The organism is Anabaena sp. UHCC 0253, assembly GCF_009712085.1.
Taxonomy (GTDB): domain Bacteria; phylum Cyanobacteriota; class Cyanobacteriia; order Cyanobacteriales; family Nostocaceae; genus Dolichospermum.
Window position 1 is genome coordinate 177,300 of record NZ_VILD01000002.1, and the last position, 51,907, is coordinate 229,206.

The window sequence follows — 51,907 nt, forward strand, 5'->3', positions numbered from 1 at the left end:
AGATGGTTGATCGCTTGCGGGCTAATGCTATTGCTATTCAACTGCCTATCGGTAGTGAAACTGAATTTAAGGGAATTGTAGACTTGGTACGGATGTGTGCGTATATGTACGCAAACGACCAAGGAACTGATATCCAAGAAACAGAAATTCCCCCAGAACTAGCAGAAAAAGCAGCCCAATACCGCACCAAGTTGGTAGAAGCAGTCTCAGAAACTGATGACGCGCTGATGAATAAGTACTTCGAGGGTGAAGAACTTACAGAAGCAGAAATCTGTACTGCGCTGCGGAAAGGGACAATTGCCGGTACGATTGTACCAGTTCTTTGCGGTTCAGCCTTTAAGAATAAAGGTGTGCAATTGATGTTGGATGCAGTGATAGATTACCTACCAGCACCAACTGAAGTACCCCCTATTCAAGGCACACTCCTGAATGGTGATACCGTAGAACGTCATGCTGATGATAACGAACCATTATCAGCTTTGGCATTTAAGATTATGGCTGATCCTTATGGTCGCCTCACCTTCGTGCGCGTTTATTCTGGCGTGCTGAAAAAAGGTAGTTACGTTCTTAACGTCAGCAAGAATAAGAAAGAACGGATTTCTCGGTTAGTGCTGATGAAAGCAGACGACCGACAAGACGTAGACGAATTACGGGCAGGTGACTTAGGTGCTGCTTTGGGATTGAAAGACACCTTAACAGGTGATACCCTTTGTGATGAAGGCTCACCAGTAATTCTGGAATCCCTATTTATTCCTGAGCCAGTCATCTCGGTAGCGGTTGAACCCAAAACCAAGAATGACATGGACAAGCTTTCCAAAGCTTTGCAATCTTTGAGTGAAGAAGACCCCACATTCCGTGTGCGTGTTGATCCGGAAACCAACCAAACCGTAATTGCGGGAATGGGAGAATTGCACCTAGAAATTCTCGTAGATCGGATGTTACGGGAATTTAAGGTAGAGGCAAACGTTGGTGCGCCCCAAGTGGCTTACCGCGAAACCATCCGCAAAGCCGTCGAAAAAATTGATGGTAAATTTATCCGCCAAAGTGGTGGTAAGGGTCAGTACGGTCACGTAGTGATCAATTTAGAACCAGGCGAACCAGGTACAGGTTTCGTATTTGTTTCTAAAATTGTCGGTGGTATTGTTCCCAAAGAGTACGTCGGACCAGCGGAACAGGGAATGAAAGAATGTTGTGAGTCCGGCATTTTAGCTGGATATCCACTCATTGATGTCAAAGCTACCTTGGTACATGGTTCTTACCACGACGTAGACTCTTCAGAAATGGCTTTCAAGATTGCCGGTTCTATGGCAATGAAAGAAGCGGCATCAAAAGCCTCTCCAGTCATCTTAGAGCCAATGATGAAAGTTGAAGTTGAAGTACCTGAAGACTATATCGGGAACGTGATTGGTGACTTAATCGCCCGCAGAGGACAGATTGAAAGCCAAAGCACTGAACAGGGACTTGCGAAAGTGGTATCGAAAGTTCCACTGGCAACCATGTTTGGTTATGCCACTGATATCCGGTCGAAAACCCAAGGTCGAGGTATCTTTACAATGGAATTTAGTACCTACGAAGAGGTGCCTCGCAGCGTGGCTGAGGGAATCATCTCAAAAAGTAAAGGGAACGCTTAATTAAAAAAGGAAACGAGTATTCATGGCACGCGCAAAGTTTGAAAGAACTAAACCTCACGTTAATATCGGTACTGTTGGCCACGTTGACCACGGCAAAACTACTTTAACAGCAGCCATTACCATGACCTTGGCTGCTAATGGCCAAACTGTAGGTAAGGGTTTCGACCAAATTGATAATGCACCTGAAGAAAAGGCCCGGGGTATTACTATCAACACATCCCACGTTGAGTATGAAACCGAAAATCGGCACTATGCTCACGTAGATTGTCCAGGACACGCTGACTATGTGAAGAATATGATCACTGGTGCAGCACAAATGGATGGAGGCATTCTTGTAGTTGCAGCTACTGATGGTCCGATGCCCCAAACCCGCGAACATATTTTGTTGGCAAAACAAGTAGGCGTTCCTAGTTTGGTTGTCTTCTTGAACAAGGAAGACATGATGGACGACGAAGAATTGTTGGAATTAGTAGAACTAGAACTGCGAGAATTGCTGACTAGCTATGATTTCGATGGTGACAATATTCCCATTATCAAAGGATCAGGTCTGAAAGCTCTCGAAGCTATGACTGCTAATCCCAAAACCCAACGGGGTGAAAATGAGTGGGTAGACAAAATCTATGCGTTGATGGATGCTGTAGATGCCTCTATTCCTACACCTGAGCGGGATATAGATAAACCATTCTTGATGGCTGTAGAAGATGTGTTCACCATCACAGGTCGTGGTACTGTGGCAACTGGACGGATCGAACGCGGGAAAGTTAAGGTTGGTGATACCGTCGAGCTAATTGGGATCAGAGATACTCGTAGTACCGCTGTTACCGGGATCGAAATGTTCAAGAAGAGCCTCGATGAAGGTATGGCTGGGGATAATGCAGGTGTGCTACTGCGCGGTATGAAAAAAGAAGACATTGAGCGCGGTATGGTAATCGCTAAACCTGGTTCGATTACTCCTCACACTCAGTTTGAAGGTGAAGTATACGTACTCAAAGACTCAGAAGGTGGTCGTAAAACTCCATTCTTTGCTGGTTATCGTCCTCAGTTCTATGTGCGGACAACCGATGTAACTGGTACAATCACAGCCTTCACATCTGATGATGGTAGCGCGGCAGAAATGGTGATGCCCGGAGACCGCATCAAAATGACAGTAGAATTGATCAACGCGATCGCCATTGAACAAGGTATGCGCTTTGCTATTCGTGAAGGTGGACGGACTATTGGTGCTGGCGTTGTCTCCAAAATCTTGAAATAACACTCACCTTTTTGCTCTCATCACAAAGGAGCAGAGATGAATCATCATATCTCTGCTCTTTTCTATTCTATTCTCATAAACAAGTTTAAATTTTAGATTGGGGATGATATCTAAAAAATCTAAAATTTAAAATCTCAAGTCGAAAATTTACCGAACCTGGAAAACTTAAGATGGCAACTCTACAGCAGCAGAAGATTAGAATTCGCTTAAAGGCATTTGACCGCCGTTTATTAGATACATCTTGCGAGAAGATTGTAGACACCGCTAACCGTACCAACGCTACAGCTATCGGACCAATTCCTTTACCCACAAAACGCAAAATATATTGCGTACTGCGATCGCCTCACGTAGATAAAGATTCCCGCGAACATTTTGAAACTCGCACCCACCGGCGGATTATTGATATTTACCAACCTTCTTCTAAAACCATTGATGCGCTGATGAAGTTGGATTTGCCATCTGGTGTAGATATCGAAGTCAAACTATAAATTTGTCAGTGGTCAGTGGTCAAAACAAAGAACAACTGACAACTGACATTTATTTAAGCTCTGAGAAAATTTATCTCAGGGTTTTTTATTAGCAATAAAACACATGATAAAATATAAACAAAGTATGGGGAGCATGGGAAAAGTAGGGAACAATATATTTTAAGAATAAAATTTATACTCAAGTAACAATGACATCTTCCTCTAAAATTGCAGTTCGGGAACTACCTCTATTTCCATTACCCGAAGTGGTTCTGTTTCCTACTAGACCATTACCTCTTCATATTTTTGAATTTCGCTACAGAATCATGATGAACACGATTCTGGATAGCGATCGCCGATTTGGGGTATTGATGATCGATCCCGCTAAAGGCACAATTGCTAATGTTGGTTGCTGTGCCGAAGTTATTCATTATCAACGGCTACCTGATGACAGAATGAAACTTTTAGCTCTAGGACAGCAAAGGTTTCGCGTTTTAGAATATATCCGTGAAAAGCCTTATCGCGTCGGTTTGGTAGAATGGATTGAAGACCAACCACCATCTCAAGATTTGCGCCCTTTAGCTTCTGAGGTAGAACAACTATTGCGGGATGTTGTCCGTCTCTCTGCCAAGTTAACAGAACAAGATATTGAACTACCACAAGATTTACCAGATTTGCCAACAGAACTATCTTATTGGGTAGCCAGTAATCTTTATGGTGTAGCACCAGAACAGCAAGCATTACTAGAAATCCAGGATACCGTTGCTCGTTTAGAACGAGAAGCAGAAATTCTTACTTCTACTCGTAATCATTTAGCAGCACGTTCTGTTCTTAAAGACACATTTAACGATATAGAATAATTGACCGAAGAAGCAAGGGATAGGGTAAAAGAAGAACGGTTGTTAAGTAACGGGAAGTTTAAAGTAATTTCTTACTCCCTGCTCCCTGCTCCCTGCTCCCTGTCCCCTGCTCCCTGCCCCCCTGCTCCCTGCCCCCCTGCTCCCCTGCCTAACGGCTACGGCTGAGGTGGGAGCTTTCAGATTTGTCTATAGATTCTGCGAAGTATCACAACACACTATAGCTACCAAATATTTTCAGGACTTCTGTATAATTTTGTAACTCTCCTAAAGCAGATTTCATGATTTGTGAATTAACATCTGCTTCTATATCCAAATAAAATAAATATTCTCCCAAAGAACGTTTTGTGGGACGGGATTCAATGCGACTCAGATTAATACCTGAATGAGCAAATACTTGCAATACTTTTACTAATGCACCTGGTATATTCGCTGCTACGCTAAACGCTAGGGATGTATGACTACAATCAACCATCTGATTTTCTTCTGTGCTAACTACCCAAAATCGAGTACAGTTTTCTGGATAATCATTAATTCCACTAGCAAGGATAGGTAAATTATATAATTCCGCGGCTCTACTAGAAGCGATCGCTGCTATTGTTACGTCCTGTTCTAATTCCTGTAGTGCTTCAGTTGTCGAGTTACTAGCAATCAAATTAACATTTGGTAATAACTGTGATAGCCATCCTTGACATTGACTTAACGCTTGAGGATGGGAATATACACTTTTAATCATATCTAAACTAGTTGCATAAGAAATCAATGTATGTTGGATAGGTATAACTAAAGCTAGTTGAATTTTTAACCTCTCTAATTGCCATAAACTATCCAGTGTCATATTAACACTACCTTCAATAGAGTTTTCCACAGGGACAACCGCTAATTGACTTTGCTTTTCAGCTACAGCTTGTAGTGATTGGGCAATTGTAGGATAGGGACATAATTCAAAGCTTCTTTTGTCGCTAATACCTTGATGATGATTCAACCAGTTGAGATAGAAAAAAGCTGCTTGTTCGGCATAAGTTCCTGGTGGACCTAAATGTGCAATTTTAAGATTCATACGTTTAAATCTGACGAATTTGATTGATAATGAATTAAGAGTTTGATTTTTTTACAATTTAATGCAAATTGTTAAAAGATATTACAATTAAAAAACAAATGGTTTAATTTGCTCATGGCTACCAAGTTTACTGCCTCTCAATCGGTTGAAATTTCCGTTCCTAAGCAACCTATTCCTATTCAGCACTATTTACGTCAGCCTCAACGTTTGGTGAATGCCTTAGCTGATAATACTAGAATTCAACAGCTTTCTGAAGAAGTGTTTCGCTTAAAAATGCGTCCTCTGTCTTTTATGTCACTGAGTATTCAGCCTACTGTAGATATGAGAGTCTGGGCGGATGCAAGCGGAACGATTTATTTGCGATCGCTCGGTTGTGAAATCCTTGGTTTTGAGTATATTAACCAACGTTTTTCCCTGAATTTAAAAGGCTATTTATCACCAGTTCAACTCAGTAGTGGAACTCATCTACAAGGGAAAGCTGATTTAGAAGTGTTAGTAGAGATCCCGCAACCATTTTCCTTTACTCCCAAGTCAATTTTAGAAACTACAGGGAATGGATTACTCAAAAGTGTGTTGTTAACAATTAAACAAAGATTGCTACATCACCTTTTAGCAGATTATCGGCATTGGGTAATATCACAAACTCAGAACACGGAAATTGATAATAACATTCCGGAATTACCAATTTTAAATTTTGAATAGTTTGAGAATTATTCAAAAAGATAATTGTCATTCTGAGCGCAGGATTGAATTTGACAAGGACGAAAAGAGCGACGATGTAGAGGTAAAGTCCCATATTTTTGGAGAGCCAGTAAATGTCGCTGGCTTCCATAACCTTTATTTCGTTCGAGATCATATTGAGGATATTTTAATGCTAAACGCTGCACTAAATCATCACGCCAAACCTTAGCCATGATACTAGCTGCGGCAATATTTAGCGATCGCTCATCACCCTTAACAATCGTTTGCTGTGGTATGGGCAAATCCTTGACTAACTGATTACCATCAATTAAACAAAGTTCAGGCTTTACCTTTAACTTCAGAACAGCACGCTTCATTGCTAATAAAGTTGCCTGTAAAATATTCAACTCATCTATTTCCGCAGTTGAAGCATAACCAATTCTCCAATCTAAAGCCAGAGTAGTAATTTTTTGCGCCAGCTTAATTCTCCGAGAACTAGACAACTTTTTGCTGTCCTTAATCTCATCAGCCATCAATATTGATAAAGCTTCTACTGGTAATAAAACCACCGCTGCCACCACAGGACCAAATAAAGCCCCTCTTCCTACTTCATCAACACCCGCAACCACACCCTGCATATCTGAGTAGGTAGAAAACTCTAACCAACTCAAGTTATCCCAGGGTGTGGGCTTTATTTCTCCCATAAATATCAGAACTATGATTTGTGTACTTGATTTAGATGATTAATTAATCAGAAGTCTAAACTATGATTTATGTGATTAATTTGATTTAGATGATTAATTAATCAAAGTAATCATAAAAATCCTCAAAATCACAGTCCCATTTCCCCAACCGATTTAAAAGGGAACACAAACCAAAATCTCAAATCCTCTTAAATTCAATCTTGGCTAAAACCATCAGTATCTAGGGCTGATGAACGACGACGACGACGACGATTAGGCACAGAGGTACTATTAGTTTCTGTTTCTGTTTCAGCTTCATTTTCCTCTTTGGCAATTGTTAATTCTGGGACAATTGTTAATGGTGGAAAAGAAGATTCTTCTTCTATCTCAAATTTTGGTGTCGGTACTTCAATAGGGACAACATCAGGAGTTGTCTTTTCAGTAATAATTGGTTCAGGGATAGATTCAGTTGGTTCAGTCGATAATTGTCCTGGTTGAACAACATTAATAATCACCGATCTAGAATTTTTGCCCTCCCGATCTAATTTGAGTAGAGGAGAAATTCCCATTTCAGCAAATGTATCTTGTTCTTTTGCTGACATTTCGACAGTAATAATCTCCGGTGGTTCGACCTTAATTGGTTCTAGTTTAATTTTTGCCCGTTCTGGCCTTTCCGTCCAACCCGATTTATTAATGGTAGGTGGGGAGATTTCTGAAGAAGGTAGTTCAGCTTCTTCTAAGTCTAAATCCGCATCATTAACAAAAGCTAGGGGATTGGTAGTTAAGCGGGGTTCATCTTTACCATTAACTCCATTTACCCCAATCCGGCTGCGACGGGTACGAGTGCGGCGCTTGCTATCATTTAATTCTTGGTAACTAGGATGATTAGTTAGATGTAGGGAACTAAATTCCGATTCTCCTTCAAATCCATCCCCAAAGCCATCGTAGGGATCTCGTGGTATGGCTTGCGCCATGCTACCGCTATCAATTATCCGAGTCACAGGCCGGGATTCTTTTTGTGGCATCGGTACAAACCGATCTGGTACATCTGTAGCCGGGATAGGTAATCGGTTTTCCGTTTCTCCCGGTAATCTCACGGTATGTCCTAAACCGCCACAGGTAGGACAAGTCTCGCCAAATAATTCATATATGTTTTGTCCTTGACGCTTGCGGGTAAGTTCTACTAAACCTAGCTCAGTCAATTGGGCAATTTGCGGACGGGCTTTATCAGCTTTGAGAGCTTTGTTAAAGTGTTCTAAAACTTGCATTTGATCGCGTCGGGATTCCATATCAATGAAATCAACGACAATCACACCGGCAATGTTTCGTAAACGTAACTGACGTGCAATTTCTGTAGCTGCTTCGCAGTTTGTCCACAGCACTGTTTCTCTAGCAGTGGCGGAGCGGGTGAAAGAACCGGAGTTTACATCTATGACGGTTAATGCTTCCGTTGGTTGGATGATGATATAACCGCCTGAAGGTAAATCTACTCTTGGTCTGAGAGCTTCGCGGACAGCAGCATTAATGCGGAAGTATTCTAAAATGGGCGAGCGATCGCGGTGATGATCAATCAGTAATCCCTGGGGTGTTTGTCCACCACTCCAGTTTTGTAAATACTGTTTCACCCGTTTTAAGCCAGTGCTGGAATCGACCACAATGCGATTCACATCACTGCCATACATATCTCTTAGTACACGCTGAATAAAGTCATCATCCCGATTAAGTAAGGCTGGCGCACGAGTAGATACTGCTTCTTGTTGAACAATTTCCCACTGCTTTTGCAGCACTTCTAAATCTTCAATGATTGCTTCTTCTGGTTTGCCTTCTGCTTCTGTGCGTACCAGCAAACCCATACCTGCTGGTTTAATCAAAATTGCTAAAGCTCTGAGACGGTTACGCTCACTTTCGCTCTTAATCCGTCTAGATAAGTTTACACCCCGTCCATAAGGCATTAATACTACATAGCGTCCAGGTAAGGTAATATTACCTGTCAGCCTGGGACCTTTTGTCCCAGTAGGCTCTTTCATCACCTGTACTAATGTTTTTTGCTGTGGTGTTAGCAGTTCTGTAATAGCTGCTGCACTACGCTTCAGCCTCAACGGGCCCAAGTCAGTAACATGAATAAAACCGTTGCGTTCGGGATCACCGATATTCACAAAAGCCGCATCTATCCCAGGTAATACGTTTTCTACTACACCTAAATAGATATCACCTATTTGGTGATGACCGGTAGCTACAACGAGTTCTTGTATTTGATCTTCCGAAAATACAGCAGCAATTTGATGCTGTTCCGCGATGATAATTTGTTTTGGCATTCAATTTCCTCAAAAACTGGCAGCACTGAGGGGAATTACAAGAAGAGCTTCTCCGTGATCTCTTTTGTCCCTACAGTCGCTGCTACAAGGCGCTACTAGTAATAAAAATTTCAAATTTGAGCGGCTCTGCAAAGTTATGGAGAGCTAATGATACTGTAATCTCGTTTACACGCCTGATTATTCCTGAATAGCTGTATATAGTTTAAGAACTTAAATCAACCGCCCTTGGTTGATTTCCCATACTATACGCTGCTATCTAAACTTTGGATATCCGTAGACATCTGCTCCAAAGTTAATGTTTCATCAGGTAAAGTTAGCCATGCTTAAATGCACGCACTTATCAAAAAGTTAGAGTTTAAACAGGCTGCAACTTTTTGGTTTTACCATTTATTGACGGAGAAAAACCTGCTTTTCGCACTAGATTCACTATCCGTATTTTCACTAGAAAATTTAGCTAGTGCAGATAACCCACCGGATTATCTTGACAAGAATTTTGGCGGCGTTTTCATCTCTGTCAATACTTACGTGGTATTTTTTACAGTTAAACACCCTTACTTTTGTAGCAATTGCATAAGCCCGCAATAAAAGCAAGTATTATTTAAGGGATAGAATCTATCAGCTAATAGAGAAGCTGACGAAAGCTATTGTTAGTGATTGATTCACAGGGTAGCTATAGGGAGAGTGGTTTGTAATCATCAACAGAGTTTGTCTGGAATACAATCTTAGAAGTTGCACTCTTATATCTTTGGCTTTGCTCCCTGATGATCAGGGTAGTGAATCAAGCCATGCAATGCAGCGCCAGAAAATTTCTCTTGATTCTAATTCTAACGCAACTTTGGTGACATACTCCACACGCTTCCTTACAGGTGAGTGTGGACTTCTCAGGGACTCCTAATCTGGACATTAACTGAGCTTTAAAGCCCTATGTCTTAGGGTCTTTTAGAGATAATTGCTAACTTTTTCAATAGGCTGCTTTTCAGCATTTAATTGAGTTACACCTATTGGTCAAAATTATATCAAATATTTTGAGAAAAACCAAGAAAGTGTTTATTCCTTATTTACTCACATTGCTGATTTGCCATTGCTAAATTGCGATCGCTCGTCAATTCGTCACTCACTCCCATTCATCCCATCACCTCCCTTGCCGGTAGGTGAGAAGCTTCTGCTTGTTAGCTAAAAATAAATTCCCACAATTTGTTAATTTCGGGTAATTACTGGCAATTTATCCAATAACTAGGCGATTGCGGTGAATATGCAAGAGGTGAAATTCTGCATTAGTGATTATTTCTAGCATAGACAAGACTTGCTCAGGACGTAAGATCACACCGTCAGGACGACAGCTACCCAAGTAACGGAGGACTGCGGTTGAGTCTGATTCTCGATTATAGGCTGTGATTAATTCTATTTCCCATAAGCGATCGCGCAGATTTATTAATTGCTGCTTACCTGATTTGGTTGTATGTGCCGAAAGAATCTCCTCTTGATTTTGAATAGTCTCAATCCAATCTTGCCATTGTGTCGGTTGTACCTCGCTTTGAGATGTAGACACTGTTAGTAAATACTCGGCTGCTTCCAGAGACTGGTTAGCAGAGGGAGATTTGATATCTATTTCTACCACATTATATACAGGTATGTCAGTAGGTAGTTGATTCACTAATTGGGCATGAAAAGTTTCGATATCAATTGCTTGAGTGAATTCAAAATCAACAATTTCTCCATTACTGGTAGCGCCTAATGCTAAAGCACTAGCTAGACAAATTCGCGGACCAGGATGAAAGCCACCTGTGAATGTAATTGGTAAACTTGCTCGTCGCATAGCTCGATCAAAGAGGCGCATTAAATCCAAGTGACTCACCAAAGCCATATCCCCTTTTTTGCCAAAGCATACGCGCAGCCGTTGGGCTTTAGTGGTGTTGGGGACAAAATCACCAGCAAAACTGGGAATGGGTGGTGGAGAAATCACGATGTTGTGACCAAAATCAGTGCCACAAACTCCGCAATGGGAACAACCTTCAAAAGAGCAGTCAGGGACAGTTGCGGCTGCTAGAGCGCGTTGGAGGTCTTCTTGCAACCACTTTTTATCAATGCCAGTATCAATATGATCCCAAGGTAAGGGAATATCTAGAGGTGATGAGGTTTCTTGTTCCTTGTTGCTGACAGCAAACAGATTCCATTCACCATTTTCAACTTGACGGTATTTCCAGTCTAGACCGGCTTGAGCGATCGCTTCGCCCCAAGCTGTAAATGCTTTATCTACATTGTCATACCAAGAATCCATCCCTGCACCCAGTTCCCAAGCCCGCTGTAACACTTTCCCCAAAGTGCGATCGCCTCTACCAATAAAGTCTTCCATGGCGGAGATGCGAAAATCCGTGAAATTTACTTTCACATTTCGCATTCCGCGAAACTCTTGTCGCAATAGGTTCTGCTTTCTGGCAAACTCTGTTGTTGAGACTGAATGCCATTGAAAAGGAGTATGGGGTTTGGGAGTAAAGTTAGAAATAGTCAAATTAAAATTCAGGGCTTTTCTGCCTTTTTCCCAACATTCTTGTTGTAACCACCTCACAGTTTCCACAATCCCGATCACATCGGTATCTGTTTCACCGGGTAAACCAATCATAAAATACAGCTTGATTTTATGCCAACCTTGTGACCAAGCGGTTTTTATCCCCCGCAACAATTCTTCATTAGTCAAGCCCTTATTGACAATATCCCGCATTCTTTGAGTACCTGCTTCTGGGGCAAAGGTTAATCCCCCTTGGCGTGTTCCTCCCAGGATATTAGCAATATTTTCATCAAATCTATCTACTCTTTGACTTGGTAAAGTGAGGGAAATATTGTCATTTTTTAAGCGATTTTTAATTTCCATCCCCACCGCTGGTAGGGCTAAATAATCTGAACAACTCAAAGACAATAGGGAAAACTCATTGTAACCAGTTTCCCGCATTCCTTTTTCTATGGCTGTTACCACTTTTTCCGGTTCTACATCCTGTGCCGGTCTAGTCAGCATTCCTGGTTGACAGAAGCGACAACCACGGGTGCAACCCCGACGAATTTCAATGGTTAAGCGATCGTGGACTGTTTCTACATAAGGGACTAAGCCAATGGAATAGGCAGGAATTGGTGTGGCTACCCGTCTGAGAACCCTTTTAGGTACATCTGGACGCAGGGGATAAACAGCCCCACTTGCACCCATTTCATAAAACTGCGGCACATATACACCAGGAACTTGTGCCAAATCTAGTAGGAGTTCTTGACGATTCAAGCCTGATTTTTTCCCTTCTTCTAAAATCAAACCAATTTCCGGGAGCAGTTCTTCACCATCTCCCAAGGCAAAAAAGTCAAAGAAATCTGTGAAAGGTTCGGGGTTAGATGTTGCTGTTTGTCCACCTGCAAAAATCAGTGGGTAATTTCCCTGTAACCGTTCTGCTCTGGTAAGGGGAATTCCTGCTAAATCCAACATTTCTAGAATGTTGGTTGCACCTAATTCATAACTGAGACTAAAGCCTAAAATATCAAAGTCCGTCAACCACCGTTTAGATTCCACCGCAAACAGAGGTGTCTGCGTAGTCCGAAGTTTAGCTGCTAAATCTGCTCCTGGTAAGTACGCGCGATCGCATAACTGGCGAGGCTGGGCATTCAAAACGTTGTATAATATGATATGCCCTAAATTTGATGCCCCAACTTCATATACTTCTGGATATGTCAAAACCCAACGGATTGTTGCCGTATCCCAAGGCTTATGGACTGCTAAACGCTCATTACCCAAGTAACGGGCAGGTTTTAAAATATCCGATGTTATTAATTGTTCAACTAAAACAGCCACTTTGCTATCTTCTAGCTACCCTAAATTACAGCCAATTACCCCAAGACTAGCATTAATTATAGATTTTGATCACAGTAATCGTGACAACTTAGAACTTTGTGACATAAATTAACCGTCATTTCTGTATAAATTCAAATCAGGTTCACATATATTCAAATTCAGAGGCTTTTACCGCCTTTAAGTATCTTTGAGGACGAATTACAATAATTTCAGAAGCAGTCAGAGTTGTTACCATATTTACATCCTGATGAAAATTATTGACCGTGTAAATTTGTGCTTTTATTGAACATAAACCCTTTTTTCGCAATTGGCTACAAGTTTTAGCTTTCTTTGCTGAATCTTTATAGCTTTACTACCTTTGTTTAAAGATTATCATAAGTCAATGGTAAACTGTATTTATATATACATTTTTTTTCTGGAAGTTAAAAAACAATCTACATATACATCCTCAATGCAGATTAATCATCTATAGCTGTAGCAGCTACCCTTGCTAAAGCTATAAACAAAGGTGGTTTAAGCAAAATTTCTCTGTCAATGTCAGCTTGGTTTTTTTTACCCATACCGTTGACAAAAAACAGCGTTATTGAATGACTAATCCTGTTTAGTCAATAGTGATCTAAATCACTAAATTTGAGAGGTATAGATCACATTTTATACCAAGCATTATCTTAGATAATGAAGTGAATAGTAACTACAAATTGGTTTATTTCTTATGAGAACTCCATACGTTATTCGTCAGTTGGTTGAAAAAGCCCTGCATATCAAGAAATTAACCCCAGAAATAGAAAATGAAATTAACTCAGAACTCACAAAACTGGGACATATCTCTGACGTTGACTATGAAGCCTTAGAATTATTAATGGCAGAGATGGATGCTGGTAGGGTGCAGTTAGTTCCTACTTGGGGGTAATTCCAGTACATGAGGGTAGAATTAAAATGAATGCAGCGTCAGCTTTTGGGAAAATTTACCATAAGTGTTTATTTCTGCAAGTCTCTATTACCAATCATATTTAGTAAATTTGAGCAAGACTCAAACAATTGATTTTTTCAATCAACAGTATCACTTTTCATCAATCAATCCCACTGACTAACACTATATTGTTACTGCTATTACCTATGCAGTTAAATCTATTTACAGCAGATTACAGATCAATAAAGCTTCGTCGTGAGCGTCAGTTGATAGCTTGCGTGGCGTAGCCATATGGTACAGAATCTTAATTGAAACCTATACACAAAGCCAGTTTTACTCCTGACTCCTGCTGTATATTGTTTGTTCTTGTTGGTATGCTTGCCAAAGTTGATGAATAAATAAATTAAATTGTTGTTTAGCAACTAAATCAGATTCCAATTGCTGTTCTTTAGGAAAAATTTGCCCTAAAAAAGCAATTACTTCTGTATCTAAAGCAGGTCTAAACAAGTCCAACGGCCATAATAAATCAGATACATTTCGTAAATCAATCACAAGTGGTAATTCCTGGGTAGAGTCTACAAGCAGCAAAGGACGCACCCAGCATAATTGACGGGAAACCACTATTTCAATAACTTCTGTATAAAGATTTTGATCCTGATAATCCAACGACACAATTTGTCCTGGTTGAAATTTTGGAGTAATATCCATAACCATGTAAAGCAATTGTTGTGTGGTAACGCCTTAATTTTACTAACTTTAGAGAGATATCAGCAACGGCTGGTTTGTGTTATACTATTTTAGTAAAAAATCTGTAAGCAATGCCAAAAGTATTTTCAGGTGAAAATACAACGGACATCAATCTCAAGATTGAGTCAGCTATGCAGAACGAAATAACTGTTTAGCGATCGCTTGCTAAACAGAAACTGTATTGTAGTAAATCAACGGTAAAAGAGCTAAGAATCGTGTCAGTCGAAACCATTGAGAAGCGTTCTACATCCCGCAAGCTTGCACCTCGATATCGCGTCTTGCTCCATAATGATGATCATAATCCGATGGAGTACGTAGTCCAAGTGTTAATGACTACTGTCAATAGCATCACTCAACCTCAAGCTGTTAGTATCATGATGGAAGCTCACCATAATGGGTTAGCTTTAGTCATTACTTGCGCTCAAGAACACGCCGAATTTTATTGTGAAACACTTAAAAATCACGGATTAAGTAGCACCATTGAACCCGATGAATAGTCCTGAGTCATTAGTCAATAGAGTATAGTTTTGACTAATGACAACTGACTAACTATGAAAATTAATCTCACTCAACTTACTCAATATCCTGTCCCTGTGAGGCTGGGTTGTTTCATTTTAGCTTTAATATTGTTATGGCTACCACTAGCAGCACCAATTTATTGGCTAGTTCAAGATACTAATTTAGAAAGTATCTTGACAATGGTCATATTATATGCAGAGTTTATTTTTCTTCTGAATATCTGGGGGAAAAAAGTCTACCAGCAACCAGGAATATTTAACCATTATGGCTTGGAATTCACTCGCCTTAATGGTGTAGATATGTTGAAAGGACTGGCTATTGGACTAATTAGTGTATTAGTTTTATTTAGTTTAGAAGGGTTGTTTGGTTGGTTAGTATGGCAACAACCTCAAATATTGTTAGTGAAAATAGTTTTAGAAGGTTTATTAGTGAGTTTGGGTGTAGGGTTTGCAGAAGAATTATTATTTCGAGGTTGGTTATTAGATGAGTTACAGCGAGATTATAAATTAAATATCGCGCTCTGGATCAATGCAATTTTATTTGCTTTAGCCCATTTTATTAAACCTTTAGAAGCCATTATTCATACTTTACCCCAGTTTCCGGCTTTAGTGTTGTTAGGGTTAACGCAGGTATGGGGAAAACGTTGGAGACGGGGACGTTTGGGCTTACCTATTGGTTTACATAGTGGGTTAGTTTGGGGTTATTATATTATTAATGTTGGACAACTAACGAAATATTCAGGACAAGTTCCTGATTGGGTGACTGGTGTTAATAATAATCCTTTGCAGGGAGTTATGGGGGTATTTTTCATGGGTATTCTGGCTTGGTGGATAGGGAATAAGCAATTAAACATTAAAAAATATGAAAGTGAAGCAATGTAATAAAGGAGTTAAAAACTAAAACTCGTTTCTGAACATGACAAAGAATAGTTTAAGGTAAATACTTTTGGACTACAGCCCAACCGCTGAGAGATACCCAACTAAAGCCTAATAATAAGAGAATATTACAACCAAGATGTAAAGGTCTAGCCCAAGGCTTTCTATTACTAATTTGGGTGGCGCTAAAGGCAGATACTAAAACTAATATTACTACTATTAACCCAGCCCCTATATGTGGCGAATGACCTAATGAACCAAAGTGTCCTAAAGTGCCAACAATACCAACCGCTAGGAGTAGCAAGACTAGACTAACCATAGTGATACCGATTATATAATGGAGCGATCGCACTTCACCACGATTCCACGGCAATATAACTCCTAAAGGTGCTTCTGAGGTAGTTCTGACCCTTAACATCCAAATACCAGTTATTGCTAAAAACAAGTATGCTAGTAAAGATAAACCCATTGACCAGGCAGCTATTTTCCATAACCATAAAAAAGAAGGTAGGTGCATAAAAAATTTCAGTCCAGGAAAGTTACTTATTGAGCTTAACAGGATTTGGGAAAAAGCTCAAAATGCAACTTTGGATTGGTGCAAAAATTAGGGTTAATTCAGAATTTCAACAGAGTTAAACTTTTTGAATGCGGTTAAGTATAGCTGTAATTACGGTTTGAGGGTCTTCTCTTTGCATAAAATGGCCAACTTTTGGTATGACAAATCTCTGGTAATCTTTTGTAAAAAACTGTTCTTTATTAGCACTAGTTTCTGGCAAAGTTGCACCGTCACATTCTCCATGTAATACTGTAGTTGGTACATTAATTTTAGGTGCATTCATAAGTTGATTATGAATAGAATCATAGTCAGGATCATTAGCAGAGTTACCCCAACGATTGCGATATGAATCAATGGTAATATCTATCCAATCTTGGTTATCAAATGATTGGGCAGTAGTTTCAAATTCCGTTTCATGAAAATGCCATCCAGGACACCATAATTGCCATAATTGGCGAGTAAATCCCCTTCTATCGGCTGCTAGTGTTTCCCGTCCGCGTTCTGTGGCAAAAAACCACTGATACCAGTATTGTTGTACCTGAGTAAAAGATAGTTTCTGGTTGGGGTTATTAGTTCCATAACCTACTGATAATGCAGTGAGACTATTGACTAAATCAGGACGTAAAGCCGATGTATTATAGGCAATCCGCGCTCCCCAATCGTGACCTACTAAATGTACAGATCCAATATTTAAGGCTGTAATGAATTCAACTAGGTCTTGTCCTAAAGCCGCTAATTGTCCACTCCGCAGAGTCTGAGCATTGAGGAAATGTGTCAATCCACAACCTCTAAGAAATGGTGTGATACAGCGATAATTTTTATTTACTAATGGGGGAATAATTGTCTTCCAAGTAAGTGCATCATCAGGCCAGCCGTGAATAAGAATTATGGTTTCTGCATCATTTAAACCATAATTGTGATAGGCGATATTCAGACGAGAGGTTTTGATATATTGAATCATGATTTGAATTAATTACAACATAATCGAGTAGTTGATGAGCTTGAGAAATTCTGTGTAATCCTTGTTCATTAATAAAAAAGGCTGCTGAATTCAGCAACCCTCATGTTAAGCAACATTTATTTTTTTAATCAATAGATGCCAATTCAACAGTTGGTAAAGGTTTTGTAGTATCTACAATTTTTGTATTAATTTCCGACTCCAGCGGATTACTATTAGTAGGATTTATTCCTGCGGATGTATCGTCTTGTATTTCATCACTGCTAGGTTCATGGATGATGAGGCGATCGCATGGAATCGTATCTGAGATAATAGCACTTGCCATCATCCCGGTGTGAATTTCCATTTGCGCTTCTTTAGGAACTTCAAATACTAGCCTTTGTCCAGGAAAAACAACCCTTTCAAAGTACCAGTTGGGAATATTGGAGATGCGAGCCACCTGGATCTTACTCGTGGCATTGACGTAGCAGCAGAGAATCTTCCCCGAATGCTCCGGTGGTAGAGGATCTAATATCTGAGCCATAACTGCTGGTGAGCTATTTGCGCCACAATTTTTTTACATTACATAACTAAAGCTAACACCGGATGATCCCCATTTGCTGTAACCCCGACTACCAACTGCAATTTTCTGCATTATTTATATCTAAAGATATATCTAGTTTCTAAAAATTTTGTAAATAAATCTATATTTACTTAAAAAACAAATTACAAATGAAATTCTGCCCTTTTGGTGCGGACAAAATTGCGGTAAATTCTTTCTAGATAAGCATTTTTACTCATCTGTCTCATACTCTTGAAGATTTTGTCCTGTTTGCACACAGCTAACGCTTTATTGGCAAAACTCTTGATATATCAGCTTTTTAGATTTTTGTCCGTCGCTATTATTTGTAAAATTGGCCTGATTTTTATTCTTTCTAGCAAGTCAAGTTATCTGTTGTATCTATCTGTAGAAATCATCAAAGAAAATCGTCGCTTAATTCATAAACTCGATGTTATGGTAAATGTATATGAAAATTTTGTTCATAAACCGTCATCTATATATAACCAAGCAAATTTTATGCACAGCAGTTTTTACTTGCACTACAGTTGCTAACAGCAAACTTTGCTTACCATAAACCAACTGAAATGTCAATAAAAATGCTGGTAAATTCAGCAACAACTTCAGCGACTAGAAAACTAAATATGCTTCTAGTCTTTACCTAAACAAAGACAAGATACAGTTAAACCACCTATGAACAAAACTAAAATTCTCTACGTTCGCCTTCCTTGTAACCCTATCTTCCCAATTGGGGTTGTCTATCTTTCAGATCACGTCCACAAACAATTTCCCAATGTAGAACAGCGGATTTTTGACTTAGGTACAGTCCCACCTCTAGATTATGCTTCTGCCCTCGACAGATGTATTGATGAGTTTCAACCAACCCTACTAGTTTTTTCTTGGCGAGATATTCAAATTTATGCACCTGTGGGCGGACGGGGCGGCAATCCTCTGCAAAACGCTTTTGAATTTTACTATGCCAAAAATCCCCTGATCAAATTGCGTGGTGCTTTTGGCGGCTTGCGAATTTTTATTGCTTATTATGTGGAGTTATGGCGGAATCTGGGATTAGTCAAACGGGGGTTAAAACGCGCCCAAAAATATCAATCTCAAGCCCGCGTTGTCTTAGGTGGTGGTGCAGTTAGCGTATTTTATGAACAGTTGGGTAAAAGCTTACCTCCAGGAACAATTATTTCTGTGGGTGAAGGCGAAACCTTACTCACAAAACTGCTCAATAGTGAAGATATTAGCAATGAACGCTGCTATGTCGTAGGAGAAAATAAACCACGCCAACGCTTGATTCACGAACAACCCACACCACTGGAAAAAACGGTGTGTAACTACGACTACATCGAAACAATTTGGCCGGAATTTAATTATTACCTCCAAGAACAGGATTTTTACATTGGTGTGCAAACCAAACGCGGTTGTCCCCATAATTGCTGCTATTGTGTCTATACTGTAGTCGAAGGTAAACAAGTACGAATTAACCCTAGTGACGAAGTTGTTGCCGAAATCCGAGAATTATACAATCGGGGCATTCGTAACTTTTGGTTTACTGATGCTCAATTTATCCCCGCCCGCAAATTCATTGATGATGCTGTGGAACTTCTTCAGAAAATTGTTGATTCTGGGATGACAGATATCCATTGGGCAGCATATATTAGAGCCGACAACTTAACACCCCAATTGTGTGAGTTGATGGTAAAAACGGGGATGAATTATTTTGAAATTGGCATCACAAGCGGTTCTCAAGAACTTGTTCGCAAAATGCGAATGGGTTATAACTTGCGAACTGTTTTACAAAATTGTCGGGATTTAAAAGCAGCCGGTTTCAATGATGTAGTTTCTGTTAACTACTCCTTTAATGTGATTGATGAACGTTACGAAACTATTCGCCAAACTATCGCTTATCATCGGGAACTAGAACGGATTTTTGGGGCTGATAAAGTTGAACCTGCTATTTTCTTTATTGGACTACAACCCCATACTCACTTAGAAGAATACGCTTTTAAAGAGGGTATTCTGAAACCAGGATATGATCCTATGAGCTTAATGCCTTGGACTGCTAAAAAACTTTTATGGAATCCTGAACCTCTTGGTTCTTTCTTTGGTGAAGTTTGCTTGCAAGCATGGCGACAAAATCCCAATGACTTCGGACGGGAAGTGATGAATATCTTAGAAACCAAACTAGGTTGCGCTGATTTGGAAGATGCACTTTCTGCACCAATAGAAGATAAACCAGAGAAACAGTTGGCTGGCGTATCCTAGAAAACATAAGCTCAGGCGATTAGAAATCACGGCTACACAAACAAAGTCCACCTGCGTGGACTAATTAAAATTTAAGGGTTTTGCCTTTGTAGACGTGGTTTCCAACCGCCGTATATCTAAAAATCCCCAATTAATTCCATGTTACAAGGTTCAATTCTCCAACAGCTAGAAACTTCTCACCGCCATAGTTCTAGACCAATTCATTTTGGTGTGTACTATAAAAATACCTTAGTTGCTCTGTGTCATGCCTTAGAAGACCATATTTTAACTAAGGATAATGGTCCTTTGGTAATTACGGCTTTTCAACAGGGTAAATGGTATCTGCAAGAGGCATCTAGATATGCAGATATCGCTCAACACAGCCGAGAAATTGTGATTATGGCGGCTGCTGATGCTGGTTTTGCCGAGCATCCGACTAGCCAATTAGCTAATATTGATTTAGTCGGGTTGGCTACAGATGATCCTGTGGCGCAGGAGTGGCATTTGATTATTTTAGCTCCTGACTACACAGCAATGGTAATTTGTCAAGAGCTATCTGAAGCTGATTATGGGAGTGGTGGATTGCCAACTTCCGATTTAGAGCGTAAATTCTACGGTTTATGGACATTTGAACCAGAGTTAGTGCAAGAAACCGCAGAGTTAGCGATCGCTCATATCCAAGGCTATGATCCTGAACTAGCACTTCAACTTAGTCAACAAAAACAGGCAATTCAGCCAGCTATATCCTCACCAGAAGATGTGGCTACAGTCGTGGCTCGTGTTGTGGATTACCTCAAAACCGGACAAAATAACTTATCTATTCCCGCAGCCGCGCATCATAAATCCTTAGATCGTAACTTGGTATCTAATGAAATCCAAGCATTTTTGCGAATGGCGCAATTAATTGATCTAGCAGATATCAATAATCCTATGGCCGCTACAGAAGTAGCATCCATAGCGGAAACAATGGGGCAATTATTGGATTTACCCGCATGGCAAATTAAAAGATTACGTCTTGCGGCTCTGTTGCATCGCATAGATCCATTACAAAAAGCCGAAAGCCTGATTATTCCTACTAATTCTACAACTGGTTATCAAGAAGAGGCGCTCAGTTGTCCCCTGGCTTGTCCTCTAGTCCCTGGGGCGCAAGTATTACGAACAATGCCACGACTACGGGCAGTAGCTCAAATTATTACCCACCAAAGCGAATGGTGGAATGGCACAGGCCAACCAGCCGGTTTAGCTGGCGATGATATTCCCTTAGAATCACGAATTTTGTCATTAGTGGCAGAGTTTCAGCTACTTATCAATCAGCATAAATACTCAAGTAAGGGTGGCATAGAGATATTTTCTCAAGCGTTAGATCAATGCCGGAAACAACAATCTACCCGCTTTGATCCTAAACTTGTAGATACTTTAACTTTATTAGTCATGGGTTTACAACAGGGACTTGATTTACCCTTAATGACAACCAAAGTTAGCAGCGGCTTGTGGTTACTTGATTCTCGATGGGATAGCCACAGCAAAAGCAATGAAAAAATTGAGATTTACCCCACATGAATATAGAAGCCATTCGATTAGGAAAAAACAAACAACTTCCTGGCGCAAATTTAGAGGATGAAGATTTATCTTCCGTAGATTTAAGTAGGATCAATCTCGCAGGGGCGACTTTAGTGGGAACTAACTTCGCTGGTTCTAAACTAGAAGGTGGTCATTTTCAAGGTGCAAATTTAATGGGGGCGAACCTGCAACAAACTGATTTGCGGGCTAACCTTATGGGTGCAAACTTGATGCAAGCTGACTTGACAAGTGCGGATTTACGTGGTAGCAATTTGCGCGGTAGTAATTTGATGGGGGCAATTCTCAGTGATGCGTCTTTAGCCGGTGCTTTTTTAAGTGGTGCTAATTTGATGAATGTAAATTTGCAAGGCGTTGACTTACGAGGTGCAGATTTAAGAGGCGCTAATCTCACGGGAGCTAATCTTAAAGGTGCAGATTTAAGTAGTGCTGATTTAGAAGGGGCTTTGCTAAGTGAAGCGAATCTGGAAGAAGCTGATTTACGGGCGGCCAATTTAGCAGGGGCGAATTTAGCAGGAGCTAATTTGCTATGTGCTGAATTAGATGCAGCAAATTTAAGTGGTGCTAATTTAAATCAGGTATGTTTAGTGGGTACAGTTCTAGAGGGTAGTAACGCAGGTAGAATTAAATTAACAATTAAAAATTTCTTCTGCCTTTTGCCTCTTCCGTTTTTCTTGTAAGCTGTCACTAATAAGCTGATAATTTTGAAATTGGAATTTTGAATTAACTTAAATGTCTGTAGTTTCTCACATTGCTGTTAAAGTTCCCGCCACGACTGCGAATTTGGGTCCTGGCTTTGATTGTATTGGTGTTGCTTTAAAACTGTATAACGAATTTAAGTTTACTACTCTTGATGACCAGGGGTTAATTATTCAAGTTTCTGGTACAGAAGCCGAAAAGGTGCAAACTGATGAGAGTAATCTTTTATATCAGGCGTTTGTTAAATTATACCAATATATAGAACAAACACCGCCATCGGTGAAAATAGAGATTAAGTTGGGTGTACCACTAGCCAGAGGTTTAGGTAGTTCGGCTACTGCGATTGTCGGGGGATTAGTTGCGGCTAATGAGTTAGCAGGTTCGCCTGTGTCTGAGTTGCAGATCATGGAATTAGCGATCGCCATGGAAGGACATCCTGATAATGTAGTACCAGCTTTATTAGGTGGATGTCGTCTCGCGGCTACTAGTCGCACAGGTTGGGAAATTTGCGATATTCCTTGGCATCGGCATATAGTTCCAGTATTGGCAATTCCCGATTTTGAATTATCAACCTCAGAAGCCAGACGGGTTTTACCGACAGAAGTAAGTCGTGCTGATGCAATTTTTAATACTGCTCATTTAGGATTGTTACTGCGAGGTTTAGCAACTAATCGGGAAGAATGGTTAAAAGCAGCCTTACAAGATAAGTTACATCAACCCTATCGCCAAACCTTAATTCCTGGTTACGATGCGGTCAATGCCGCTGCTATGGCGGCTGGCGCTTATGGTATGGTAATTAGTGGCGCAGGACCGACACTTTTAGCATTAGCTGAAGCAGATCAGGCTAAACTCATTGCCACAGAAATGGCCAACGCTTGGCAAAAACAAGGAATTACATCAATTGTGCGATCGCTCCCCCTGGATACGCAAGGGGCAAGCATATTGTAAATATTAGATTTTCTATGGGTAATTAGTAGTAAAAAACTAATTACCTATCACCAATTACCTATTCCCAATTACCCATCATATATATATGGAGAAAATTCAGTCAGAAATAGCAGAACTGAAATCTCAAATCCAAGCACTTCAACAAGAACGAGCTACATTGACGAATAATCATGTTGAAGCAAGTGAACATGATTCACACCTAGCAATAGTTGAAGCTTACCGTCGTCAAGCCAGAGAAAACGCTCAATTATCTGCTGAAATCCGAGGCATAGATGATGCAATATCTTTTCTGCAAAAAGAAATCCAACAAAGAAAAGGTCATCTCACTAGGTATCTACCTATGTCCATCCGCATCTCTCAACAAGAAGAACAGCTAGAAGAAGCCAAAAAAATTGCTCAAATTCATGCCGAACGAGTTAATGAACTAGCTGGAGAACTGGCCAAAGAACTCAAACTCCTAAAAACCTGTGCCGATGAACTTAGCCCCATGTATTGGCAAGTTTACTACAAACCTTTCATCACGGGCTTTAAGACCATTTCTGTTCCCTACGTCAGATCAGACTGTCAAGTGTGGACAATTGTCAACCGCATCGTTTAAGTATTTTAAATAACTTTCTAGAAAATTTAATTTATCCTTAGTCGGGTAATTATAACTAAAGACAGCGGTTTTAATCGCTGTTTTTTTGTTGACGTTGCAAAAATTTACATTTAGAATAGATTCGTTGCATAATTTAGTAAGTATTTATTACTAATAATGCCCCAAATCGAAAATCTCCATCAAAAATTGTTTACAAACGTAACGATTCCTTAATATAATGTAAACAAAAGTGAAACCAAAAAAATATTGTTAACAGTGATGAATGCGATAGAAATTCCTTGGTTGTCAGCCATAATTGCCCTGCCCTTAGTGGCCACCCTAGCAATTCCCCTCATTCCCGATAAAGAGGGTAAAACCATCCGTTGGTACGGTTTAGGGGTTGCATTATTAGACTTTGCATTAATGATTTTTGCCTTTTGGCAAAGTTACGACTTCCAAAGTTCAGCCCTGCAAATGACAGAAAGCTATGCTTGGATACCCCAAATTGGCTTTAACTGGTCTTTGGCAGTTGATGGTTTATCAATGCCCTTGGTAATATTAACAGGTTTAATTAACACACTCGCAGTATTCGCGGCTTGGAAAGTAACCAACAAGCCGCGTTTATTTTATGCCTTAATGTTGGTGATGTACAGCGCCCAATTAGGCGTATTCCTCGCCCAAGACTTATTAATGTTCTTCTTAATGTGGGAAATTGAGTTAGTACCCGTTTACTTACTAATTTCTATCTGGGGTGGTGCAAACCGCCGCTATGCAGCTACTAAATTTATTATCTATACCGCCGCAGCATCTATATTTATTCTGGTAGCTGGTTTTTCAATGGCCTTTTATGGTGATAACTTCACCTTCAATATGACCGAATTGGGAATGAAAGAATATCCCAAAGCCTTAGAACTAGCCTTATATGCAGGTTTTTTAATAGCTTACGGTGTAAAACTACCCATTTTCCCTTTCCATACATGGTTGCCTGATGCTCATGGTGAAGCATCTGCTCCCGGTTCGATGATTTTGGCAGGTGTATTGTTAAAAATGGGTGGTTATGCCTTAATTCGCTTTAACGTAGAAATGTTAAGCGATGCCCATGTTACCTTTGCCCCAGTCTTAGCCATTTTTGGTGTAGTTAATATAGTTTACGGTGCTTGTTGCGCCTTTGCTCAAACCAACCTCAAACGCCGCTTGGCTTACTCTTCAATTGCCCACATGGGGTTTGTATTAATTGGGATTGCATCTTATACAGAAATCGGTATTAGCGGTGCTGTGTTACAGATGGTTTCTCACGGTTTAATTGCTGCTAGTTTATTCTTCCTCTCTGGTGTCACTTACGAACGTACCCACACCTTGATGATGGATAAAATGGGTGGTATGGCTCAGGTAATGCCCAGAACTTTTGCGCTCTTTACTATCGCTTCCATGGCTTCTCTGGCTTTACCCGGTATGAGTGGCTTCGCAGGTGAATTGATGATATTCTTGGGTCTTGCTACCAGCGATGTTTACAGTTCTAGCTTCAAAATTATCGTTATTTTCCTATCAGCAGTTGGCGTAATTTTGACCCCCATTTATTTACTTTCCATGTTGCGTCAAGTGTTCTACGGCAACAAAAACGAAGATCTACATTTAGATACTGTAGTCTTTGATATTAAGCCTCGTGAATTGTTTATCACAGCTTGCTTGTTCATTCCCATCATCGGTATTGGTTTCTATCCTAAGATGATCACACAAGCTTATGATGTGAAAACAGTAGACATTGCGGCTCATGCTCGTCAAGTTTTACCAGTTGTAGCTCGTCAACAACCTACAAACTTGTATTCACAAATTTTCACCACACCAACATTAGCTAGTTCCGAAATAGTTAATACAGTTGAGTAATTATCAAGCCCAAACAGGCGCTGTGGTAAATCTTCAATTCAAAGGGTCATTTTCACACTAATATCCCCGACTTATTCAATCAAGTCGGGGATATTTTTTAGGAATTACTTAAATAGGTTTTAATTCCATGCAATAGTAAACCTAAGCCCCATCCCAATAAAGGGAATATTGCCCAGAAATATGAAGGGCTTACCACTAGATTTAACAACACTAAAAAACTATTTACTGCAATAAAAATAAATAAATGTGATTTAAATTCTTTCCGTTTTTGATTATTTGACATTTGTCCTTGTTTAACTTCTACTGCTTTTTTTAACCATGCGTGTTCTGCTGCTTGTAGCGATTCTGAAGAAACACCTAATTCTAAGGCAATTTCTCTAATTTGCTCCCTGGTATATTCTCCATCTTGCTGACGTTTAAAAGCTACTTCAAGAATTTGTTGCATTTCCTCTGAATTGTAAGTCATATAAATACCTAAAATGGTAAAAAATCCTTATGAGAGTTATCTTTGAAACGGTAGCTACACAATCATTAAAAATATATTTGCCTACCAACTATTTAGAAACACATTTTATCTCTGAAAAATAATTGATATCGTAATTAACAGCACAAATATAGATGAAATTAAAATTCAAAAATAAATCATTCCTCAGATAGTGTTTTCTCATCTATTTCTGAGAAAAAATGAAGTATGATTTTAATGACAGTAAACAATAAAAATACTTAAGTGAATTCGATATTTTTATTATTTATTCTTTACTTTCAGCAAGTATAAAATATTCACAAATTAAAAATATTATCAGAAGTAAATGTATTTATTGAACTTATTCATCCAAGAGTTGCCAAAACCAGAAATTTCTCCCAACGGAATTCAAGAAAATCCATCATTAGGTACAGATTCACTAATTGCTCATGGGTTAGAAAAAGAGCAGTACATTGGCATGATTATCCTCGTCATAGCTGTGATTAGTGCTGTGGGATTTTTTAGCCGTAGAGTTGAATATGCTATTTTAGTATCTCTTTTTTTGAGTGCATTTTTGATTATTTTGTTATTATTTTTATAACCAAAACTAAATTTTAATCTTTAAAAAATTATCTCAAACAGATTGGATAAATTGGCAATTATAGATAATTTGCTTATTTCCATCCTAGACGTTTAGCAATATCGGTAACATTAATCACAGATGCCACTAATTTATAACAAAATTCTTCCTCACTTTGAAATGAAGGTTGGAAAGGTTCACTTAAACTAATTGTTAACCTAAATTTATCAGGTTCAAAATTTTCTAAGTTGAGTTTTTCTATTACCTCTTCACAGGAATATTTTCCCTCTTCTAAATAATTAAGTTTATTTATCCACATTGAATCTGTAATGGGTAAGTCATAAAAATGATCACACAAATAAAAAAGACATCTAAAGGTTTTTTTATTGGAAGAATTGTATTTAACTTCCCATTTTAATTTTTCTGGTTTTATCATTGTTAATGAAGATTTAATTGGTGTTACTTGTAAATCTTCATAACGAATACGTTTATCAAAATTACCTAATAATTTAGGTTCAAAAGAATTATTTTCAATTTCTGGTTTAATTAACTTTCTTACTTGTTCTAAAGAAGCTTTTCCTAAAATCTGCCATTTATCACTATAATGAATTAGCCAATTTTCTGGATGATGACATTTTGCTTCATATCTAATAAAAGGAATTCTAATAACATCAAATAGTTGAACTTCTCTACCATCTCTTAGAATGTAATGTTCTGGATATAAAGTACCATTTATTCTATTAGAAACTGGCCGCAACCAACCTGTACCATCAGTTTTCATACCTGCAAGACAAATTCCGCCATGCTTAGTAGATTTAGCAAGACAAATAATATCAAAAGTCTGCATTTTTTTAGTCTTATTAACACCCTATTTATCTAAGTAATAGTAAAACAAGACTAGATAATTAGTGAATAGTAATATTACTGAATTCTTGAAAAAAGTTGAAAATATAAATCTGGAAATATACTCAAAGATGATGAATTTTGATGGTTGTTTCTAGGTTACTTTGCAAATATTCTGCTACTAAGCGACGATGACAATTATGGGGTTTTAATTCACTACACAACAAACAACTTTTATCTATGATATCTATAGATAATTTCTTTTCAATCTGTCGTTGTGAAATCAGTTGATTAAATTTCTGTTCATAGCTATCCCAAGTTATTTCTTTCTTTTTATAAGCATCCAAAATATCTTTAGTGGGAGCTAAATCAAGAATATGGATATATTCAATTCCACCAATTTTCTGAAGAAAATATTGTAAATCTGACTTTTTTGCAAATCCCGCAAGTTGAGAAACATTATTTAAGCGAGTATCAATCACTCGTTTCACACCTGATTTTATTAAAATTTCAAAAAACTGTTCTGCTTTTTTTGGGTAAAACCAATAGTAAATAAATCAACTTCTTTATTCTTCATGATCTGTGATTTCTGTATAAGCTACTTTTTCACTTTGTAATTGATATGCTTTTTCTACTAACTCAGCACGGGAAAGAGGTTTTTCTATGGTTTGTATAGGTTGTAAATCAAATAGAGAAAGCTGTTTAACAGAACTTTGCAATTCAGTCAAGATTTTATATAAATTATGTTGTTTTAAAACCCTATTTTCTAAATCCTCATTTGCTTCTAAATCTCCATTTTTATGAATATGCTGAATTTCTAACCCAGCATTTTTTAAATGTGGACAAATCAAAATAGCTCGATGACAAACAATGGGATCTTGTTCAGCACACATTAAACTAATTTGATATTTTTCTGAACCTTGAATTAAACGATTTAAACCGATTTTAAAAGCCTCCGTAGCCGCAATTAAATCATAACGAGCCATACCATCTACATAACAGTTTCTATCACGGGGACGAGCGCCTAAATTATCTCCCAGGGGAACATAAGCGATATTTGCGGTTTTCAGGGCTGCTTTTAAAGCAGATTGGTTAAACTGAGGAAATCTGCGACTATAGGGACTAGAACGCACGTCAGCTAAGGCTGTTACTTGATGTTGGTGTAACAGTTCGATAAATGTTTCAATTGTATGGTTGGAATGACCAATAGTGAATGTTTTCATAATTTGTTATTATCGGGAATAACACTGAATTACAATTATTTACAGGCATTTTAAGCATTATAATGTCAAAATGCAACCTATATTCGTTGTTTGGTTTCTCCGCATCTTTTGCAACTGTGAGGGAAAACACAAAAAACTATTATAATTAATTCAGTATAGACTAGCTTTGTAGAGCAGAGCAAGGAATATGAACACAACACCCTCTAAAAGCGAAACTGATGAAATACTTAAGTGGTTGAATCACAACCGCCAAATGTTATTAGATTTGTATAAAAATCAATATGTTGCGTATAATGCGAATGGGATAATTGCACATAGCGAAAACTTACGCGAAGTTTTAGAATTAGCTAATGCTGCAAAACAAACGTTTTTAATCTATTTAGTTCCTCATCACACTGCTTCTGTAGAAATTTTACCAATTCGTTTCCGCACCGTTGCCCGTCATGATTGGCAACCAAATTATACTGTTAATTTAAAGCATAGAGATATAGAATTTTCTACAACAATGTTAGTAGATTCTGGTGCTGAATTGAGTTTAATTTCCTTGAAAGTAGGTCAAGATTTAGGGTATGCTTTAGCTGATGCAGAATCTATTTTATTAGCAGAAACTATAGGTGGTAAAGTTGAGTATGTTTTACGTAACGTAGAAATGACAATTGATGGACATAATTTTATTGCTTCTGTGGCATGGTTACAAACCAATACAGGTGGAGAACAATTATTATTAGGGCGAGAAGTTGTATTTGATAAATTTAATATTGAATTTAGGCAAGCGGAGGAGAAAATTATTTTTACATGGCGTGAAGACTGGCATTCATAATTTGTCAGAATCAGGATTTACAGGATTTAAGGATTTACAGGATGATGATAAGATTAATCAGAAAAATCAAACTACAATGATTAGTATCTAAAAGATACATCACTCAAAAGGATTAATACGATTATTAATTTTTACTTTACCTCTAGTTTCAGAGACTAACTTCAGGCATTCTTCTAATTCATCCCCTACCCATGTACCAGCATGACGTAAAATTGAACGTCCTGAAGGTGGCTTATAGTTAGTTTTTTCTGATAAACTTGTTTCTTGTTTATATTTAATAAATTCCACAAATTCATCAATAAATTTCAAATTTTCTGGTGAAATAGTTAATAAATTTTGTTCAATTTTTTGTCTGAATTCAAGATAGTTCATAATTTTGATCTCCTAATTGTAATTAATATTTTTTACTTTTATAAATATTGATTTTTAATTATAATAAAATTATAGCCTAAATTTAGGTTAGTGAAAACTCTATTTCAAAAAACATTTGTAATAATTAGGATATCCAGAATTTTAAGGAGTTTACAGGATTTTAGTTTAGGAATATTTGCTGTTTTTTCACTACAAAAATTAAACTAAGTTTATGTTATAGTTGTAGCTTGTTTGTCATAAATAGAAATAATATTTGAAATTAATAAAAGCATTAATTTTACTTACATTTAAAGTATTATTTACTTATTTTATCACAAATCAAGTATATTATAAGTCAGGGATATATATCCCCACAATCCTAAAACCTTGTAAATCCCGATTCAGACATTATGCAAGCTTGGATACCTAAAACCGTACTACAGAACGGACAGTACATCATTAAAAAAATTATTGGTGCGGGTGGATTTGGTGAAACCTATTTAGCAGAAGATATAGAAGAAAATAGATTAGTTGTTATTAAAACCCTAAACCGCGAGCAACGCGAAAAACCAGACTTTGCACATAGACAAAAGAAGTTTAGAAAAGAAGCAATAGATTTATCAAAATGCTATCATCCCCATATTGTCAAAGTTTACGACAACTTTGTCGAAGATGGACTTTGGGCTATTGTCATGGAATATATTGATGGCGACAATTTAGAGGTGTATGTTAATGAAAATGGATATTTGTCAGAAGCAGAAGCTTTACGCTAAATTGACCAAATAGCACAAGCTTTAGAATATGTCCATGAACGGGGACTTTTACACCGAGATGTCAAACCCACTAACATTTTGTTAAGAAGGAAAAACAAAGAAGCAGTATTAATTGATTTTGGTTTAGCGCGAGAATTTCAACCTGGTAAAATCAGAAGTATGACGGGGATGATCACAGAAGGTTATGCACCCATAGAACAATATGAAAGGCGTGGAAATTTTGGTTATTATACTGATGTTTATGCTTTGTCGGCGACATTATATACTTTATTAACTGCGAGAGTTCCTATACCTTCTCATTATCGCACTGATCCAGATGTGAATTTACCAGCACCTAAAAAATATAATCGGAATATTAGTGATAAATTAAATTCTGCTATTCTCAAAGGAATGGATTTAGGACCGCGAAATCGTCCCCAAACGGTACGGGAGTTTCGGGAAATATTGGGTTTAATAATTCCACCTGTTGTTAATACAATATCTGTTAATTATAGTTCTGTTTCTGCACAGCAACGACAGCAACAAAATAATCTAATTCATGAACCTACAAATCAGGATTTACAATTAAAATCAAGCTTAGAAATAGACTATATAAAATTACAAGCCTACCTAAAAGCAGGGAATTGGAAAGAAGCTGATCAAGAAACTAAACGATTAATATTAGCAGTTACAAACCGAAAAAATGAAGGTTGGTTAAGATTAGAAGATATTGATAATTTACCCTGTGAAAACCTCCGTAGTATTGACCAGTTATGGAGCAAATATAGTAATGGACAGTTTGGTTTTTCAGTCCAAATGCGAATTTACAAAAGTTTAGGAGGAACAGAGAAATACAACATTAAAATACATAATGCCTTTGTCAAGAAGGTAGGATGGGGAATGATAGATAATTTGGATAAGACAGCACCACAAGGATACTTGCCTTCATATAAATTAGTTTATAACCTGGTAAATAATTACTGGATATATTCATTCTATGGTTTCGTATGGTTTGGTATATTTTCTATTATTAACTGTTTTTTTGGCCAGTTATGGTGGTTAATAGTTGTGAGTTTTTGGGGTATAAAGTGTTATTTAGGAGAAAGTAAGGACTGTCTTAACGAACCAATCGCAATAATACTTTGGTTTGGTGGTTTTTTAATTTTTCTGGGTTTGAGTTATTGGTGGAGTATCAATATATTATTAAGTCATATAACCGCAGGTATTAGGGCTATTTTCTCTCGCGTCAAGACTTGTAAGCTGTAACAGAAAATTATTAAATCAGAATCAATTGTTGATTACTATTTAATAAGATACATCACTCAAATCAATTTAATAATTTCTCAAATCTCGACTTTTTAAAACTTTGTTAAATCCTGTACATCCTTAAATCCTGGAAATCCTGATTCAGACAAAAAAAAGCGGGCTAACCGCTAATGCTTGGTTAACCCGTTTCGTTTTGGGAACGCGCTACAGAAATTGTTACTGCAATACCAACTTAACATTGGCGTTTTGCAGACCGCGCTGTTTTACTTCAGCCAAAGTCTTGTTAACGGCATATTTTTGATTGATGGAGTTGATCAACTCGGTCTGGTTGTGCTTCTTAGCAACACCCCAGAGGTCAGCAATGAGGTCAAAAGAACCATCACTGTTGCGAGACCAACCTAAATCGTACTCGCCTTCCAATACAGCAACGATGTCGGAACGTAAACGCTGACCGTTATAACCACGAACATCAGCTTCAGTCTTTACGCTGATACCTAAGTCGCGCAAAGAAGATTTGAGAATTTCAGCATCGGTGATCTTGGTACGCAGAGTGCTAAAGTGAGACATTTGGGTTTCCTCCAATAAGAAGATTGATGAGAAAAACGACAACATTTCCTTTTCAGCCAAGCCGCATGATTTGGGAGCGGCTTTTTTCCAAACTGTTAGCCTTGTGACTAACCTTTCCCCCCTGACATTGCAGAGGAAAGCTTTTAAAACTCCATGCGCTGATATTCAGCAACAGAGGAGGCTGCGGGTCTAGCACGCTGTCTGGCCCAGTCTCTTAAAGCTGTGACCTGTTCTTGCATCGTTCGTGACAGCGGCAAAGTAGACTTCAATGCAGCAATAATATCTAATTGGGTGAACTCCCGATCTTGGGCGAAGGCTTCATACATAGCCGCCACGATCGCTTGTTCAATTTCTGCCCCAGAAAAACCGTCTGACATTTTTGCTAGTTGTTGTAGATCAAATCTAGCAATATCTTCCCTGCGTTTGGTCAGGTGAATACTAAAGATATCCTGACGTTCTTCTGGTGTGGGCAGATCCACAAAGAAAATTTCATCAAAGCGACCTTTCCTCAAAAACTCTCCAGGTAAGCGTTCTACGCGGTTAGCAGTTGCCATTACAAACACTGGAGATTTCTTTTCCTGCATCCAGGTGAGGAAAGAGCCGAAAATTCTGTTTGATGTCCCCCCATCAGAATCGCCTGAACCACCACTACCCGCAAAGGATTTATCCAACTCGTCGATAAACAGAATCGTGGGGGAAATTGATTCTGCTGTTTTCAGGGCGTTCCGTAGGTTTGCTTCACTTCGACCCACCATTGAGCCGTCGTAGACCCGCCCCATATCTAACCGCAAGATTGGTAAACCCCACAAACGGGAGGTAGTTTTGGCAATGAGTGACTTACCACAACCGGGAACACCGAGAATTAACATCCCTTTGGGTTGAGGTAAACCATACTCTCTCGCCCTTTCTGTAAAGGCGTTAGAGCGTTGGGTAAGCCAGGTTTTCAACTCTTCCAAGCCACCCACAGCATCAAGAGTTTCATCTTCTTCGATGTACTCCAAGATACCGTTACGGCGAATTAATTGTTTTTTCTCGGATAAGACGATATCAACTTCATCTTCCGTCAATCGCCCAGTTGTTACCTGTGCTTTACGGTATACTTTCTCTGCTTCATCTTTAGTTAGACCTAAAGCTGCTCTGAGAAGTTTTTCTCGCGCCTCGGTTGTTAGCCGTCGTCCCCGATTTTGCTCTTGATGGTAAGTTAAAACTTTATTCAACTCCGCCATATCTGGCAATTGGAAATCTAGAACAACAACTTCTTTTTCTAGTTCAATAGGAACTTGCTGTATGGGAGACATCAAAACGATATTCTTTTGTGTTCCTTTGAAACTAGCGATCGCGTCCCGTAGGGATCTAGTTGTTGCAGGCGCATCAATAAAGGGATGTAAATCTTTAAGAATAAATATACTAGCTTCTTTTTGTCGAGAAATCCAATCAATTGCTGCTTCTGGTGAAACAGTATTGTGTTGTGTTGTATTGCGGGGTTGACCATACTCCACAATACCGTGAGTCACTGTCCAAACATATACTCGCCTTTGGGGCTTTAACTCTTGGGCGACTTTAAAAATTGCTTGCTCTGCCCGTTCTTCCTCGGAGGTCACAAGGTAGATTAAAGGGTATTGAGCTTGAATTAGTATATTGAGCTCTTCTTTCATACTATCGACCTACTTGAGACCTTAATAGAGACAGCACCGATAGCGATAGCGTGGTGTTAAGCCATACTATGGATTAATCATTAATAATTTCTATCTAGCAAGGAACTAATTCTTCCTCTCCCTTGGGATAAGTTTCATCTTGTTCTCTCGCGTCAATAGATAGATGATCCTGAGCTATTACTCCTGGTTGATTGCCTAAATCCACTAGTTCCCCATCACGTAACACCACTGAAGTTTCACAAGTGGGACAGGAATAAACCCGATGGGTTCGCCCATAAGAAGACGCTTCTATTTCTTCTACCAATTCTGAATTCATCAGGTAGAAATCAAGCGCCCGTTCTGCTAGGTCTGACATCGGTTCTGAGTCAACAGCAGAACGAATTTTGAGTCTTCTGTGCAATTCCGGCGATAAATATAACGTAACCTTTTGCTTAGTTTGCATATCACTTTTTAGTGGTCTTACCCGGGTATGTATCCCACCTTATCGGCTCTTTTCTGAGTTGTCAAGATGGTAAAACGTTTTGACGGTGATTTTGTTACATTTCTCAACAAAACTAGGATAACTACGTGAGATAATCATAGAAATGAGTAATTTATCAAACTTAGAAAATTGGTAATCGGTGATTATTTCCCCAGCCTTCTACCTCTTTTCCTTGTTAGCAATTATGGGTGCAATACACGTACAAAAGACACTGTATGCCATTACTTCAGGCGTTGGCATAGGCATGATGATGTGGGGGTGTAATACTAACCTCCAACTTAACGAGACGACATGGAAAATATATAGAAATGATCGTTATGGTTTTGAGTTTCCCTATCCCAACACCTGGAAAGAATTAGGAACTCCAGACAATAGTGATGGTATTGCTTTAGTTTCACCAAATAAGAAAACTGTAGAAATTCGGTCTTGGGCAAGTAAGCCCTTATTAAAATCCCAAAAATCCAAACCAGAACCTAATTTTCAGACTAATCAAGGAGTTTCTGGTGTACTGGTAGTAGAAGTTAGTGAAAAAGTAACTATCATGAAGTTGACCATTACTCAAGAGCAATTGGAATATCACTGGCAAGGACAAAGTGGCAGTCAAGAGTTTGCCAATTATTATCGTCTGTTTTACTACGTTGCTCAGGAGTATAAAATTAGTCAGTAGTTACAGGCAGGAGTGTTTTTTAATTTTTAATTTTTAATTGATTTACTGCCTTAGCGAGAATTTAATGATGAATAAGGGACACAAACCTGATAAATTTAGCTATCAGCAAGTAAAAACTGGTAAAGGTCAGTAACTCAGGGCTAAAGCTACTGAGCTTGTTTGATTTATCTGACAAGCTGTACTGACCAGCCTCAGTCAAAACTAGACTACGTTTTTTGAGTCACGACACCGGGGAATGCGTAGCTAGTTCCCTGCTCTGTCATTTGCAATTAAACAGTTTTACAGTCACTGAAACAGTGTTGCAAGTCTAAAAAGCTCTTAAAACATTGGCGAAGCTAACATTACCCCAGAAATGGGAGTTGGTTTTTCAGGTTTCCAATCAAAAAACCTGACTAAAATTTAAGATTCAATGCGGTTAAAACCGCCAGTGTCGCTTCTCTCTAGTCCCTTTAGGGACTGAGTTTCCTGCATACCGTGAAGTTTTATGAAAGTCCTGGTTATTGGTGGCGATGGGTATTGCGGTTGGGCAACCGCGCTTTACCTTTCTAATCGAGGTTATGAAGTTGGAATTTTAGATAGTTTGGTGCGAAGGCACTGGGATAATGAATTGGGTGTTGAAACTCTTACCCCAATTGCACCAATTCAGCAACGTCTCCAGCGATGGCAGGATTTGACTAGTAAATCTATCGATCTGTTCATCGGCGATATTACTAATTACGAATTTCTGCACAAAGCCTTACACCAATTTCAGCCAACGGCCATAGTGCATTTTGGTGAACAGCGTTCAGCACCATTTTCCATGATTGACCGTGAACACGCCGTTCTCACCCAGGTTAATAATGTAGTTGGTACATTGAACTTGCTGTACATTATGCGGGAAGATTTCCCAGATTGCCATTTGGTGAAATTGGGAACAATGGGTGAATATGGAACTCCCAACATTGATATTGAAGAAGGGTATATCACAATTGAACACAACGGGCGCAAAGATACTTTGCCCTATCCTAAGCAGCCTGGTTCAATGTATCATTTGAGCAAAGTCCATGATAGCCATAATATCCACTTTGCTTGTCGGATTTGGGGATTAAGAGCTACAGACTTAAATCAAGGGATAGTTTACGGTGTCTTAACCGAAGAAACGGGGATGGACGAACTGTTAATTAACCGCTTGGATTACGATGGCGTATTTGGTACAGCATTAAACCGCTTTTGTATTCAAGCAACCGTAGGACATCCACTCACCGTCTATGGGAAAGGTGGACAAACTCGCGGATTTTTGGATATTCGGGATACAGTGAGATGTATTGAATTAGCGATCGCTAATCCGGCTGAACCTGGAGAATTCCGTGTTTTTAACCAATTTACCGAATTATTCAGCGTTGGTGATTTGGCAATGATGGTGAAAAAAGCTGGTAACGCAATGGGACTAAATGTGGATATTAACCACATAGAAAACCCCAGAGTGGAAAAAGAAGAACACTACTTCAACGCTAAAAATACCAAACTCTTAGATTTGGGTTTACAACCTCATCTCCTCTGTGACTCTTTACTTGATTCATTATTAAACTTTGCAGTCAAGTATCAGAAACGAGTTGATCACAAACAAATTCTGCCTAAAGTCTCTTGGCATAGAAAATAGGTGACAGGTGACAGGTGACAGGTGACAGGTAGATTAATTCTCCACTGCTTCCCCTGACTCCTGACTCCTGACTGGGCGCAGGCCCTGCGCCCCTACCTCCTGAATTCTGACTCCTGACTGGGCGCAGGCCCTGCGCCCCTACCTCCTAACTCCTGCTTTCCAGTTTTTTTATGAGAATCGCCCTATTCACGGAAACTTTTTTACCTAAAGTTGACGGCATAGTGACACGCTTGCGTCATACCGTTGACCATTTACAACGCCATGGTAATCAAGTCTTAGTATTTGCGCCTGAAGGTGGCATAACTGAACATAAAGGTGCGAAAGTTTACGGTGTTAGTGGCTTTCCCTTACCTTTATATCCTGAGTTAAAAATGGCACTGCCTCGCCCTGCCATTGGTCACGCTTTAGAAGAATTCCAACCCGATATTATTCATGTTGTCAACCCCGCAATTCTAGGATTAGCGGGGATTTTTTATAGTAAAGTTCTGAAAATTCCCCTGCTGGCTTCTTATCATACCCACTTGCCCCAATACCTACAACATTATGGTTTAGGGATGTTAGAAGGTTTACTATGGGAGTTACTTAAAGCTGGTCATAATCAAGCAGCATTAAATCTTTGTACTTCTACCGCAATGGTTACAGAACTCACAGCCCATGGTATTGAAAGGGTTGATTTGTGGCAAAGGGGAGTAGATACAGAAACTTTTTCTCCAGATTTAGCTAGTCGGGAAATGCGATCGCATCTCTCCCAAAATCATCCAGATAGCCCCTTATTGTTGTATGTTGGTCGTCTTTCTGCTGAAAAGGAAATTGAACGCATCAAACCCATTTTAGAAGCCATTCCCGATGCCAGATTAGCTTTAGTTGGAGATGGTCCCCACCGTCCAGCTTTAGAAAAACACTTTGCAGGTACAAATACTTATTTTGTTGGTTATTTAATGGGTAAAGAATTAGGATCTGCCTTTGCCAGTGCTGATGCCTTTATTTTTCCTTCCCGCACAGAAACACTCGGATTAGTGCTGCTAGAAGCCATGTCCGCAGGCTGTCCAGTCGTAGCCGCCCGTTCTGGAGGTATCCCTGATATCGTTACAGATGGAGTTAATGGATATCTTTTTGACCCGCAAGCTGATATTCAAGAGGCGATTAATGCTACTATACGTCTGTTAAAACAAAGACAGGAAATAACTATTATCCGTAAAAATGCCCGGACAGAAGCAGAAAAATGGGGATGGGCTTCTGCTACACAACAACTGCAAGATTATTATCAAAAAATAGTCTTAAATCATGATATCGGGAATCGTTGGGGCAAATGATTCGTAGGACTTACGCAAAATATCTCTGAAACCCTCTTTTCTTAGTGTCCTTCGTTCCTATGCCTTCGGCACGCTTCGCGAACGTGGTTCATTCTTTCGTGACTTGTGCGTAAGTCCTGATTCGGAAAAATGTAGGGCTATATTACGGAAATTTCCAATCCAAAATCTAAAATCTAAAATCTAAAATTCCCATGACACTTCCTAACCCTGGTAGCGTCTTGGCTACATTAACTGAACTCACTCAAGTTAACCGGACTCATGCCTTACTAAGTCGAGTTAAAGACCTTTCTGTTAATGAATTTGTATGTTTGCTAGACTTCATTACGGCTGAATTCCAACAATTTATCAGAGCTATTGATTTAATCAATAATGAAGCTCTAGAAACTATGTTGGAAAAGGTACTTGAAGCAATTACCTTGAAAATTGGTCAAATTCTGCAAGCAGAACATACAGCTATTTTTTTAGTTGATTACGATAAAGGACAATTATGGTCAAAAGTTCTTAAAGATAATAGTCAAAAGTTTCTCGAAATTCGGACTTCTATTAATGTTGGTATTCCTGGCCATGTGGCCAGCACAGGTAACTGTTTAAATATTGCTGAAACTACCAATCATCCTCTTTTTAGCCCAGAGTTGGAAAAACAAATGGGCTATAAAATCCGCAATTTATTATGTATGCCAGTTTTGAGTAGTAAAAACCAAATTGTCGCGGTAGTACAACTGGCAAATAAAGCAGGGGATATTCCTTTCAATGAAGATGATGAAGAACGGTTTCGAGATTTTGCTGCTGCTATTGGCATTATTCTAGAAAGTTGTCAATCTTTTTATGTAGCGGCTCGTCATCAACGAGGAGCAACAGCTTTATTACGAGCCACACAAACTTTAGGACAAAGTTTGGATTTAGAAGCTACTTTGCAGATGGTGATGGAACAAGCTAGAATCTTGATGCAAGCAGATCGTAGCACCCTATTTTTATATCGTAAAGAATTAGACGAATTGTGGACAAAGGTGGCAGAGGTTAATGGTAAAAACCTGATAGAGATTCGGATTAGTGCGAGTCGAGGGATTGCTGGTTATGTTGCTTCCAATGGTACAGCCCTCAATATTACAGATGCCTATACAGATCCTCGATTTGACTCTTCAATAGATAAAAAAACGGGTTATGTAACTCGTAATATTTTATGTTTACCAGTATTTAATTCCGCTAATGAATTGATTGGTGTTACGCAATTAATTAATAAACAACAAGGTAGTTTTACGGCTTCAGATGAAGAATTTATGCGAGCTTTTAATATCCAAGCCGGGATTGCTTTGGAAAATGCTCGCTTATTTGAAAGTGTTTTATTAGAAAAACAATATCAAAAAGATATTCTTCAGAGTTTATCTGATGCGGTAATTTCTACAGATATGCTTGGTCAAATTGTAACTATTAATGATGCTGCATTGGAATTATTAGGCTGTCCAGTCAGAAAGGCTAATAATAAAAATAATAAGCCGCTATGGGAACAAAATTTAATTGGTCGCCAAGTTTGGGATGTTGTGCCAATTGAAAATTTACAAATGCGAATAGAAGATAGTTTGAAGCATGGAGCTAAACATTATGTTCCTGAACAAAGTTTGCTGGTGGGATTATATGAAAAGGTAAATAATGGCATTCAACAGTTAATTTTAGCTGTTAGCGATCGCCATAATCCCAATATTTTTATTCCCTGGAATCAATCTCTGACTTCCCAATCTGAATTACTGAGTGCAGATGATGTCAAGAAGTTAGAACGAAGTATTAATCTCACTGTCAATCCCTTGACTAACCCTGAAGGTGGAGTGCGTGGTGGTTTAGTAGTGCTAGAAGATATTAGTCGGGAAAAACGCATGAAAAGCACTATGTACCGTTATCTGAATCCTCATGTAGCCGAGCAGGTAATGGCTTTAGGACAAGATGCTTTAATGGTTGGTGAACGTAAGGATGTGACTATTTTGTTTTCTGATATCCGGGGTTATACAACCCTGACGGAAAACTTGGGAGCGACGGAGGTAGTATCACTCCTAAATCAGTATTTTGAAACAATGGTAGAGGCGGTTTTTAATTATGAAGGGACTTTAGATAAATTTATTGGTGATGCTTTAATGGCGGTATTTGGTGCGCCGCTACCACTCACAGAAAATCACGCTTGGCGAGCCATCCAATCCGCATTAGATATGCGTCAACGATTACAGGAATTTAACCAAAGACGCATTTTTCAATCTCAACCACAAATTCGGATTGGGATTGGAATTAGTTCCGGAGAAGTGGTTTCTGGGAATATTGGTTCTCAAAAACGGATGGATTATACAGTGATTGGTGATGGGGTGAATTTGAGTTCCCGCCTGGAAGGAGTGACGAAAGAATACGGTTGTGATATTATTATCAGCGAGTTTACTTACAATTTATGTAGCGATCGCTTGTGGGTGCGCCAACTAGATAAAATTCGCGTTAAAGGTAAACACCAAGCTGTGAATATTTACGAGTTGCTTGGCGATCGCTCTACGCCCCTAGATGCTAACACCCAAGAATTTTTGCATCATTACCATGCGGGACGAAATGCCTATGTATTAAGGGAATTTACCAAAGCGATCGCCTGTTTTGAATCCGCCAAAGGTATTTATCCCACAGATCAAGCTGTTGATATCCACTTAGAACGCTCCTATAAATATCAACAAACACCACCGCCAAAATCTTGGGATGGTGTCTGGACAATGATTACAAAATAGTTCGTAACAATTGACAATTGACTCCTTCTAATTCTTCCTTTGTGACTGGGCGCAGGCCCTGCGCCCCTACCTCCTGTATTTTATTAACTTTCTCCAGAATCGTGATTTTGAGAAGGATTTTCACCTATTTTGAGTTCTTTTTTGGAATTTTTTAACTGCTTCCACAGTGACTTTATTTGTTTATAAGCCTCATCGGGGGGGATTTTTCCACCTGTTTCTAAATTGCAGATATAGCTAATTTTTTGGGCAAATTCCTGTAAATTAGCGTTGAATACCAAATTTTCTGGTTTTACATGACCATAGTAGCGACCACGGGGGTAGAGAAAATCGTCTTTGCTCACTATTTTTTCTCCATTTATTCAAATACTCTATAGAACTTATCTGCTGCTGATAGTGCAGTGTGGCGCAAGCCATACATTGCTATTTATTTCCCCTATTAGTTGATCAAGATAGATGGGTAAAACCTGGCGCAAACCATAGGCGAAGATTCAGAGCAATTAATCACGTTTAATTATTACCTCATTCATTAATAACAAATTGTATCAACTTCAATTAGTTATTAATATATATAGATTTGATTTAATTTGTGATACTCTGCCTAGAGTAAGGTATATTTACTTGGGTGAACAGGGAAGAAGGGAAACAAAGTATGATGTATGTATTAAATATTGTCAGCGCGGGCTACGCCAACGGAAATTTAAAAAGAGTTTTATCTTCCTTAGTCTACTAATATATTCCTTTTTGCAAAGTATTGCAAAATTTTCTCCAAAAGAAAATGATTGGACACAAGACCTCTATTCATATAGAAACTTTATAGAGAAGTTGCATAGACTGTCTCGACAATCTTTTTCACTTGTTTATTCAAAATTGAATACCCAAGGCTTAAAGTATATTTAAAGACAGATATTAGGAAATAAAACTTAGCACTTGTATACAAGTAGATGCTTTGGAAATTTTCAATTATTAACTTTAAATTCTGCCATCTGGTACTAGCCATTGAAATTTAGTCGCGGAAATATTCTGTTAGCCAATGACTAATAACTAAAGATAAAATGGTGAGACTGACAAAGAGCAAACCCGTTCATTATCGAAAACTGTATCTACTACCATGTCTGTTAATTCTAAACTCTACGAAGGCAAAGCCAAAATTCTCTACGCAACAGACGATCCAGAGGTTTTGCTGGCTGATTTCAAAGATGATGCTACGGCCTTTAATGCTCAAAAACGGGGCAGTATTCAGGATAAGGGGATGATCAACTGTAGTATTTCTAGCCAACTATTTCAACAATTGGCAAAACAGGGTATTAAAACTCATTTTATTGATAGTCCAGCCCCCAACCAGATGCGAGTAAAAGCCGTAAAAATTATCCCATTAGAAGTAGTGGTGAGGAACATTGCGGCTGGTAGTTTGTGTCAGCAAACTGGGTTAGCACTAGGTACTGTTTTGTCACAACCATTGGTAGAGTTTTATTACAAAAACGATCACTTAGGAGATCCTTTACTTACGAGCGATCGCTTATTACTCCTAAAACTAGCCACAACGGAACAAGTTAATCAAATTACCCATCTTGCATTGCAAATCAACAAATTTCTTCAGCAGTTTTGGCAACAATGTCACATCACTCTAGTGGACTTTAAACTGGAATTTGGTGTGGATTCACAACAGCAACTACTTTTAGCAGACGAAATTAGTCCAGATACCTGCCGTTTGTGGGATATAGCAGAAGCTGATCCTAACCTCCGGATTATGGACAAAGACCGTTTTCGTCGAGACTTAGGAAACGTAGAAAATGCGTACCAGGAGGTTCTACACAGAGTTTTAAAAGTAGTAGAAGCCCAAAAATAGATAACTAACAAATAATCATTAATGGTGTGTGGTAGTGAAGAGGAATATGATTAAAACAAGTTTAACTCCCGGATTAATGGCAATGTTAGCTATGACAGTTCCTTTAGCAAGTTCTGTTAGAGTAAATGCCCAAGAAGCTGTACCTATTGCTTCACAAACAACAGAAGTTTTGACGGCAGAGACAGTGCAACAAAAACAGGATGCTGTCAAAAGTGATGGGAATGACACTCAAATATCTCATTCTCAACCAGTTACAGTCGTTATCGAGCCAGAATCTAACCAATTTTCTCCTTTAATTAAAGTCTTAAAGGCCAATGCAGAATCAAGAGACAAAGCGGCGGCCACTGTCCCAAAATCTACAATAATTCCCATTACCGCCCAAACGCCACAAGCACAGCCGCCAACCTCACCAGAGGCGGAAAATACCAATTTAGAATCAACAGACAAAGCGGTGGCTATTGTCCCAAAATCTACAATAGTTCCCATTACCGCCCAAGCGCCACAAGCAGAGCCACCAACCTCACCTGAAGCGGAATCCAATGGGGAAGATATTAATTCCCCAACCACAGCACCTGTACCATCTGCCGAACCAGAAACCACGGAATCCCGTGTGTTGGTATCTGAGGTAGTTGTCAAATCAGAAACAGGAGAAATAATCACCCCCGAACTAGAAAGCGCAGTTTACAGAGTAATTCGGACTCAAGCAGGACAAACAACAACCCGTTCCCAATTGCAAGAAGATATTAATGCGATTTTTGGAACTGGGTTTTTCTCCAACGTGCAAGCATCTCCAGAAGATACCCCTCTTGGTGTACGGGTAAGTTTTATAGTTGCTCCCAATCCCATACTTACCAAAGTAGAATTAGAAGCTAATCCTGGTACAAATGTAGCCTCTGTACTTCCTGCTGATACTGCAAACGAAATATTTAAGGATCAATATGGCAAAATCCTCAACTTGCGGGATTTGCAAGAGGGCATCAAGGAACTAACTAAACGTTATCAAGATCAAGGTTATGTACTGGCTAACTTAATTGGAGCGCCGAAAGTTGAAAAAAATGGCGTTGTCACCCTACAAGTAGCCGAAGGGGTGGTAGAAAACGTTAAAGTGAGATTTCGCAATAAAGAAGGAGAAGAGGTCAACGAAAAGGGAGAACCAATTCGCGGGCGCACTAAAGATTATATAATCACGCGGGAAGTAGAGTTAAAACCGGGGCAGGTATTTAACCGGAATATTGTGCAAAGAGACTTACAAAGGGTTTTTGGACTAGGGCTGTTTGAAGATGTGAACGTTTCCCTTGATCCTGGTACTGATCCTAGTAAAGTTGATGTGGTAGTAAATGTGGCAGAACGAAGTAGTGGTTCTATTGCCGCAGGTGCGGGGATTAGTTCTGCTAGTGGTTTATTTGGGACTGTCAGCTATCAGCAGCAAAACTTGGGGGGGAAGAAACCAAAAATTGGGTGCTGAAGTCCAGTTAGGAGAACGAGAACTACTTTTTGACTTCCGCTTTACAGATCCTTGGATTGGTAATGATCCTTATCGGACTTCATATACAGCTAATATTTTCCGTCGTCGTTCTATTTCCTTGATATTTGAAGGTAAAGACGAAAATATTGAAACTTTTGATCCGAACAATATTACGAATACAGATCAGCAGAATAGTCCCCGCATTACCCGTTTAGGTGGTGGTGTTACCTTTACCCGTCCTCTTTCTGCCAATCCCTTCAAAAGTTCAGAATGGCTTGCTTCTGCGGGATTGCAGTATCAACGGGTGTCTGGTCGTGATGCTGATGGTAATCTTCGCAAAGAGGGGGCAATCTTTGATGACAATGGAAATATCCTCAGTGAAAGAATTCCTCTGACGCTTTCGCCGTCCGGGGAAGACGATTTGTTACTATTAAAACTGGGCGCACAACGCGATCGCCGTAATAATGCTTTACAACCCACAAATGGTTCTTACTTAACCTTGGGAGTTGATCAATCTGTCCCCATTGGCGAAGGTAGTATTTTTCTGACTAAGTTACGGGGTAACTACAGCCAATATATACCTGTGAAATTTACTAACTTTAGCAAACAACCAGAAACTTTAGCATTTAACATCCAAGGGGGAACAATTCTTGGTGATTTACCCCCTTATGAAGCCTTTACCCTTGGTGGTAGTAATTCTGTTCGAGGTTATGAGGAAGGCAGATTAGCCGCAGGACGTAGTTATATTCAAGCGGCTGTAGAGTATCGTTTCCCTGTGTTCTCTGTGGTTAGTGGCGCATTATTTTTTGATTATGGTAGTGACTTGGGAACAAGTACCAAAGCTGCACAATTATTAAATAAAGATGGTAGTGGCTACGGTTATGGGGTGGGTGTGCGTGTTCAATCTCCACTAGGTCCAATTCGTATAGATTACGGTATCACTGATGATGGTGATAGCCGCATCAATTTTGGGATTGGAGAAAGATTTTAATTTTGTCAGTGGTCAGTGGATAAGGACTTTTGAGAATTTTACTTCTGACTTCTGACTTCTGACTTCTGATTGGGCGCAGGCCCTGCGCCCCTACATCCTTTGCTTTTATCTATTTTTCAGACAAGATCAATCAGGGTTTCTACTTAAGACGGTATATGAGCAATAATAACCAAAATATCTGGATTGTGAATTTATGCAACAACATACTTTAGCTGGGGAAATTTCTCAGACTGGGGTGGGGTTGCATAGTGGTGTCAAAACTCAAGTGCGAATATTACCAGCACCACCAGGAAGCGATACCTACGGCGATCGCAGTGGACGCTTTTTTGTGCGAGTAGATTTACCGAATTCACCGATAATTCCCGCTCAAGTTGGTGCTGTGAGTCAGACTGTGCTTTCTACTCAATTGGGTAAGGATGAAGTTTGTGTCCGCACTGTAGAACATTTGTTAGCCGCTTTGGCTGCTATGGGGGTGGATAATGCCAGAATTGAAATTGATGGACCTGAAGTGCCACTTTTAGATGGTTCGGCTCAGATTTGGTGTCAAAGGATTGCGGAAGTTGGCTTAGTTAGTCAAACAACGAATAATTCACCAAAGTCTTGGGTAATTACCGAACCTATCTGGATTTATCAAGGTGATGCTTTTGTTTGCGCGTTACCTGCACCAGAAACCCGATTTAGCTATGGTATAGATTTTAATTTACCGGCAATTGGTAATCAATGGCATAGTTGGTTATTAACCACCAATCTAGAAATCTCTGCGGCTGACTTTGCTACAGAAATTGCTCCAGCGCGTACTTTTGGTTTACAGCATCAAATTGAACATCTGCAAAAGTCAGGATTAATTAAAGGTGGTAGTTTAGATAATGCCCTAGTCTGTGGGGACAAAGGTTGGCTAAATCCACCATTACGATTTGCAAATGAACCAGTTCGTCATAAAATCTTGGATCTAGTCGGAGATTTGAGTTTACTGGGAAATTTTCCAATTGCTCATTTTTTGGCGTACAAAGCTAGTCACAATTTACACATTCAACTAGCACAGAAGATATTAGATGTTTCGTTCCTCAAGATGACAGAGGGGCTAATCTAAAATTCCCAAAACTTCCTTCTTATTCCCTTGTCATAAAGACAATTTTGAACGCCATTTACTTAATAATTTACATCAATTACAACTAATGTCCACTATTACCGAAGCTAATTCTACGGAAGTGAATATATCTCTAGAAGAGAATACACCGACAATTAAAACTACCTTTACTATTGAGGAAATTCAGGAACTATTACCCCATCGTTATCCATTTTTACTAGTAGACCGGATTATTGATTATGTACCTGGTCAAAAAGCCGTAGGTATTAAAAATGTAACGTTTAATGAACCCCAATTTCAAGGGCATTTCCCAGAGCGATCGCTGATGCCGGGTGTGCTAATTATTGAAGCAATGGCACAAGTCGGTGGGATTGTTATGACGCAAATGCCGGACTCAAAAGGAGGATTATTCGTATTTGCTGGCATTGATAAAGTCCGTTTCCGTCGTCAAGTTATACCAGGAGATCAACTGGTGATGACCGTGGAACTGTTGTGGGTCAAGCAGCGTCGTTTCGGGAAAATGCAAGGAAGAGCAGAAGTTGATGGACAACTAGCTGCTGAAGGGGAATTAATGTTTTCTCTAATTAGTTAAAAGTCATTAGTTATTAGTCATTAATACTTAACCTCAATGGTTAATATTTAGACATCTTGTAGCTAAATTCTGAATTTTCGCCCTCACACATAACTTACTTTGCCCGACAGGTTTCTTTAGTGAAATATTTAATACACAGCACTTAGTTTTGGAGATTCACCCTTGAAAACACTTATTCATCCAACTGCTGTCATACATCCTAACGCGGAACTCCACTCAACAGTGCAAGTCGGTGCTTATGCTGTGATTGGCGAGAATGTTAGAGTTGGTGCAGACACTGTAATTGGTTCTCATGTTGTCCTCGAAGGTCCTTGTGAAATAGGCACGGGAAATCAGATTTTTCCGGGTGCAGCTATTGGTATGCAGCCCCAAGACCTCAAGTATGTGGGAGAACCGACTTGGGTAAAAATTGGTAACAATAATTCTATCCGTGAGTACGTAACAATTAACCGCGCCACAGGTAGAGGTGAAGCGACGGTGATTGGTAATGGTAATTTATTAATGGCTTATGTTCATGTAGGACATAATTGCCTGATTCATGATTCCGTAGTTATTGCTAACTCTGTTGCATTAGCTGGTCATGTACATATTGAATCACGAGCTAGACTCAGCGGTGTTTTAGGTGTCCATCAATTTGTCCATATTGGCGGAATGTCAATGGTGGGCGGCATGACACGCATTGATCGAGATGTCCCTCCTTATATGTTAGTTGAAGGAAATCCTGCTAAAGTGCGATCGCTCAATTTGGTAGGATTAAAACGTTCAGGAATGCCGTTAGCTGATTTCCAATTAATTAAAAAAGCTTTTCGTCTTCTCTACCGTTCTGATTTCTTGTTTAAGGATGCTTTGCAAGAGTTAGAAAGTTTAGGAGATACTGAACAATTAACACACCTCCGCCGTTTTTTACTCCTTTCTCAAATGCCAGGAAGACGGGGTTTAATTCCCGGAAAAGGCAAAAAATCTGTCAGTGATGAATAATGAATAGTCAGTCAAATGTAGGGGCGGGGTTTCCCCGTCCTCAAAGTTTAATCTGTTTTTGTTGGATGAATATGGATTGAATGAACCACGAAGAAGCGAAGGTAGCGAAGGAAGAAGAAGAAGAAGAAGAAGAAGAGAAGAAGAAGAAGAATAGGTAATCTTCGACGGGGTAGGAAAGGAAGTAAAAATCTAAAATCTAAAATCTAAAATTTTAAAATGCGGATATTTATTAGCACTGGTGAAGTTTCTGGGGATCTACAGGGTTCGTTATTAATTACGGCACTTCATAGACAAGCTGTAGCTGCGGGTTTGACATTAGAAATTATTGCCTTGGGTGGGGAGAAAATGGCGCAAGCTGGGGCGAGAATTTTGGGCAATACTAGCAGTATTGGTTCAATGGGTATTATTGAGGCTCTACCTTACTTTATACCTACTATTCAGGTGCAACGGCAAGCGATCGCCTACCTCAAGCAAAATCCACCTGATTTAGTGGTACTCATAGACTATATGACCCCCAATATTGGTATTGGTAGTTATATGGAACAGCATTTTCCTGATGTTCCTATAGTTTATTATATTGCTCCCCAAGAGTGGGTGTGGTCAATCAGTTTTGAGAGAACAAAACGGATTGTTAGCTTTACAGATAAGTTATTGGCAATTTTCCCAGAAGAAGCTCGATATTATCAACAAAAAGGCGCAAATGTTTGTTGGGTAGGACATCCTTTGATTGATAGAATGGAAAATGCACTAAGTCGGGAAAATGCGAGAAAGAAATTAGGAATTAAAGACGAAGAAATAGCGATTACTCTTTTACCAGCTTCCCGTCATCAAGAATTAAAATATCTCTTACCAGTTATTTTTCAAGCTGCTCAAAATATTCAATCTAAATTACCCAACGTACATTTTTGGATTCCTCTATCGTTGGAAACATTTAGACAGCCAATTGAGAAAGCCATTCAAGATTATGGGTTACAAGCAACCATAGTATCAGGTAAACAACAAGAAATTTTTGCAGCGGTTGATTTTGCCATTACTAAATCGGGAACTGTCAATTTAGAATTAGCATTATTAAATGTCCCCCAAGTTGTAGTTTATCGTCTTCATCCTCTTACTGCTTGGATTGCGCGTCATATTCTCAAAGGTTCAATTCCTTTTGCTTCTCCAGTAAATTTAGTTCTCATGCGGGAAATTGTCCCAGAATTTTTACAGGAAAAAGCTACAGCCGAGAATATTACTCAAGCTGCAATGGAATTATTATTGAATCCTGAAAAACAGCAAAAAACCCGGAAAGATTATCACGAAATGCGGCAATGTTTAGGAGAAGAGGGCGTATGCGATCGCACTGCCAAGGAAATATTAGAAATGAAAAAATAGCAAGATATTGAATTAAAATGGTAAACAAACGTCCCATAGCAGTTGATTTATTTGCAGGTGCAGGGGGGATGACATTAGGCTTTGAACAAGCTGGTTTTGATGTCCTAGCTTCTGTGGAAATAGATCCAATTCATTGTGCAATTCATAAATTTAACTTTCCTTTTTGGACGGTGTTATGTAAAAGTGTAGAAGAGACAACCGGCGCAGAAATTAGGAATAGTTCTAAAATTGCCAATCAAGAAATAGATGTAGTTTTTGGTGGTCCCCCCTGTCAAGGTTTCTCATTAATGGGAAAACGTTCTTTTGATGATCCGAGAAATTCTTTAGTTTTCCATTTCATTAGATTAGTTGTAGAATTGCAACCCAAGTTTTTTGTCTTGGAAAATGTCAAAGGAATGACGGTAGGTAAACACAAAGAATTTATCGCTGAAATCATTAATCAATTTTCAGAAAGTGGTTATCAAGTTAATGCAAATTATCAAGTTTTAAATGCAGCTAATTATGGAGTACCCCAAAATAGAGAAAGGTTATTCTTACTAGGTGCGCGTAAAAATCTAGAATTACCGAAATATCCAGAAAAAATTACATTCCCTCATCAAAAATGTCCCACAGTTTGGGAAGCATTACAAGATTTACCAATAATAGAAAATTTTCCAGAACTATATCAACAAGATTGGGTATTTGCAGAGTTTACTAAACCTAGTGATTATGCTAAAAAGCTGCGGAATCTTACAACTGCAAAAAATAACTATTCCTATAAACGTCAATATGATAATACTTTACTAACATCAAGTTTAAGAACCAAACATTCGACCGAATCTATGGAAAGATTTGCTTCTACACCTCATGGTAAAATCGAACCAATTAGTCATTTTCATAAACTGAATCCTGATGGTTTATGTAATACATTAAGAGCCGGAACACCTAGCAATAAAGGTGCATTTACTTCTCCTCGTCCCATACATCCTTTTATTCCCAGATGTATTACTGTTAGGGAAGCTGCGCGGTTACATTCTTATCCTGACTGGTTTCGATTCCATCCCACAAAATGGCATGGTTTTAGACAAATTGGTAATTCTGTTCCCCCTCTTTTAGCACAAGCAATAGCAGGAGAAATTATTAAAGTTTTAGATATCAAATCGTCTCAACCTCAAGGTATTAAAGAGTTAGGGGATATTAGGTTATTAACACTTGATATCTCAGGTGCAGCAAAATATTTTGGAGTGAACCGCCATGTTATAGAACCAAGAACCAGAAAAAAATGAATATTTAGCATTTATTTATTTAGCTAATAAAGCAATTTTATTGTGGCTGCATTAATTATTTGATTATTATTATAAATTCAATATGGAAGAACCAAATTTAATCTCAGAGGCCAATACTTGTCGGTTAAGCTAAAAACATTAAATTAGGTAGGTTGGGTTGACGTTAGGAAACCCAACATTTACGGACTTTTTTGTGTTGGATTGCGCTGTCTCTTAACCAAACAGTATTGTCTCAGATGCTATCCTCCGAGTAATAAGTAAAAATGAAATTCATATTGCGTCAAGTTGAACAGTCTTCTCTAATTTTAGCTAAAATTCCTGATTCTTTACGTTTAGTCATAGAGAAAATTCAGTCATATTCTTATGCAGAATTATATGAAGAGAAAGACATTCACGGAATAAGTTTAGAAGATTCTTTGAACACAGTATTTAATGCAATAGAAAAAGAGAAAAATAGTTTAGATATAAGTTATTGCTATTTCTTTATGGCTATAGTTATGGGAATTGCTGTGCAACCGACGATTAAAACTTATTTACCTCGTGAGACAATAACTGGTAACATATTTCAGTATCTTTTTCGAGATTGGATATATTCTCAAGATAATTATCAGTTAAATTTTAACGTTTCATTTCGGAATTATCAGAATTATTTGGGACAATATCAGGCTCTGGATGAAGCTGTTGATGTTTTTGAGAATATGCTGCAAGCACTGGAGTCTGTGAAAACTAGAGAAGCTATATTAAATATTTTAGATGATTGCTTTCAGGGTTATGCCATTTTTCCAGGATCACAAGGTAGACGAGAACTTTTTGATTGGTGGTTATTAGATGTTGTTCCATCTGTTTTTTGTGGCCGTTTACCTAAAAATATTCATACTTTAAAGGGAGTTGATAAAATGACTAAACATATTTCTAAAATCCGGAACTATTTTTGGAAAGTAGTCGAAAATAATCAGTCTCAAGGAAATACAGATTTGGAAAAACAAGATTTGTTGTTGAGATTTTTGGCTCAATAGTTTCTGATAAATAATATTAATATAATACTAATAGGACTTACGCAAAATCTCTCTGAAACCCTCCTTTCTTCGTGTTCTTCGTTCCTTCGTGGTTCGTTCTTTCCTAACTTGTACG

General features: G+C 38.8%; 45 protein-coding genes and 2 pseudogenes. 30 read left to right on the forward strand and 17 right to left on the reverse strand.

Annotated elements, in window-relative coordinates; all coding sequences use genetic code 11:
• The 4 genes from fusA to FJR38_RS04915 form a co-directional block, all read left to right on the forward strand.
• Positions 1-1,631, forward strand: a 1,631-nt coding sequence (fusA, locus tag FJR38_RS04900; RefSeq protein ID WP_254449360.1) for an elongation factor G, incomplete at its 5' end; no start/stop codon positions are given.
• Positions 1,632-1,653: 22 nt separating this feature from the next.
• The gene (gene tuf, locus FJR38_RS04905) at positions 1,654-2,883 is read left to right on the forward strand and encodes an elongation factor Tu (RefSeq protein WP_168492278.1); all 1,230 of its coding nucleotides are present in this window, start codon (positions 1,654-1,656) and stop codon (positions 2,881-2,883) included.
• A 170-nt stretch (positions 2,884-3,053) separates the two neighbouring features.
• Entirely contained in the window at positions 3,054-3,371 is a 318-nt protein-coding gene (gene rpsJ, locus FJR38_RS04910; RefSeq protein ID WP_015113498.1) for a 30S ribosomal protein S10, read from the forward strand.
• 188 nt (positions 3,372-3,559) lie between these two features.
• The gene (locus FJR38_RS04915) at positions 3,560-4,210 is read left to right on the forward strand and encodes an LON peptidase substrate-binding domain-containing protein (RefSeq protein ID WP_168492276.1); all 651 of its coding nucleotides are present in this window, start codon (positions 3,560-3,562) and stop codon (positions 4,208-4,210) included.
• Positions 4,211-4,415: 205 nt separating this feature from the next.
• Here the strand turns inward: FJR38_RS04915 and pheA are convergent, their stop codons facing one another.
• Positions 4,416-5,267: a prephenate dehydratase gene (gene pheA / locus FJR38_RS04920; RefSeq protein ID WP_168535744.1), complete on the reverse strand. Its 852-nt coding sequence runs from the start codon at positions 5,265-5,267 to the stop codon at positions 4,416-4,418.
• Between the two features lie 114 nt (positions 5,268-5,381).
• On the opposite strand from pheA, the gene FJR38_RS04925 reads away from it, so the two are divergent.
• Complete coding sequence (locus tag FJR38_RS04925) at positions 5,382-5,969, forward strand: DUF1997 domain-containing protein (RefSeq protein ID WP_168492272.1); 588 nt, start codon at positions 5,382-5,384, stop codon at positions 5,967-5,969.
• 8 nt (positions 5,970-5,977) lie between these two features.
• Here the strand turns inward: FJR38_RS04925 and FJR38_RS04930 are convergent, their stop codons facing one another.
• From FJR38_RS04930 to FJR38_RS04940, 3 genes are all read right to left on the reverse strand, one after another.
• Positions 5,978-6,652 carry a ribonuclease HII gene (locus FJR38_RS04930; RefSeq protein WP_168535746.1) on the reverse strand — a complete coding sequence of 225 codons (675 nt, stop codon included), beginning with the start codon at positions 6,650-6,652 and terminating at the stop codon, positions 5,978-5,980.
• 194 nt (positions 6,653-6,846) lie between these two features.
• Positions 6,847-8,946, reverse strand: a complete 2,100-nt coding sequence (locus FJR38_RS04935; RefSeq protein WP_168535748.1) for an Rne/Rng family ribonuclease — start codon at positions 8,944-8,946, stop codon at positions 6,847-6,849.
• Between the two features lie 1,222 nt (positions 8,947-10,168).
• A complete protein-coding gene (locus FJR38_RS04940) occupies positions 10,169-12,772 on the reverse strand; it encodes a TIGR03960 family B12-binding radical SAM protein (protein ID WP_168535750.1) in 2,604 nt (867 codons plus the stop codon).
• Positions 12,773-13,484: 712 nt separating this feature from the next.
• Here FJR38_RS04940 and FJR38_RS04945 point away from each other — a divergent pair.
• On the forward strand, positions 13,485-13,682 hold the full coding sequence (locus FJR38_RS04945; RefSeq protein ID WP_168492266.1) for a hypothetical protein: 198 nt from the start codon (positions 13,485-13,487) through the stop codon (positions 13,680-13,682).
• Between the two features lie 333 nt (positions 13,683-14,015).
• On the opposite strand, the gene FJR38_RS04950 is transcribed toward FJR38_RS04945, so the two are convergent.
• Entirely contained in the window at positions 14,016-14,390 is a 375-nt protein-coding gene (locus tag FJR38_RS04950; protein WP_174763892.1) for a hypothetical protein, read from the reverse strand.
• Between the two features lie 254 nt (positions 14,391-14,644).
• On the opposite strand from FJR38_RS04950, the gene clpS reads away from it, so the two are divergent.
• On the forward strand, positions 14,645-14,926 hold the full coding sequence (clpS, locus tag FJR38_RS04955; protein WP_168492264.1) for an ATP-dependent Clp protease adapter ClpS: 282 nt from the start codon (positions 14,645-14,647) through the stop codon (positions 14,924-14,926).
• 54 nt (positions 14,927-14,980) lie between these two features.
• Entirely contained in the window at positions 14,981-15,829 is an 849-nt protein-coding gene (locus FJR38_RS04960) for a CPBP family intramembrane glutamic endopeptidase (protein WP_168535752.1), read from the forward strand.
• Between the two features lie 49 nt (positions 15,830-15,878).
• Here the strand turns inward: FJR38_RS04960 and FJR38_RS04965 are convergent, their stop codons facing one another.
• From FJR38_RS04965 to FJR38_RS04975, 3 genes are all read right to left on the reverse strand, one after another.
• Entirely contained in the window at positions 15,879-16,340 is a 462-nt protein-coding gene (locus tag FJR38_RS04965; RefSeq protein WP_168535754.1) for a DUF4079 domain-containing protein, read from the reverse strand.
• Positions 16,341-16,455: 115 nt separating this feature from the next.
• The gene (locus tag FJR38_RS04970) at positions 16,456-17,340 is read right to left on the reverse strand and encodes an alpha/beta fold hydrolase (RefSeq protein ID WP_168535756.1); all 885 of its coding nucleotides are present in this window, start codon (positions 17,338-17,340) and stop codon (positions 16,456-16,458) included.
• A gap of 124 nt (positions 17,341-17,464) precedes the next feature.
• Positions 17,465-17,860 carry a DUF1830 domain-containing protein gene (locus tag FJR38_RS04975; protein WP_168535758.1) on the reverse strand — a complete coding sequence of 132 codons (396 nt, stop codon included), beginning with the start codon at positions 17,858-17,860 and terminating at the stop codon, positions 17,465-17,467.
• Between the two features lie 708 nt (positions 17,861-18,568).
• Here FJR38_RS04975 and FJR38_RS04980 point away from each other — a divergent pair.
• The 6 genes from FJR38_RS04980 to FJR38_RS05005 all read left to right on the forward strand — a co-directional run bounded on the left by FJR38_RS04980 (position 18,569) and on the right by FJR38_RS05005 (position 25,811).
• Positions 18,569-20,146, forward strand: coding sequence for a photosystem II high light acclimation radical SAM protein (locus tag FJR38_RS04980; protein ID WP_168535760.1), 1,578 nt, complete (start codon positions 18,569-18,571; stop codon positions 20,144-20,146).
• A 138-nt stretch (positions 20,147-20,284) separates the two neighbouring features.
• Positions 20,285-21,685 (forward strand): DICT sensory domain-containing protein, encoded by a 1,401-nt coding sequence (locus FJR38_RS04985; RefSeq protein WP_168492254.1) that lies wholly within the window; start codon positions 20,285-20,287, stop codon positions 21,683-21,685.
• The gene (locus FJR38_RS04990) at positions 21,682-22,383 is read left to right on the forward strand and encodes a pentapeptide repeat-containing protein (protein ID WP_168535762.1); all 702 of its coding nucleotides are present in this window, start codon (positions 21,682-21,684) and stop codon (positions 22,381-22,383) included. Before FJR38_RS04985 ends, FJR38_RS04990 begins: the two co-directional genes overlap by 4 nt.
• 52 nt (positions 22,384-22,435) lie before the next feature.
• Positions 22,436-23,350 carry a homoserine kinase gene (gene thrB, locus FJR38_RS04995; RefSeq protein ID WP_168535764.1) on the forward strand — a complete coding sequence of 305 codons (915 nt, stop codon included), beginning with the start codon at positions 22,436-22,438 and terminating at the stop codon, positions 23,348-23,350.
• Between the two features lie 46 nt (positions 23,351-23,396).
• Positions 23,397-23,948 carry a hypothetical protein gene (locus FJR38_RS05000; protein ID WP_371418158.1) on the forward strand — a complete coding sequence of 184 codons (552 nt, stop codon included), beginning with the start codon at positions 23,397-23,399 and terminating at the stop codon, positions 23,946-23,948.
• A gap of 258 nt (positions 23,949-24,206) precedes the next feature.
• The gene (locus FJR38_RS05005) at positions 24,207-25,811 is read left to right on the forward strand and encodes an NAD(P)H-quinone oxidoreductase subunit 4 (RefSeq protein ID WP_168536422.1); all 1,605 of its coding nucleotides are present in this window, start codon (positions 24,207-24,209) and stop codon (positions 25,809-25,811) included.
• A 97-nt stretch (positions 25,812-25,908) separates the two neighbouring features.
• On the opposite strand, the gene FJR38_RS05010 is transcribed toward FJR38_RS05005, so the two are convergent.
• Positions 25,909-26,277, reverse strand: coding sequence for a 2TM domain-containing protein (locus tag FJR38_RS05010; RefSeq protein WP_168535768.1), 369 nt, complete (start codon positions 26,275-26,277; stop codon positions 25,909-25,911).
• Positions 26,278-26,620: 343 nt separating this feature from the next.
• On the opposite strand from FJR38_RS05010, the gene FJR38_RS05015 reads away from it, so the two are divergent.
• The gene (locus FJR38_RS05015; RefSeq protein WP_371418146.1) at positions 26,621-26,875 is read left to right on the forward strand and encodes a hypothetical protein; all 255 of its coding nucleotides are present in this window, start codon (positions 26,621-26,623) and stop codon (positions 26,873-26,875) included.
• Between the two features lie 73 nt (positions 26,876-26,948).
• On the opposite strand, the gene FJR38_RS05020 is transcribed toward FJR38_RS05015, so the two are convergent.
• The 3 genes from FJR38_RS05020 to FJR38_RS05030 form a co-directional block, all read right to left on the reverse strand.
• Positions 26,949-27,701 carry a hypothetical protein gene (locus tag FJR38_RS05020; RefSeq protein ID WP_168535770.1) on the reverse strand — a complete coding sequence of 251 codons (753 nt, stop codon included), beginning with the start codon at positions 27,699-27,701 and terminating at the stop codon, positions 26,949-26,951.
• A gap of 121 nt (positions 27,702-27,822) precedes the next feature.
• Complete coding sequence (locus tag FJR38_RS05025; protein WP_371418147.1) at positions 27,823-28,188, reverse strand: DUF488 family protein; 366 nt, start codon at positions 28,186-28,188, stop codon at positions 27,823-27,825.
• A 75-nt stretch (positions 28,189-28,263) separates the two neighbouring features.
• Positions 28,264-28,920, reverse strand: a complete 657-nt coding sequence (locus FJR38_RS05030) for a DUF488 family protein (RefSeq protein ID WP_168535772.1) — start codon at positions 28,918-28,920, stop codon at positions 28,264-28,266.
• A 187-nt stretch (positions 28,921-29,107) separates the two neighbouring features.
• Here FJR38_RS05030 and FJR38_RS05035 point away from each other — a divergent pair, with 187 nt between their 5' ends.
• Complete coding sequence (locus FJR38_RS05035) at positions 29,108-29,740, forward strand: retropepsin-like domain-containing protein (protein WP_168535774.1); 633 nt, start codon at positions 29,108-29,110, stop codon at positions 29,738-29,740.
• Positions 29,741-29,839: 99 nt separating this feature from the next.
• On the opposite strand, the gene FJR38_RS05040 is transcribed toward FJR38_RS05035, so the two are convergent.
• Positions 29,840-30,112, reverse strand: a complete 273-nt coding sequence (locus tag FJR38_RS05040) for a hypothetical protein (RefSeq protein WP_168535776.1) — start codon at positions 30,110-30,112, stop codon at positions 29,840-29,842.
• 389 nt (positions 30,113-30,501) lie between these two features.
• Between FJR38_RS05040 and FJR38_RS28180 the strand changes: the two are divergent.
• Positions 30,502-31,272 (forward strand): annotated as a pseudogene (locus FJR38_RS28180) (serine/threonine protein kinase); the annotation flags it as partial.
• The gene (locus FJR38_RS05050) at positions 31,255-32,109 is read left to right on the forward strand and encodes a GUN4 domain-containing protein (RefSeq protein WP_254449396.1); all 855 of its coding nucleotides are present in this window, start codon (positions 31,255-31,257) and stop codon (positions 32,107-32,109) included. The pseudogene FJR38_RS28180 and the gene FJR38_RS05050, both read left to right, overlap by 18 nt.
• 216 nt (positions 32,110-32,325) lie before the next feature.
• Here FJR38_RS05050 and FJR38_RS05055 read toward each other — a convergent pair whose 3' ends face one another.
• From FJR38_RS05055 to FJR38_RS05065, 3 genes are all read right to left on the reverse strand, one after another.
• Positions 32,326-32,676, reverse strand: coding sequence for a DUF1257 domain-containing protein (locus FJR38_RS05055; protein ID WP_015081375.1), 351 nt, complete (start codon positions 32,674-32,676; stop codon positions 32,326-32,328).
• 143 nt (positions 32,677-32,819) lie between these two features.
• A complete protein-coding gene (locus FJR38_RS05060; protein ID WP_168492236.1) occupies positions 32,820-34,331 on the reverse strand; it encodes an AAA family ATPase in 1,512 nt (503 codons plus the stop codon).
• A 94-nt stretch (positions 34,332-34,425) separates the two neighbouring features.
• The gene (locus FJR38_RS05065; RefSeq protein ID WP_168492234.1) at positions 34,426-34,773 is read right to left on the reverse strand and encodes a hypothetical protein; all 348 of its coding nucleotides are present in this window, start codon (positions 34,771-34,773) and stop codon (positions 34,426-34,428) included.
• A gap of 223 nt (positions 34,774-34,996) precedes the next feature.
• Here FJR38_RS05065 and FJR38_RS05070 point away from each other — a divergent pair, with 223 nt between their 5' ends.
• The 4 genes from FJR38_RS05070 (at position 34,997) to FJR38_RS05085 (ending at position 41,178) form a co-directional block, all read left to right on the forward strand.
• On the forward strand, positions 34,997-35,479 hold the full coding sequence (locus FJR38_RS05070; protein ID WP_168492233.1) for a hypothetical protein: 483 nt from the start codon (positions 34,997-34,999) through the stop codon (positions 35,477-35,479).
• Positions 35,480-35,963: 484 nt separating this feature from the next.
• Positions 35,964-37,118, forward strand: coding sequence for an NAD-dependent epimerase/dehydratase family protein (locus tag FJR38_RS05075; RefSeq protein ID WP_168492231.1), 1,155 nt, complete (start codon positions 35,964-35,966; stop codon positions 37,116-37,118).
• A 170-nt stretch (positions 37,119-37,288) separates the two neighbouring features.
• Entirely contained in the window at positions 37,289-38,431 is a 1,143-nt protein-coding gene (locus tag FJR38_RS05080) for a glycosyltransferase family 1 protein (protein ID WP_168535780.1), read from the forward strand.
• A gap of 191 nt (positions 38,432-38,622) precedes the next feature.
• Entirely contained in the window at positions 38,623-41,178 is a 2,556-nt protein-coding gene (locus tag FJR38_RS05085; RefSeq protein WP_168535782.1) for an adenylate/guanylate cyclase domain-containing protein, read from the forward strand.
• Positions 41,179-41,261: 83 nt separating this feature from the next.
• Here the strand turns inward: FJR38_RS05085 and FJR38_RS05090 are convergent, their stop codons facing one another.
• Positions 41,262-41,522, reverse strand: coding sequence for a hypothetical protein (locus FJR38_RS05090; RefSeq protein WP_174763503.1), 261 nt, complete (start codon positions 41,520-41,522; stop codon positions 41,262-41,264).
• Between the two features lie 764 nt (positions 41,523-42,286).
• On the opposite strand from FJR38_RS05090, the gene purC reads away from it, so the two are divergent.
• The 8 genes and pseudogenes from purC (at position 42,287) to FJR38_RS05130 (ending at position 51,792) form a co-directional block, all read left to right on the forward strand.
• Complete coding sequence (gene purC, locus FJR38_RS05095; RefSeq protein ID WP_168492222.1) at positions 42,287-43,024, forward strand: phosphoribosylaminoimidazolesuccinocarboxamide synthase; 738 nt, start codon at positions 42,287-42,289, stop codon at positions 43,022-43,024.
• Between the two features lie 91 nt (positions 43,025-43,115).
• A pseudogene (locus FJR38_RS05100) lies at positions 43,116-45,480 on the forward strand (BamA/TamA family outer membrane protein).
• 193 nt (positions 45,481-45,673) lie between these two features.
• A complete protein-coding gene (lpxC, locus tag FJR38_RS05105; protein WP_168535784.1) occupies positions 45,674-46,570 on the forward strand; it encodes a UDP-3-O-acyl-N-acetylglucosamine deacetylase in 897 nt (298 codons plus the stop codon).
• A gap of 85 nt (positions 46,571-46,655) precedes the next feature.
• A complete protein-coding gene (gene fabZ / locus FJR38_RS05110; protein ID WP_168492219.1) occupies positions 46,656-47,159 on the forward strand; it encodes a 3-hydroxyacyl-ACP dehydratase FabZ in 504 nt (167 codons plus the stop codon).
• A 162-nt stretch (positions 47,160-47,321) separates the two neighbouring features.
• Positions 47,322-48,137, forward strand: a complete 816-nt coding sequence (gene lpxA / locus FJR38_RS05115) for an acyl-ACP--UDP-N-acetylglucosamine O-acyltransferase (RefSeq protein ID WP_168535786.1) — start codon at positions 47,322-47,324, stop codon at positions 48,135-48,137.
• Between the two features lie 216 nt (positions 48,138-48,353).
• Positions 48,354-49,511, forward strand: coding sequence for a lipid-A-disaccharide synthase (gene lpxB, locus FJR38_RS05120; protein WP_168535788.1), 1,158 nt, complete (start codon positions 48,354-48,356; stop codon positions 49,509-49,511).
• Between the two features lie 17 nt (positions 49,512-49,528).
• The gene (locus tag FJR38_RS05125) at positions 49,529-50,776 is read left to right on the forward strand and encodes a DNA cytosine methyltransferase (protein ID WP_168535790.1); all 1,248 of its coding nucleotides are present in this window, start codon (positions 49,529-49,531) and stop codon (positions 50,774-50,776) included.
• Positions 50,777-51,039: 263 nt separating this feature from the next.
• The gene (locus FJR38_RS05130) at positions 51,040-51,792 is read left to right on the forward strand and encodes a hypothetical protein (RefSeq protein WP_168535792.1); all 753 of its coding nucleotides are present in this window, start codon (positions 51,040-51,042) and stop codon (positions 51,790-51,792) included.
• Positions 51,793-51,907: the final 115 nt, after the last annotated feature.

Coding starts and splice junctions, on each gene's coding strand:
- tuf (WP_168492278.1), top strand. CDS start 1,654: ATGGCACGCGCAAAGTTTGAAAGAACTAAACCTCACGTTAATATCGGT.
- rpsJ (WP_015113498.1), top strand. CDS start 3,054: ATGGCAACTCTACAGCAGCAGAAGATTAGAATTCGCTTAAAGGCATTT.
- FJR38_RS04915 (WP_168492276.1), top strand. CDS start 3,560: ATGACATCTTCCTCTAAAATTGCAGTTCGGGAACTACCTCTATTTCCA.
- pheA (WP_168535744.1), bottom strand. CDS start 5,267: ATGAATCTTAAAATTGCACATTTAGGTCCACCAGGAACTTATGCCGAA.
- FJR38_RS04925 (WP_168492272.1), top strand. CDS start 5,382: ATGGCTACCAAGTTTACTGCCTCTCAATCGGTTGAAATTTCCGTTCCT.
- FJR38_RS04930 (WP_168535746.1), bottom strand. CDS start 6,652: ATGGGAGAAATAAAGCCCACACCCTGGGATAACTTGAGTTGGTTAGAG.
- FJR38_RS04935 (WP_168535748.1), bottom strand. CDS start 8,946: ATGCCAAAACAAATTATCATCGCGGAACAGCATCAAATTGCTGCTGTA.
- FJR38_RS04945 (WP_168492266.1), top strand. CDS start 13,485: ATGAGAACTCCATACGTTATTCGTCAGTTGGTTGAAAAAGCCCTGCAT.
- FJR38_RS04950 (WP_174763892.1), bottom strand. CDS start 14,390: ATGGATATTACTCCAAAATTTCAACCAGGACAAATTGTGTCGTTGGAT.
- FJR38_RS04960 (WP_168535752.1), top strand. CDS start 14,981: ATGAAAATTAATCTCACTCAACTTACTCAATATCCTGTCCCTGTGAGG.
- FJR38_RS04965 (WP_168535754.1), bottom strand. CDS start 16,340: ATGCACCTACCTTCTTTTTTATGGTTATGGAAAATAGCTGCCTGGTCA.
- FJR38_RS04970 (WP_168535756.1), bottom strand. CDS start 17,340: ATGATTCAATATATCAAAACCTCTCGTCTGAATATCGCCTATCACAAT.
- FJR38_RS04975 (WP_168535758.1), bottom strand. CDS start 17,860: ATGGCTCAGATATTAGATCCTCTACCACCGGAGCATTCGGGGAAGATT.
- FJR38_RS04980 (WP_168535760.1), top strand. CDS start 18,569: ATGAACAAAACTAAAATTCTCTACGTTCGCCTTCCTTGTAACCCTATC.
- FJR38_RS04985 (WP_168492254.1), top strand. CDS start 20,285: ATGTTACAAGGTTCAATTCTCCAACAGCTAGAAACTTCTCACCGCCAT.
- FJR38_RS04990 (WP_168535762.1), top strand. CDS start 21,682: ATGAATATAGAAGCCATTCGATTAGGAAAAAACAAACAACTTCCTGGC.
- thrB (WP_168535764.1), top strand. CDS start 22,436: ATGTCTGTAGTTTCTCACATTGCTGTTAAAGTTCCCGCCACGACTGCG.
- FJR38_RS05005 (WP_168536422.1), top strand. CDS start 24,207: ATGAATGCGATAGAAATTCCTTGGTTGTCAGCCATAATTGCCCTGCCC.
- FJR38_RS05010 (WP_168535768.1), bottom strand. CDS start 26,277: ATGACTTACAATTCAGAGGAAATGCAACAAATTCTTGAAGTAGCTTTT.
- FJR38_RS05015 (WP_371418146.1), top strand. CDS start 26,621: ATGTATTTATTGAACTTATTCATCCAAGAGTTGCCAAAACCAGAAATT.
- FJR38_RS05020 (WP_168535770.1), bottom strand. CDS start 27,701: ATGCAGACTTTTGATATTATTTGTCTTGCTAAATCTACTAAGCATGGC.
- FJR38_RS05030 (WP_168535772.1), bottom strand. CDS start 28,920: ATGAAAACATTCACTATTGGTCATTCCAACCATACAATTGAAACATTT.
- FJR38_RS05035 (WP_168535774.1), top strand. CDS start 29,108: ATGAACACAACACCCTCTAAAAGCGAAACTGATGAAATACTTAAGTGG.
- FJR38_RS05040 (WP_168535776.1), bottom strand. CDS start 30,112: ATGAACTATCTTGAATTCAGACAAAAAATTGAACAAAATTTATTAACT.
- FJR38_RS05050 (WP_254449396.1), top strand. CDS start 31,255: ATGGATTTAGGACCGCGAAATCGTCCCCAAACGGTACGGGAGTTTCGG.
- FJR38_RS05055 (WP_015081375.1), bottom strand. CDS start 32,676: ATGTCTCACTTTAGCACTCTGCGTACCAAGATCACCGATGCTGAAATT.
- FJR38_RS05060 (WP_168492236.1), bottom strand. CDS start 34,331: ATGAAAGAAGAGCTCAATATACTAATTCAAGCTCAATACCCTTTAATC.
- FJR38_RS05065 (WP_168492234.1), bottom strand. CDS start 34,773: ATGCAAACTAAGCAAAAGGTTACGTTATATTTATCGCCGGAATTGCAC.
- FJR38_RS05070 (WP_168492233.1), top strand. CDS start 34,997: ATGGGTGCAATACACGTACAAAAGACACTGTATGCCATTACTTCAGGC.
- FJR38_RS05075 (WP_168492231.1), top strand. CDS start 35,964: ATGAAAGTCCTGGTTATTGGTGGCGATGGGTATTGCGGTTGGGCAACC.
- FJR38_RS05080 (WP_168535780.1), top strand. CDS start 37,289: ATGAGAATCGCCCTATTCACGGAAACTTTTTTACCTAAAGTTGACGGC.
- FJR38_RS05085 (WP_168535782.1), top strand. CDS start 38,623: ATGACACTTCCTAACCCTGGTAGCGTCTTGGCTACATTAACTGAACTC.
- purC (WP_168492222.1), top strand. CDS start 42,287: ATGTCTGTTAATTCTAAACTCTACGAAGGCAAAGCCAAAATTCTCTAC.
- lpxC (WP_168535784.1), top strand. CDS start 45,674: ATGCAACAACATACTTTAGCTGGGGAAATTTCTCAGACTGGGGTGGGG.
- fabZ (WP_168492219.1), top strand. CDS start 46,656: ATGTCCACTATTACCGAAGCTAATTCTACGGAAGTGAATATATCTCTA.
- lpxB (WP_168535788.1), top strand. CDS start 48,354: ATGCGGATATTTATTAGCACTGGTGAAGTTTCTGGGGATCTACAGGGT.
- FJR38_RS05125 (WP_168535790.1), top strand. CDS start 49,529: ATGGTAAACAAACGTCCCATAGCAGTTGATTTATTTGCAGGTGCAGGG.
- FJR38_RS05130 (WP_168535792.1), top strand. CDS start 51,040: ATGAAATTCATATTGCGTCAAGTTGAACAGTCTTCTCTAATTTTAGCT.